This is a genomic window from Paraburkholderia rhynchosiae (genome assembly GCF_002879865.1).
Classification (GTDB): Bacteria; Pseudomonadota; Gammaproteobacteria; order Burkholderiales; family Burkholderiaceae; genus Paraburkholderia; species Paraburkholderia rhynchosiae.
This window is the reverse complement of record NZ_PNXY01000003.1, coordinates 339027-396697: the sequence shown is the minus strand read 5'-3', so window position 1 is coordinate 396697 and position 57671 is coordinate 339027. Positions and strand designations below refer to the sequence as shown.

The 57671-nt window shown below is 63.9% G+C and carries 42 protein-coding genes and 1 pseudogene (2 of these 43 cut by a window edge); 20 read left to right on the top strand and 23 right to left on the bottom strand.

What is annotated here, in order from left to right; all coding sequences use genetic code 11:
• Window positions 1–1353: the 3' portion of an FAD-binding oxidoreductase gene (locus C0Z16_RS06490; protein WP_102631330.1), read on the top strand. Its footprint begins 66 nt before the window's first position; only the last 1353 of its 1419 coding nucleotides appear in the window; its start codon lies off the left edge, out of view; the stop codon is at window positions 1351–1353.
• 50 nt (window positions 1354–1403) lie between these two features.
• The gene (locus tag C0Z16_RS06485; protein WP_102631368.1) at window positions 1404–2210 is read left to right on the top strand and encodes a metallophosphoesterase; all 807 of its coding nucleotides are present in this window, start codon (window positions 1404–1406) and stop codon (window positions 2208–2210) included.
• 60 nt (window positions 2211–2270) lie between these two features.
• Here the strand turns inward: C0Z16_RS06485 and C0Z16_RS38085 are convergent, their stop codons facing one another.
• Together C0Z16_RS38085 and C0Z16_RS06475 are read right to left on the bottom strand one after the other, a co-directional pair.
• Window positions 2271–2429, bottom strand: coding sequence for a hypothetical protein (locus C0Z16_RS38085; RefSeq protein WP_167403489.1), 159 nt, complete (start codon window positions 2427–2429; stop codon window positions 2271–2273).
• 326 nt (window positions 2430–2755) lie between these two features.
• Window positions 2756–3694: a LysR family transcriptional regulator gene (locus C0Z16_RS06475; RefSeq protein WP_102631328.1), complete on the bottom strand. Its 939-nt coding sequence runs from the start codon at window positions 3692–3694 to the stop codon at window positions 2756–2758.
• Window positions 3695–3848: 154 nt separating this feature from the next.
• On the opposite strand from C0Z16_RS06475, the gene C0Z16_RS06470 reads away from it, so the two are divergent.
• From C0Z16_RS06470 to C0Z16_RS06455, 4 genes are read left to right on the top strand one after another with little or no spacing between them, the layout of a single operon-like run.
• Window positions 3849–5414, top strand: a complete 1566-nt coding sequence (locus tag C0Z16_RS06470; protein WP_102631367.1) for an efflux transporter outer membrane subunit — start codon at window positions 3849–3851, stop codon at window positions 5412–5414.
• A gap of 11 nt (window positions 5415–5425) precedes the next feature.
• Window positions 5426–7645 (top strand): FUSC family protein, encoded by a 2220-nt coding sequence (locus C0Z16_RS06465; RefSeq protein WP_102631327.1) that lies wholly within the window; start codon window positions 5426–5428, stop codon window positions 7643–7645.
• On the top strand, window positions 7635–7835 hold the full coding sequence (locus C0Z16_RS06460) for a DUF1656 domain-containing protein (RefSeq protein ID WP_102631326.1): 201 nt from the start codon (window positions 7635–7637) through the stop codon (window positions 7833–7835). The genes C0Z16_RS06465 and C0Z16_RS06460 overlap by 11 nt, the downstream gene beginning before the upstream one ends.
• 13 nt (window positions 7836–7848) lie before the next feature.
• On the top strand, window positions 7849–8709 hold the full coding sequence (locus tag C0Z16_RS06455) for an efflux RND transporter periplasmic adaptor subunit (RefSeq protein ID WP_102631325.1): 861 nt from the start codon (window positions 7849–7851) through the stop codon (window positions 8707–8709).
• Between the two features lie 69 nt (window positions 8710–8778).
• Here the strand turns inward: C0Z16_RS06455 and C0Z16_RS06450 are convergent, their stop codons facing one another.
• A complete protein-coding gene (locus tag C0Z16_RS06450) occupies window positions 8779–10464 on the bottom strand; it encodes a methyl-accepting chemotaxis protein (protein WP_102631324.1) in 1686 nt (561 codons plus the stop codon).
• 535 nt (window positions 10465–10999) lie between these two features.
• On the opposite strand from C0Z16_RS06450, the gene C0Z16_RS06445 reads away from it, so the two are divergent.
• Window positions 11000–12277, top strand: coding sequence for an MFS transporter (locus C0Z16_RS06445; RefSeq protein ID WP_102631323.1), 1278 nt, complete (start codon window positions 11000–11002; stop codon window positions 12275–12277).
• Window positions 12278–12817: 540 nt separating this feature from the next.
• The gene (locus C0Z16_RS06435; RefSeq protein WP_102631321.1) at window positions 12818–14722 is read left to right on the top strand and encodes a propionate--CoA ligase; all 1905 of its coding nucleotides are present in this window, start codon (window positions 12818–12820) and stop codon (window positions 14720–14722) included.
• A gap of 135 nt (window positions 14723–14857) precedes the next feature.
• Here C0Z16_RS06435 and C0Z16_RS06430 read toward each other — a convergent pair whose 3' ends face one another.
• The 4 genes and pseudogenes from C0Z16_RS06430 to C0Z16_RS06405 all read right to left on the bottom strand — a co-directional run bounded on the left by C0Z16_RS06430 (window position 14858) and on the right by C0Z16_RS06405 (window position 21041).
• The gene (locus tag C0Z16_RS06430) at window positions 14858–15775 is read right to left on the bottom strand and encodes a 5'-methylthioadenosine/adenosylhomocysteine nucleosidase (protein ID WP_244201188.1); all 918 of its coding nucleotides are present in this window, start codon (window positions 15773–15775) and stop codon (window positions 14858–14860) included.
• Window positions 15772–18135 carry a UvrD-helicase domain-containing protein gene (locus C0Z16_RS06425; protein ID WP_102631320.1) on the bottom strand — a complete coding sequence of 788 codons (2364 nt, stop codon included), beginning with the start codon at window positions 18133–18135 and terminating at the stop codon, window positions 15772–15774. Before C0Z16_RS06425 ends, C0Z16_RS06430 begins: the two co-directional genes overlap by 4 nt.
• A gap of 532 nt (window positions 18136–18667) precedes the next feature.
• Window positions 18668–20421: pseudogene (locus tag C0Z16_RS06415) on the bottom strand (ShlB/FhaC/HecB family hemolysin secretion/activation protein).
• Between the two features lie 383 nt (window positions 20422–20804).
• Window positions 20805–21041 (bottom strand): ESPR domain-containing protein, encoded by a 237-nt coding sequence (locus C0Z16_RS06405; protein WP_102631318.1) that lies wholly within the window; start codon window positions 21039–21041, stop codon window positions 20805–20807.
• A 312-nt stretch (window positions 21042–21353) separates the two neighbouring features.
• On the opposite strand from C0Z16_RS06405, the gene C0Z16_RS06400 reads away from it, so the two are divergent.
• Together C0Z16_RS06400 and galU are read left to right on the top strand one after the other, a co-directional pair.
• A complete protein-coding gene (locus C0Z16_RS06400; RefSeq protein WP_102631317.1) occupies window positions 21354–24233 on the top strand; it encodes a valine--tRNA ligase in 2880 nt (959 codons plus the stop codon).
• Window positions 24234–24304: 71 nt separating this feature from the next.
• The gene (gene galU, locus C0Z16_RS06395; protein WP_027803348.1) at window positions 24305–25186 is read left to right on the top strand and encodes a UTP--glucose-1-phosphate uridylyltransferase GalU; all 882 of its coding nucleotides are present in this window, start codon (window positions 24305–24307) and stop codon (window positions 25184–25186) included.
• 129 nt (window positions 25187–25315) lie between these two features.
• Here galU and C0Z16_RS06390 read toward each other — a convergent pair whose 3' ends face one another.
• From C0Z16_RS06390 to C0Z16_RS06375, 4 genes are all read right to left on the bottom strand, one after another.
• On the bottom strand, window positions 25316–25543 hold the full coding sequence (locus tag C0Z16_RS06390) for a sulfurtransferase TusA family protein (protein WP_041746333.1): 228 nt from the start codon (window positions 25541–25543) through the stop codon (window positions 25316–25318).
• A 117-nt stretch (window positions 25544–25660) separates the two neighbouring features.
• Window positions 25661–26710 carry a Gfo/Idh/MocA family oxidoreductase gene (locus tag C0Z16_RS06385; protein WP_102631316.1) on the bottom strand — a complete coding sequence of 350 codons (1050 nt, stop codon included), beginning with the start codon at window positions 26708–26710 and terminating at the stop codon, window positions 25661–25663.
• Window positions 26707–27726: an inositol 2-dehydrogenase gene (iolG, locus tag C0Z16_RS06380; protein WP_102631315.1), complete on the bottom strand. Its 1020-nt coding sequence runs from the start codon at window positions 27724–27726 to the stop codon at window positions 26707–26709. Before iolG ends, C0Z16_RS06385 begins: the two co-directional genes overlap by 4 nt.
• Window positions 27719–28600, bottom strand: coding sequence for a MurR/RpiR family transcriptional regulator (locus tag C0Z16_RS06375; RefSeq protein WP_027803351.1), 882 nt, complete (start codon window positions 28598–28600; stop codon window positions 27719–27721). The genes iolG and C0Z16_RS06375 overlap by 8 nt, the downstream gene beginning before the upstream one ends.
• A gap of 280 nt (window positions 28601–28880) precedes the next feature.
• Here C0Z16_RS06375 and C0Z16_RS06370 point away from each other — a divergent pair, with 280 nt between their 5' ends.
• The 7 genes from C0Z16_RS06370 (at window position 28881) to iolB (ending at window position 37964) form a co-directional block, all read left to right on the top strand.
• Window positions 28881–29927: a sugar ABC transporter substrate-binding protein gene (locus tag C0Z16_RS06370; RefSeq protein WP_102631314.1), complete on the top strand. Its 1047-nt coding sequence runs from the start codon at window positions 28881–28883 to the stop codon at window positions 29925–29927.
• A gap of 142 nt (window positions 29928–30069) precedes the next feature.
• The gene (locus C0Z16_RS06365; protein WP_102631313.1) at window positions 30070–31236 is read left to right on the top strand and encodes an ABC transporter permease; all 1167 of its coding nucleotides are present in this window, start codon (window positions 30070–30072) and stop codon (window positions 31234–31236) included.
• A gap of 13 nt (window positions 31237–31249) precedes the next feature.
• Entirely contained in the window at window positions 31250–32092 is an 843-nt protein-coding gene (locus tag C0Z16_RS06360; protein WP_102631365.1) for an ATP-binding cassette domain-containing protein, read from the top strand.
• A gap of 59 nt (window positions 32093–32151) precedes the next feature.
• On the top strand, window positions 32152–34221 hold the full coding sequence (locus tag C0Z16_RS06355) for a bifunctional 5-dehydro-2-deoxygluconokinase/5-dehydro-2-deoxyphosphogluconate aldolase (protein WP_102631312.1): 2070 nt from the start codon (window positions 32152–32154) through the stop codon (window positions 34219–34221).
• Window positions 34218–36218 (top strand): 3D-(3,5/4)-trihydroxycyclohexane-1,2-dione acylhydrolase (decyclizing), encoded by a 2001-nt coding sequence (gene iolD, locus C0Z16_RS06350; protein ID WP_102631311.1) that lies wholly within the window; start codon window positions 34218–34220, stop codon window positions 36216–36218. The genes C0Z16_RS06355 and iolD overlap by 4 nt, the downstream gene beginning before the upstream one ends.
• A 10-nt stretch (window positions 36219–36228) precedes the next feature.
• Window positions 36229–37167, top strand: a complete 939-nt coding sequence (gene iolE / locus C0Z16_RS06345; RefSeq protein WP_102631310.1) for a myo-inosose-2 dehydratase — start codon at window positions 36229–36231, stop codon at window positions 37165–37167.
• A complete protein-coding gene (iolB, locus tag C0Z16_RS06340) occupies window positions 37164–37964 on the top strand; it encodes a 5-deoxy-glucuronate isomerase (RefSeq protein WP_102631309.1) in 801 nt (266 codons plus the stop codon). Before iolE ends, iolB begins: the two co-directional genes overlap by 4 nt.
• A gap of 40 nt (window positions 37965–38004) precedes the next feature.
• Here iolB and C0Z16_RS06335 read toward each other — a convergent pair whose 3' ends face one another.
• The 9 genes from C0Z16_RS06335 to C0Z16_RS06295 all read right to left on the bottom strand — a co-directional run bounded on the left by C0Z16_RS06335 (window position 38005) and on the right by C0Z16_RS06295 (window position 48158).
• On the bottom strand, window positions 38005–40335 hold the full coding sequence (locus tag C0Z16_RS06335) for a hypothetical protein (protein WP_102631308.1): 2331 nt from the start codon (window positions 40333–40335) through the stop codon (window positions 38005–38007).
• 263 nt (window positions 40336–40598) lie between these two features.
• A complete protein-coding gene (locus tag C0Z16_RS06330) occupies window positions 40599–41312 on the bottom strand; it encodes an ABC transporter ATP-binding protein (RefSeq protein ID WP_102631307.1) in 714 nt (237 codons plus the stop codon).
• Window positions 41309–42061, bottom strand: coding sequence for an ABC transporter ATP-binding protein (locus C0Z16_RS06325; RefSeq protein ID WP_102631306.1), 753 nt, complete (start codon window positions 42059–42061; stop codon window positions 41309–41311). The genes C0Z16_RS06330 and C0Z16_RS06325 overlap by 4 nt, the downstream gene beginning before the upstream one ends.
• A complete protein-coding gene (locus C0Z16_RS06320) occupies window positions 42058–43392 on the bottom strand; it encodes a branched-chain amino acid ABC transporter permease (RefSeq protein WP_102631305.1) in 1335 nt (444 codons plus the stop codon). The genes C0Z16_RS06325 and C0Z16_RS06320 overlap by 4 nt, the downstream gene beginning before the upstream one ends.
• Entirely contained in the window at window positions 43385–44323 is a 939-nt protein-coding gene (locus C0Z16_RS06315; protein ID WP_102631304.1) for a branched-chain amino acid ABC transporter permease, read from the bottom strand. The genes C0Z16_RS06320 and C0Z16_RS06315 overlap by 8 nt, the downstream gene beginning before the upstream one ends.
• Before the next feature lie 4 nt (window positions 44324–44327).
• Window positions 44328–44783 carry an acyl-CoA thioesterase gene (locus tag C0Z16_RS06310; RefSeq protein WP_102631303.1) on the bottom strand — a complete coding sequence of 152 codons (456 nt, stop codon included), beginning with the start codon at window positions 44781–44783 and terminating at the stop codon, window positions 44328–44330.
• A gap of 128 nt (window positions 44784–44911) precedes the next feature.
• Window positions 44912–45442 carry an NUDIX domain-containing protein gene (locus C0Z16_RS06305; RefSeq protein ID WP_102631302.1) on the bottom strand — a complete coding sequence of 177 codons (531 nt, stop codon included), beginning with the start codon at window positions 45440–45442 and terminating at the stop codon, window positions 44912–44914.
• 107 nt (window positions 45443–45549) lie between these two features.
• Entirely contained in the window at window positions 45550–46581 is a 1032-nt protein-coding gene (locus tag C0Z16_RS06300; protein ID WP_102631301.1) for a threonine aldolase family protein, read from the bottom strand.
• A 134-nt stretch (window positions 46582–46715) separates the two neighbouring features.
• The gene (locus C0Z16_RS06295; protein WP_102631300.1) at window positions 46716–48158 is read right to left on the bottom strand and encodes a YbfB/YjiJ family MFS transporter; all 1443 of its coding nucleotides are present in this window, start codon (window positions 48156–48158) and stop codon (window positions 46716–46718) included.
• A gap of 163 nt (window positions 48159–48321) precedes the next feature.
• Here C0Z16_RS06295 and C0Z16_RS06290 point away from each other — a divergent pair, with 163 nt between their 5' ends.
• Window positions 48322–49275 carry a LysR family transcriptional regulator gene (locus C0Z16_RS06290; RefSeq protein WP_102631364.1) on the top strand — a complete coding sequence of 318 codons (954 nt, stop codon included), beginning with the start codon at window positions 48322–48324 and terminating at the stop codon, window positions 49273–49275.
• Between the two features lie 246 nt (window positions 49276–49521).
• On the opposite strand, the gene alaS is transcribed toward C0Z16_RS06290, so the two are convergent.
• A complete protein-coding gene (alaS, locus tag C0Z16_RS06285) occupies window positions 49522–52146 on the bottom strand; it encodes an alanine--tRNA ligase (RefSeq protein ID WP_102631299.1) in 2625 nt (874 codons plus the stop codon).
• Between the two features lie 336 nt (window positions 52147–52482).
• Between alaS and C0Z16_RS06280 the strand changes: the two genes are divergently transcribed.
• Window positions 52483–53703, top strand: a complete 1221-nt coding sequence (locus C0Z16_RS06280) for a CaiB/BaiF CoA transferase family protein (protein WP_102631298.1) — start codon at window positions 52483–52485, stop codon at window positions 53701–53703.
• Between the two features lie 125 nt (window positions 53704–53828).
• Here C0Z16_RS06280 and C0Z16_RS06275 read toward each other — a convergent pair whose 3' ends face one another.
• Together C0Z16_RS06275 and ggt are read right to left on the bottom strand one after the other, a co-directional pair.
• Window positions 53829–54395 carry an RBBP9/YdeN family alpha/beta hydrolase gene (locus C0Z16_RS06275; RefSeq protein WP_102631297.1) on the bottom strand — a complete coding sequence of 189 codons (567 nt, stop codon included), beginning with the start codon at window positions 54393–54395 and terminating at the stop codon, window positions 53829–53831.
• Between the two features lie 40 nt (window positions 54396–54435).
• Window positions 54436–56220 (bottom strand): gamma-glutamyltransferase, encoded by a 1785-nt coding sequence (gene ggt, locus C0Z16_RS06270; protein ID WP_102631296.1) that lies wholly within the window; start codon window positions 56218–56220, stop codon window positions 54436–54438.
• A gap of 458 nt (window positions 56221–56678) precedes the next feature.
• Here ggt and C0Z16_RS06265 point away from each other — a divergent pair, with 458 nt between their 5' ends.
• A protein-coding gene (locus tag C0Z16_RS06265; RefSeq protein WP_102631295.1) for a glutamine--tRNA ligase/YqeY domain fusion protein crosses the window boundary here: on the top strand, window positions 56679–57671 show its 5' portion. The gene runs 717 nt beyond the window's last position; the window shows 993 of its 1710 coding nt (coding positions 1–993); the start codon lies at window positions 56679–56681; its stop codon lies off the right edge, out of view.

Sequence of the window (57671 nt, the reverse complement as noted above, 5' to 3'; positions counted from 1 at the left end):
GCGCACGACACCGCGCCCTACCTCACCGACTGGCGCCGCCGCTACACCGGCGTGGCCTGTGCGGTGCTCTGCCCGGCCACGCCCGACGAAGTCGCGGCGCTCGTCAAACTCGCCGTCGAACACGGCATCGCGCTCGTGCCGCAAGGCGGCAACACGGGTCTCGCTGGCGGCGCCACGCCCGATTCGAGCGGCGCGCAGGCGGTGGTGAGCTTGCGGCGCCTGAACCGGGTGCGCGACATCGATCCGCACAACAACACGATCACTGTCGAGGCCGGCGTCGTGCTCGCGGAAGTGCAAAAGCGCGCCGAAGAAGCCGGGCGCCTCTTTCCATTAAGCCTTGCCGCCGAGGGCAGTTGCACGATCGGCGGCAACCTCGCCACCAACGCGGGCGGCACGGGCGTCCTGCGCTACGGTAACGCGCGCGAGCTGTGTCTGGGGCTCGAAGTCGTCACCCCGCAAGGCGAGCTGTGGGACGGCCTGCGCGGACTGCGCAAGGACAACACCGGCTACGATCTGCGCGACCTGTTTATCGGCGCGGAAGGCACGCTCGGCATCATTACCGCGGCCGTGCTGAAGCTGCATCCGCAACCGGCCGCGCGCGTCACGGCGCTGGCCGCGCTGGCTTCGCCGCATGCCGCGCTCTGTTTTCTGTCGCTCGCGCAAAGCGCCGCCGGGCCGCTGTTGACGGGCTTCGAATTAATGTCGGATTTCTGCCTACGCCTCGTCGGCCGGCACTTCGAACAAATGCGCTATCCGTTCGCCGAACCGCACGCGCAAATCGTGCTGCTCGAATTGTCGGACAGCGAAAGTGAGGTTCACGCGCGCGCACTGTTCGAGCGTCTGATGGAGACGGCGCTCGAAGAAGGCGTGGTGCAAGACGCGGTGGTCGCGGAAAGCCTCGCGCAATCGCGCGCGTTCTGGAATCTGCGCGAACATGTTCCGCTTGCACAGGCCGAGGAAGGCCTGAACATCAAGCACGACATCGCGGTGCCGATCTCGCGCATCGGCCATTTCATCGAGGAAACCGATGCAGCGGTCGCACAGGCCGCGCCGGGCGCGCGCATTGTGACGTTCGGCCATCTCGGCGACGGCAATCTGCATTACAACGTGCAGGCGCCGGAAGGTGTCGACGCGCAGGCGTTCCTCGCGCAGTACCAGAGTCCGATCAACCACATCGTGTACGACAGCGTGCATCGGCATCGCGGCAGCATCAGCGCGGAACACGGCTTGGGACAGCTGAAAATCGACGAGGCCATGCATTACAAACAGGACGTCGAGGTGCAATTGATGCGCGCCGTCAAACGCGCGCTCGATCCGCTGAACCTGATGAACCCGGGCAAGGTGCTACGCTAAAGCCAGGATCGACCGCCCGCCGTTGCGGGCCACTCACAGGAGCCGTGTTCGTGAAAATTCGCGTGCTGTCCGATCTGCATCTGGAGAACGATGAGCCTGAACTGATTCCGCATGCGCAAGCGGATCTGATCGTGCTGGCCGGGGACATCCACAATCACGCGGCGGGACCCCGCTGGGTTGCGCAGACTTTCGACGGCACGGTGCCGGTGGTCTATGTGCCAGGCAATCACGAGTACTACGACGGCGAGTTCGGCGCGCTCGAAAGCGCGTTATACGACGCGGCCGCGCAGGTCGACAACGTGCATGTGCTGAACAACGCCGCGCTCGCCGATCCGCAGGGGCGCTGGCGCGTGCTCGGCACGACGTTGTGGACGGACTTCGCGCTGTACGGCGCGGACAGCGCCGCGCTCACCGAATCGATCGAGGCGTCGCGACGGGCCATGCTCGATTTTCGTGGTCTGATCCAGATGAACTGGCCGCACGACACGCACGACGCGCCGCGCGACTTCACGCCCGACGACTGTCTCGCGCTGCACCGCCAGGCGCGTGAATGGCTCGAGGGCGAACTGGCGAAACCCTTTGCCGGCAAGACGATTGTCGTTACGCATCACGCGCCGCATCGACTGAGTCTTGCCGAGCGCTACGCGCAGGACCGCGTCTCGGCCGGCTTCGTCAATCACTTGCCGGAACTCGTACGCACGCCCGTCACGCTGTGGATTCATGGCCACACGCATACGCCGTTCGACTACACGGTGAACGGCACGCGCGTCGTTTGCAATCCGCGGGGCTACTTTGACCGGCGCAGCCGGCAGTGGGAAAATCCGCTGTTCGAGTGGGACAAAGTCGTCGAAATCTAGCGCCGGGCGGCTTTGGGCGGCTACAGGTGCGCGCCAGGCGGCAAGCCCAAACGACTCCGATTACCGGCCGCCCCGCTGCTTGCCGTCTTCAGGCCGCTCGACCTTGATCGGCGCAAGTTGCGGCTGCTGTTCGCGCAGGCGGCGCAACAGGTCGCGGGATGCGGCAATGCCGATCAGTCCAAACATGACGGCCACGCCGATCATCAGATGCGTATCCATGAAATCCTCGTCCTTCAGTGATTGCGATTGCCGAAGCGGCCAGATGAACGCGCCAAGCTTGAGCGGCAGCGCGTCAACGACACCGTAGCAAATCAATTCCGGCGCGGAAGTAAGGAAATGTTGCGACGCGGCGCCGATGTAACAGGCCGTTATTGGACCGCTGCTAGCGCTGCCGCATGGGTCCGCTGTAGGGCGGCCGCAAGAGCTCGCTCCAAGGCTACTGCAACGCGAAGGCCGCAGGAGGCCCACCAGCAAGCCGCCCAACCACCGCCCCGCGAGCAACGTCATTCAACGACAACCCACGTCGACGAACGCCAGACAGCCCCTCACGTCCGCGCGAACTGCCGCAGTTCCTCCTGATCGACCGCGAGCGTCGACGGAAGCTCCTCACGCAGATGCTCGATCCACGTGCGGATCTTGGCATCCAGATACTGGCGCGACGGATACAACGCATACAAATTCATTTCCTGCGATGTGTACGCCGGCAGCAGCCATACCAGTTCGCCGCTACGCAAGCCGCTGATCGCCGAGTAGATCGGAATCAGCCCGACGCCCATGCCGCTCGTCACCGCAACGGCCATCGCCTCGGCGACATTCACCTGAAACGTGGCGGTGCCGAGCGTGATGGTTTCCTCGCCGTTCGGGCCGTCGAAGGCCCATTTGTCCGGCGGAAACACTGGCGTGACCATCTGCAGACAGATGTGGTGCGCGAGGTCCGCGGGCGTTTGCGGCACCCCGTGCTTCTCCAGATAGGCCGGCGACGCGCATGCAATGCTGAACGCGCTGCCCAGACGCTGCGATACCAGCCCGGAATCCGGCAGGCTGGTGGCGAGCGTCAGCGACACATCGAAACCTTCGTCGAGAAGGTCGGGCATGCGTTGCGCGAGCGTCAGTTCGACATGCACTTCCGGATAGCGCTCCTGATAGCGCCCCACGGCCGGCACGACGTAATGCTGGCCGAAGCTCGTCATTGCATGGACTTTCAGTTTGCCGGACGGGCGTGCGTGAGCGTCGCTCGCCTCGGCCTCCGCCTGATCGACATACGCGAGGATTTGCTCGCAGCGTTGCAGATAGCGCTCGCCGGCCTCGGTCAGCGCGATGCGGCGCGTCGTGCGGTTCAACAGGCGCGTGCGCAGATGCGTTTCCAGATCCGATACCGCGCGCGACGCGTACGCGGTCGTCGTGTTGAGGTGCTGCGCGGCACCCGTAAAGCTGCCCGCTTCGACGACGCGGACAAATACGCGCATGTTTTGAAGCGTATCCATACCTTTCCTTGATGATCGTGGCGATTGTTACACGGTTCGCAAAGGCGATTATCTCAGTCTGCGTAAAAATGCCTTGCATCCTTACCGGTTATTCCCCAATCAATCGAAAAATATAATTGGCCACTAGCTTCTATAGCCAATTTTGGAGGAAATCGTGCCGTCTCCGGTAGCGAAAGGGATCTCTGCAGCAGCCGTCCTTACGATCCTATTAACAATTGCCGGCTGTGCAAGTACCGGAGGCATCGCACCGCAAGCGAGCAGCACCGAGCCCGCGTCGCTCGACGCCGGCAATGCCATTCGCGCGGCCAACGCGGACGCTCAGTGGCCCGCCGCGGACTGGTGGCGCGCCTTTAACGATCCGCAGCTCAACGCGTGGATCGAGGCTGCCCAGGCGAACAATCCAGGTCTCGCAGCCGCTCAGGCGCGCGTGCGCGAAGCCATGTCGATTGCGGGCGTCGCGCGGTCGGCGTTGTCGCCGCAAGTGAATGGTCATCTGTCGATCCAGCGCCAGAAATGGGCGGACAACCCGTACTACGGTCCGGGCGAGTTCGCGGGCCAGCAGTCGTGGAACAACACCGGCACCCTCGCGCTGTCATATCACCTTGATCTGTGGGGCAAGGACCGCAACGCCGGCGAGCGCGCGCTCGACGCCGCGCACGCCAGCGCGGCCGACGCCCGGGCTGCCCAGCTCGAATTGCAAGCCAACGTGGTGCGCACTTACATTGAGATGTCGCTGAACTACGCGCTGCTCGACATCGCCCGCGCCACTTTGCAGCAACAGCAGCAAATCGCCGACCTGGCCAACCGGCGTCTGAAAGGGGGCATCGGCACGCAACTCGAAGTGAGTCAGGCCGAAACGCCGCTGCCTGAATACGAACGGCAGATCGACGCGATCGACGAAAAGATCGCGCTCGGTCGCAACCAGTTGGCGGCTCTGGCCGGCAAGGGGCCAGGCGCGGGCGACTCGATCCAGCGGCCTGTGCTGTCGCTTGCCGCGCCTGCCGGCTTGCCGAGCGTGCTGCCCGCGGATCTGATCGGCCATCGGCCGGACGTGGTCGCCGCGCGCTGGACGGTGGCGGCAGAGGCGCGCGGCATCGACGTCGCGAAGGCAGGGTTTTATCCGGATATCGACCTGCTGGCGTCGATCGGCGGCTACGCGGCCATGGGGCCGCTGTTCCAGTTCCTGAAAAACCCGTCGCATAGCTGGAGCGCGGGGCCGGCGCTGTCGCTGCCGATTCTCGACGGCGGCCGGTTGCGCTCGCAACTGGGCGCGGCGTCGGCCGGTTACGACGAGGCAGTGGAGCGCTATAACCAGTCGATCGTCGGCGCGCTGAAGGACATTTCCGATCAGGTGATCCGCATCCGCTCGCTCGCGACGCAAGCGAAAGACGCCGACCGCTCGGTTGCCGCCGCGCGCAAGAATTACGACCTTTCGCGCGAAGGTTATCGGCGCGGTCTGACGGATTACCTGAACGTGCTGATCGCGCAGAACCAGTTGCTGCGCGCGCAGGAAGGTGTCGCGAAGATCCAGGCCGAGCGGCTCGGCGCGCATGCGTCGCTGGTGACGGCGTTGGGCGGCGGGCTGGACGAGCCGGCCAATGGTCCGCAGGTGGGCGAGACGCTGCCGGGGCATGGCAAGGGCAAGCGAGAAGGCAGCCCTGCCGCCACGGCCTCAAAACACGCGAGCGCCGCTGGCATCGGCGCGGCCGCGGCCAAGTGAGAAAGCCGACCATGTCAGCCTCCTCCTCTTCCGCCCCGCGCCCCGTATCGCTCGCCGCCTGGTACTCAGCCGCCGCCGACTGGGCTCGCACCGACGGCCTCACGTGGATCTATCTGTTCAAGGCGCTCGTCGCCTGCTTTCTCGCACTCGGCATTGCGATGAAGCTCGACCTGCCCCAGCCGCGCACCGCGATGACCACCGTTTTCATCGTGATGCAGCCGCAAAGCGGCATGGTGTTCGCGAAGAGCTTCTATCGGATCTGCGGCACGCTCGTCGGTCTCGTCGTGATGCTCGCGTTGATCGGCCTCTTCGCGCAGCAACCGGAACTGTTCATCGTCACGACGGCGATCTGGGTCGGCATCTGCACGGCTGGCGCCGCCCGCAACCGCAACTTCCGGTCGTATGGGTTTGTGCTCGCCGGCTACACGGCCGCGTTGATCGGCATCCCCGCCTCCCAGCATCCGGACGGCGCGTTTCTGAGCGCGCTCACGCGCGTCGCCGAAGTCGTGCTCGGCATCGTCTGCGCGGGCGCGGTGAGCGGCCTCGTGTTCCCGCAGTTCGCCGGCTTGCAGATGCGCGGCACCGTGCGGGCGCGTTTCTCGGCGTTCGTCGAATACGTGTCCGCGTCGCTGGCTGGTCGCAACGACCGCGCGCAGATCGAGGCGACCAATGCGCGCTTCGTCGCGGACATCGTCGGATTCGAGGCGGCGCGCAGCGTCGCCGTGTTCGAAGGCCCGGATTCGCGGATGCGCGGCGGCCGTCTCGCACGGCTGAATAGCGAGTTCATGACCGCGTCGACACGCTTTCACGCGCTGCATCAGTTGATGAACCGTCTGCGCAGCGCCGGCACGCACGGCGCTGCCATCGCCATCGACGCGCTCGAGCCGTACTTCAAGGAAATCGCGCCGTTGCTCGCCAAGTCCGGCGAGCCCGTGCTGAGCGCAGCCGATGCCGCCCACGCTGCCGCGCAACTCGAGGCCTACAAGGCCGAACTGCCGCACCGCGTACGGGCGACGCGCGCCGCGCTCGAAGTGCATCCCGATGCACCGCTGCTCGACTTCGACACGGGCGCCGAGTTGCTGTACCGCTTCATCGACGATCTCCATGCTTACGCGGCCACGTACGCGTCGCTTGCCGTCGACACGCATGAGCGCGAGCGCTGGGTAGAGCGTTACGAGCCAAAAACGAATGCGATCGCGGCGGGCGTCGCCGGCCTGCGCGCGGCGCTCGTGATCATGGTGCTCGGCGCGTTCTGGATCGCGACCGCGTGGCCGAGCGGTTCCACGTTGACGCTAAATGCAGCGGCGGTGTGCGCGCTGGCGTCGTCGTCGCCGGACCCGAAACGCACCGTGTTCCAGATGGCCGCCGGCACGCTCGCGGCCTCGGTGATGGGCATGCTCGCGGTGTACGGCGTGTTCCCGCGCATCGACGGATTTCCGCTGTTATGCGCGGCGCTCGCGCCATTCCTGCTGCTCGGCGTCTTCATGACGACGCGGCCCGCGCTCGCCGGCTACGGCATCGGCTACTGCATCTTCCTCTGCTTTCTCGCCGGCCCGGACAACGTGATCCATTACGACCCGAGCGGCTTTATCAACGACGCGCTGGCGCTCGTGCTGTCGATGCTGGTGTCGTCGGTGGCGTTCGCCGTGTTGCTGCCGCCGTCGACGCCGTGGCTGCGCAACCGCCTGCTCGTCGACCTGCGCCGCCAGATCGTGGTAGCGAGCCGCGCGCGCATGAGCCGCGTGCGTTCGCGCTTCGAGAGCGGCGCGCGCGACCTGATGTTCCAGATCAACGCGCTCGCGCAGGACGAACCGGCGGCAAGACGCGACACGTTGCGGTGGCTTTTCTCCGTACTCGAAGTGGGCAACGCCGTAATCGATCTGCGTCGTGAGGTGAACACGCTGCCCGCCGACGCGCGTTACGCGAAGACGACGCCGTGGCGCATTTCGCTGCGCGCGATGCACGATGCGCTGACCGCGCTATTCGAGCGCCCGCGCGAAGACCGCTTCGACCGCGCGCTCGCCGCGACCGCCGACGCCATCGGCGCCGTTCAGTTGCTGCTCGGCACGCTCACCACCTTGCCGCCGTCGCGCGACGAGCGGCATCAACTGCAGCGCATCCTGAGTCAATTGCATTTCATTCGTACCGCGTTGCTCGATCCGCAATCGCCGCTCGAACCGTTGATGCGCGCACGGGCCGACGCGTCAGAAGGAGTTCCTCATGCCGCGTGACATTGCCGTTTTCGACGCCTACGTGCCCACCATCGTGCTGCTTTTCATCGCGGGCGCCGCGCTCACCTGGATGCTGGATCGCCTGATCGCGTATACCGGCGTGTATCGCGTGGTGTGGCACCCGTCCCTGTTCCGGGCCAGCCTGCTCGTATGTGTGTGCGGCGTGCTGGGCCTCGCCGTTTATCGTTGATCAGAGTCGAAACATGACCATTCGAAATATTGTCGGCTTCGTCGCGACAGCCATTATTTTTCTCGTCGCGATCCTGCTTGGACGCGTGCTGTGGGTTCATTACATGGACGAACCGTGGACGCGCGACGCACGCGTTCGCGCCGAAATCGTCAATGTCGCGCCGGACGTCTCGGGCGCCGTCGTCGATCTGCCGGTGAAAGACAATCAGCTGGTGAAAAAAGGCGATCTGCTGATGCAGATCGATCCGTCGCACTACGAGATCGCCGTCGAACAGGCGCAGGCCGCGGTGGCCGCGCGCAAGGCCGAATTGCAGATGAAGCGCGACGACGCAAAACGTCGCGCGGATATGGATTCGCTCGTGGTGTCGAAAGAGAGCCGGGAAAATGCGACGCATACAGCGTCAGCCGCGGAAGCTTCGTATCAGCAGGCGCTCGCCGCGCTCGATGCCGCGAAGCTGAATCTCGCGCGCACGCGAGTCGTGTCGCCGGTCGACGGCTACATCACGAATCTGAACGTGTTTCGCGGCGACTATGCGACGGCGGGTGCGGCGAAGCTCGCCATTGTCGACAGTCACTCGTTCTGGGTATACGGCTACTTCGAGGAGACCAAGCTGCCGCACGTGCATATCGGCGACAAGGCCGACATCCGGCTGATGAGCGGCGGCACGCTCGAAGGCCATGTGGAAAGCATCTCGCGAGGCATCTACGATCGCGACAATCCGCAAAGCCGCGAGTTGCTCGCCGACGTGAATCCGACCTTCAACTGGGTGAGACTCGCGCAGCGTGTGCCGGTGCGCGTGAAGATCGATTCGGTGCCTGACGGCGTGGTGCTGGCGGCGGGGATTACTTGTACCGTGGTCGTCAGGCAAAGTTGAGCGGCAGGCGAAGTATGCCGCGTTCGAGTTGAATCGCGGCAGGCAAGAAAGCGCGCCTGCCGCCGCTGCCTACAGCCTGAACTTGCCCACCATCTGCTTCAGGCCGTGCGCCTGATCGTCGAGTGACCGCGCGGCGGCGGTCGCCTGCTCGACCAGTGCCGCGTTCTGCTGCGTGCCCGAATCCATCTGCGCGACGGCGAGGTTGATTTCCTCGATGCCGGCGCTTTGCTCAGAGGAAGCCGCCGAAATCTCACCCATGATGTCGGTCACGCGCTTCACGGCCTTGACGACTTCGTCCATGGTTTGCCCTGCGTCCTGCGCAAGCGTCGACCCATTGCTCACGCGTTCCACCGACGTGCTGATCAGCCCTTTGATCTCCTTCGCCGCACCGGCGCTGCGCTGCGCGAGGTTGCGCACTTCTGCGGCGACCACCGAAAATCCGCGGCCTTCCTCGCCGGCCCGCGCCGCCTCGACCGCCGCGTTCAGCGCCAGGATGTTCGTCTGAAACGCGATCCCCTCGATCACGCCGATGATGTCGCCGATGCTGCGCGCGCTCTCGTTGATCTCGTTCATCGTCGCGACCACGCGGCTCACCACGTCGCCGCCCTTCTCGGCGATCTCCGACGCGTTGTTGGCGAGCGTGCTCGCCTGCTTCGCGTTGTCGGCGTTCTGGCGAACCGTCGACGTCAACTGCTCCATGCTGGTCGCGGTGCGCTCGAGCGCCATCGCCTGTTGCTCGGTGCGCTGCGAGAGGTCGAGGTTGCCCATGGAGATTTCGCTCGAAGCGGTGGCAATCGCGTCTGCGCTCGATGCAATGTCGGAGACCGTGGTCGCGAGACCGCTTTGCATGTCGGAGAGGGCGTAAAGCACGCTCGACTTGTCCTTCCGGCCGAGCGTGATCTGATTCGACAGATCGCCCGCCGCGATCCGGCTCGCGATTTCCTTCGCGTACGCCGGCTCGCCGCCGAGCTGGCGCGCAAGGCGCCGCACCACCCACTCGCTGATGCCGGCTGCGAGCACGATCAGCGCGATGGTCATCACCGCGAGCATCACGAACGACGATTGATAGATGAAGCCGGACGCGTCGATCGTCGCTTTGGCAGCGGTGCCGCGTTCCTTGACGAGTTCATCGACGAGTTTTTCGAGCTTGCCGGTTTCGACCAGCAGCGACACGTCCTGCGTGCCGACCTGCCAGTTCATCTGCGACAGGTCCAGCGGCTGTGCTTTCACGAGCGTCACGAAGTCGCGCAGATGCGCGCTCCACGCCGTAACGGCGGCGGCAAATTTCTTCTGGTGCTCGACGGCTTTCGCGTCGGACTTGTCGACGTACTGCTCGAGCGTGCCGAGTTCGGTGGAAAGGCCGCCCAAGCCTTTGTCGATATCGGCGCCCAGATCGTCGCGCTCTTTGGCGGTAGTCGCCGTCAACAGCATTTTTTGCGCGCGGCTCGCACGCAGCATGTGACCGCGCGCTTCTTCCGCGGCACGGCTTGCGACGTGGCCCTGATCGTAGATGGATTGCGCGGACGCGTTCAGGCGACTGATCTGGGTCAGGGAAAAGACGCCGATTGCGAGAGTGCCGATCAACAGCACGGCGAACGCGAGACGCAACATCGTCTTGACCGACAAACCCTTGAGCCTCACGGCCCGCGAGCGGCCGCCTTTTCCGTCCTTTCCACGCGACGGCGACCTGCCGGCCGCTTCCCCATCAGGAACGAACCCCGCGCCCGTCCGGCTACCCAGCGAAACTGCTTTCATATTCCCCGTCCCCACGTTTATAACTGCCGCAAAGGTCTGTTCCGGCATTGCGTCTTATCTTTCCGGGTCTACGGCATCCACGTCCGCGATCTTTAGCGCGGTTCATGAAATGGCGACCTCTTGTCGTCCGTGGTCCGTCGCCCGGCGCCCGTTCCCCGGTCCTCGGCGCGCCGCTTTGTGAGCCGCGCGTTCCGTTAGCGGGATCTCCGCGCCCGTTTTATACATGGCCAAAAATCCGTCCATCTTATTTATTGGGACGCTTGCGGCGCGCTTGGGGTCGGGTAGGCGCCTGGCCTCGCGGCACCGCAACGGTGCGGCGAACGCCTTGTTGCAGCGCAAGAATGCTGTTCAACCCGACGCACCCGTGTCCGGTTCGCGACAAAACTTGTCCTTACAATTCAGTCAAGCCACATTAAACTGCGACAAATAGCTGAACACACGTGATGCCGCGTCGTTATGCCGCAACGACGCAAGCCCGACATCGCGACGTGCCGTCAGCCAGGAATTGCCCCTTCCTTTTCCTTTCTCCAAGCGTATGGAAACCAGCCTCGATAAACGCGCACTTGCCAGCGCGTCAGCCGCAACCGGCACCACCGCCACTGGCACCGCTGCGGGCTCGACCGCGCAGCCGGCGGCGACAGCGCAACGCACGGTCTATTCCGTGCTCGGCGCGATCAGTTTTTCGCACCTGCTCAACGACATGATCCAGTCGTTGATTCTCGCGATCTACCCGATGCTGAAAGACAACTTCTCGTTGTCGTTCGGACAGATCGGCCTGATCACGCTGACCTATCAGATCACCGCGTCGCTGCTGCAACCGCTCGTCGGCATCTATACCGACAAGCACCCGAAACCGTACTCACTGCCCGTCGGCATGGGCTTCACGCTGAGCGGTCTTCTGCTGATGTCGATGGCGCCCAATTTCGGCGTGCTGCTGGTCGCTGCGGCGCTGGTCGGCTGCGGATCGTCGGTGTTTCACCCTGAGTCGTCGCGGGTCGCGCGCATGGCGTCGGGCGGCCGTCACGGACTCGCGCAGTCGCTGTTCCAGGTGGGCGGCAATGCTGGTTCGTCGCTCGGGCCGCTGCTTGCCGCGCTGATCGTGATTCCGCACGGCCAGCGCAGCATCGCGTGGTTCTCGGTGGCGGCGCTCGTCGCGATTGTCGTGCTGACGCAGATCGGCCGCTGGTACAAGCAGCATCCGTCGGTGAAGAAGGTGCGCAGCCAGACCGGTCATGCGACGCTGTCGCGCAACAAGGTGATGTTTGCGATGGGCGTGCTGATCCTGCTGGTGTTCTCGAAGTACTTCTACCTGGCGAGCATCAACAGCTATTTCACGTTCTATCTGATCGACAGGTTCCATCTGCCGGTGCAGGCCGCGCAGATTCACCTGTTCGTGTTCCTCGCGGCGGTGGCCGCGGGCACGATGATCGGCGGTCCGATCGGCGACAGGATCGGCCGCAAGTATGTGATCTGGGTGTCGATTCTCGGCGTCACGCCGTTCACACTGCTCCTGCCCTACGCGAATCTGTTCTGGACCGGTGTGCTGACGGTGATCATCGGCGCGGTGCTGGCCTCGGCGTTCTCGGCGATTCTCGTCTATGCGCAGGAGCTGATTCCCGGCAAGGTGGGCATGGTCGCGGGGCTTTTCTTCGGCTTCGCGTTCGGCATGGGCGGCATCGGCGCGGCGGTGCTCGGCGAACTGGCCGATGCCACCAGCATCGCGTACGTGTACAAGGTCTGCTCGTTCCTGCCGTTGATCGGCGTCCTGACGGTGTTTTTGCCAGATGTGGAAGGCAAGCGCGCGAAGGCGTGAGCGTTTCCGGTTCGGCGGATGAGAAAAGGCGCTGCGGCGCCTTCTTCTCTTTGAGTGACGGCGATGAGCAAGGCGCGTGGTGGGTCGCTTTGGCGAGGCCACGCCGGCTCCGGCGGGCTGGAGCGCTGAGCGCGACTGTGCGTGCTGCGGCTGGTTCGCTCTGAGTGCGCGTGCTTCGCGTGGTCGGATCGACTGCGCGTGCTGCGGCTGATTCTCGCCGATTGTGCGTGCCTCCCGCAACTGGACCGACTGCGCGTCCCGCGGCTGGCCGGCCGACGCGCTGCCCTTGCGCGCCAATGCGTGCGCTGCTTGCTGGTGCGCCATCAGGCGGCACACTGACCCTACGCGCGTCGGGCCCTCCGCCCTCGCAGAAAGCCCACCTATGCCGCGCAGGCCGCTCATGGTGAACCCGCGTTGTCCGGCGAGCGGGGCGTACTCTATGCTTCTTCCACACGCGTCGCTCCTTCACCGCCCTCGTGCGGCCGCAGCGCGCGACGTCGCCACCTGTTTGCTCACCCAGCACCCGAAGGATCGCCGCAGATGACCCGCTACCGCGATTTCCACCGCCGTTCGATCGAGAACCCCGAGGCGTTCTGGCGCGACGAGGCGCGGCGCATACATTGGGATACGCCGTTCGACACGGTGCTCGACCGCTCGAATCCGCCGTTTGCGCGCTGGTTCGTCGGCGGGCGCACGAATTTGTGTCATAACGCGGTGGACCGGCACCTCGTCGACCGTGCGCAGCAGAACGCGCTCATCTATGTGTCGACGGAAACCGGCATCGAGCGGCGCTATACATACGCCGAGCTATATGCGGAAATCAACCGGATGGCCGCGGTGATGCGCTCGCTCGGCGTCAAACGCGGCGACGTGGTGCTGCTCTATCTGCCGATGATCCCCGAGGCGCTGTTCGCGATGCTCGCCTGCGCGCGCCTGGGCGCGATTCACTCGGTCGTGTTCGGCGGATTCGCCGCGCCTAATCTCGCCGCACGCATCGACGACGCGAAGCCGGTGCTGATTGTGACCGCCGACGCCGGCGCGCGCGGCGGCAGGGTGATCGACTACACGCCGCTCGTCGACGAAGCGCTCGCGCGCGCAAGCCATAAGACGCCGCGCGTGCTGCTGATCGACCGCCAGCTCGCGCCGGAGCGGCTCAATGCAAACTACCTGGTCGACTACGAACCGCTGCGCGAACAGTTCTTCGACGCGCACGTGCCCTGCGAATGGCTTGAATCGAACGAGCCTTCGTATGTGCTGTACACGTCAGGGACGACCGGCAAGCCCAAGGGCGTGCAACGCGACGTGGGGGGCTACGCGGTGGCGCTCGCGGCGTCGATGGAATACATCTTCGAGGGCAAGGCCGGCGACACGATGTTCACGGCGTCGGACGTCGGCTGGGTGGTCGGGCACAGCTATATCGTCTACGCGCCGCTGATTGCGGGACTGACCACGGTCATGTACGAAGGCACGCCGATTCGCCCGGACGGCGGTATCTGGTGGCGTCTCGTCGAACAGCACAAGATCAATCTGATGTTCACCGCGCCGACCGCGCTACGCGTGCTGAAAAAACAGGACCCAGCGCTGCTCAAGAACGCCGACCTGTCCAGTCTGCGCACGCTGTTTCTCGCCGGCGAGCCGCTCGACGAACCGACCGCCTCGTGGATCGCCGGCGCGCTCGGCAAACCCGTGATCGACAACTACTGGCAAACCGAAACCGGCTGGCCGATGCTCGCCATTTCGCGCGGCGTCGAAGCACTGCCGACGAAGCTCGGCTCGCCAGGCGTGCCGTCGGCCGGTTTCAATCTGAGCCTGCGTAACGAGCTGACGGGCGAGCCCTGCCCGCCCGGCGAAAAAGGTGTGCTCACGCTGAACTATCCGCTGCCGCCGGGCTGCATGTCGACCGTATGGGGCGACGATCAGCGTTTCGTGAGCACATACTGGTCGAGCGTTCCGAACCAGCAGGTGTATTCGACCTTCGATTGGGGCATTCAGGACGAAGACGGTTATGTGACGATCCTCGGCCGCACCGACGATGTGATCAACGTCGCGGGGCACCGGCTGGGCACGCGCGAAATCGAGGAAGCCTTGTCCAGCCACGCGGCCGTCGCCGAAGTGGCGGTAGTCGGCGTGACGGACGCCGTGAAGGGTCAGGCGGCAATGGCGTTCGTGGTGTTACGCGACGCGCAGGGCTACGCGGATGCCAACGCGCGCGCGAAGCTGGAAAAGGAGCTTGTGGCGACGGTCGACCGCCAGCTCGGCGCGATTGCGCGGCCGGCGCGCGTGGTGATTGTGTCGATGCTGCCTAAGACGCGCTCCGGCAAGTTGCTGCGCCGGGCCATCGCCGCACTCGCGGAAGGACGCGAGCCGGGCGAGCTGCCGACCATCGAAGATCCGGCGGCATTGCAGCAGGTGCGCGAGGGGTTGAGCGGATTGGGGAACGGTTGAGGCTTGGGCTTGGCTTGGGCGGTTTGCCAGTCACCGTTTGTGGGTCGGCTTCGGCTTCGGCTTCGGCTTCGGCGATGTGCCCTCTGCCCCCTGCCCTCTGCCGCCCCAGCCCACTAGCCAACACCTCGCTTCAACTCAACCCGCGCTGCGCGCTTGCAGAAAGCGCGTGAGAATCGCGTTCGAATAAACGCCCGCGATCTCGGTGAGAAACGAGACAAACGACGCCGGCGCGTGGTCGTCGGCGGTATCGGAGATAGTGCGCACGACCGCGCACGGCACGCCGTATTCGTGACAGACCTGCGCGATCGCCGCGCCTTCCATCTCGACGGCGAGCGCGTCCGGCAATGCCTCGCGCAAGGCGTTGACGCCCGCGGCACTCGCCACGAACTGATCGCCGCTGATGATCAACCCGCGATGCACGCGCGGCTCCCGCGTGCCGAAACGTACCGCCGACGCCGCGCCCTCGTCCGCGATGAAACGCTCGCAGGCCGCGGCGAGTTGCGCGGCCAACGTGGTATCCGCCGCGAAACGCGACACGCCTAGCAATGGCACTTCGAAGCGCGGAAAGAGCGGCGACGCGTCGAGATCGTGCTGCAACAGCGCATTGGCGACGACGATGTCGCCAACTCGCACCTCGGCGCCCACACCGCCCGCGACGCCGGTGAACACGACGCCTTCGACATTGAATGCGTGAATCAGCGCACTGACCGTTGCCGCCGCCGCGACTTTGCCGACGCGCGCAAGCGTCACGACGCACGGCGCGCCGTGGACCGTGCCCAGGTGATAGTCGCGCTGGCCGTGCGTGATGGTGCGCACGCCGGATTCGGCGCGCATCGCCTCGATCAGGTCACCGAGTTCTTGCGGCAAGGCTGCAAGGATGCCGAGCGGTCTGTGCGACACATGTGTGCCGCAGTTCGGATCGCTCTCTGGTTGCCCGAAGCGCGCAGCACCCTGCCCAGCCGCTTCCGTGCCCGCCGCTGTTGCGCCGAGCGCATTCGCGCCGGCCGCTGCTATCTGCGCCGCGCTTGCCGTCGTGCGGGACACAGCGCTCATTCGACCGCCTGCAGTTTCGCGACCGCGAGCGCCAGCCACTTCTCACCATGGCGCTTGAACTTGACTTGCGCCTTCGCGTCGGTGCCGCCGCCTTCCAACGCGGTGATCGTGCCTTCGCCGAACTTCGTATGGAATACCTGCTGACCGACGCGAAAGCCCGTCTCCGCCGCGCGCTGCTCGTTGGCGAAAGCCGGCAACGGCGCGGCCGTCGTCGATGCCCCGCCCCCGTAACCCTGCTGACGGTCCGGCCGCGCGAACCAGTCGCGCCCGTAGCCCGCGTTGTCCGAGCGGCCGCCCCAGCGCGCGCCCGCCTCGACCTTCGGCGTGAGCCACTTGAGCGTTTCCTGCGGCAATTCGTCGAAGAAACGTGAGCGGATGTTGTAGCGCGTCTGGCCGTGCAGCATCCGGCTTTGCGCAAACGACAGGTACAAGCGCTCCTTCGCCCGCGTAATCGCCACGTACATCAAACGACGCTCTTCTTCGAGACCGTCCGATTCCATCGCGCTGTTCTCGTGCGGGAACAGGCCCTCTTCGAGACCTGTGATGAACACCGCGGTGAATTCCAGGCCCTTGGCTGCGTGCACCGTCATCAGTTGCACGGCTTCCTGGCCGGCTTGCGCCTGGTTGTCGCCCGCTTCGAGCGACGCGTGCGACAGGAAACCGGCGAGCGGCGTCATCGTGTCCGGGTTTTGCGCGGGATCGGCGATGCCGGGCGCGTCGAGTACGACCGTGTTCGGGTCGTCGGTCGCGACTGCGAGTTCGGGCGCGGCGGTCGCGCCTGGATGCAGTGGAATGGAGCGCGCCGGCGTGTCCATTCCATAGCCCTCTTCGCTGACGAACGCAGCCGCCGCGTTGACCAGTTCCTGCAAATTCTCCAGCCGGTCCTGGCCTTCGCGCTCGTTCTGATAAAAATCTGCGAGACCGCTAGTGCGAACCACGTATTCGACGGTTTCCGGCAAGCTCATCTGCTGCGTTTCCGCGCGCATCTTGCCGATCAGGTTTGCGAAGCTCGCGAGGCTGGAGCCCGCCTTGCCGGCAACATACGGAATCGCCGCGGCCATCGAGCAGTTGTACAGGCGCGCGGCATCCGCGAGTTGTTCGATCGAGCGTGCGCCGATGCCGCGCGTGGGGAAGTTGACGACGCGCGCGAACGCGGTGTCGTCGTTCGGATTGTCGATCAGGCGCAGATACGCGAGCGCGTGCTTGACTTCCTGGCGCTCGAAAAAGCGCAAGCCGCCGTACACCCGATACGCAATGCCAGCATTGACCAACGTATGCTCGATGGTGCGCGACTGCGCGTTGCTGCGATAGAGAATCGCGATTTCGCTGCGCGACGTCCCCGTGCTGATCAGCGCCTTGATTTCCTCGACGATCCAGCCGGCTTCCTGCGAATCCGTCGCGGATTCATAGACGCGGACCGGTTCACCGTGACCGGCGTCGGTACGCAGATTCTTGCCCAGACGCCGCGAATTGTTGGCGATCAACTGATTGGCCGCATCGAGAATGTGGCCGTGCGAGCGGTAGTTCTGCTCGAGCTTGATCAGATGCCGGACGTTGAACTCGTGTTCGAAGTCGCGCATGTTGCCGACGTTCGCGCCGCGGAATGCGTAGATCGACTGGTCGTCGTCGCCGACCGCGAAGATCGAATTCGTCTGGCCCGCGAGCAGCTTCAGCCACGCGTATTGCAGCTTGTTCGTGTCCTGAAACTCGTCGACGAGAATGTGTTTGAAGCGCGCCTGATAATGCGCGCGCAGCGGCGGATTGTGCGCGAGCAGTTCATAGCAGCGAAGCAGCAATTCCGGAAAATCGACGACGCCTTCGCGCTGGCATTGGTGGTCGTAGGCTTCGTAAAGCTCGACGAATTTGCGGTTGAAATTGTCGGTGGCGTCGACGTCTTTCGGGCGCAGCCCTTGTTCCTTCGCGTTGTTGATGAAGTACTGGAGATTTTTCGCCGGGTACTTTTCGTCGTCGATGTTGAGGCCCTTCATCAGACGCTTGATCGCGGACAACTGGTCGGCGGTATCGAGAATCTGGAAGGTGGCGGGCAGCCCGGCGTCGCGGTGATGCGCGCGCAGCATGCGGTTACACAGGCCGTGAAACGTGCCGATCCACATGCCGCGCGTGTCGATGGGCAGAAGCGCCGACAGACGCGACATCATTTCGCGCGCGGCCTTGTTGGTGAAGGTCACGGCCAGAATGGTGGCCGGCGACGCGAGGCCGTGCTGGATGAGCCACGCGATGCGTGTGATGAGCACGCGGGTTTTGCCGCTGCCCGCACCGGCGAGAATGAGCGCGGGCTCGTTGGGGAGCGTGACGGCGGCGTGTTGTTCGGCGTTGAGATTGGCTAGCAGGTCGGGCATTTTTTCGGAGGGACGGCGGGGTGTTCGTCATTATATGCCCCGGCGGGGGCTTGCTTTTTTTGCCCGGTCGGCTGGGTGGTTTTTGTTGGTTTGGGTTGGGATTTGTTGGCGTTTCATTGATTTCGCGGTCGTCTATTGGCGTTGCCCCTGTGCGGGGCAATGCTCTTAACTTAAGCCCCACTGCATCAGGCGAGTTTGTACGCGAGATGGAAGTGGGGCTTGGCTTTTCTGGGTGCCCTTGGATAGGAGCGTGAGGGCTGTATCCGGCATCGGGTCTCGGGATCATTTCCAGCACACCGGCCGGGCCGTCCAGACAGCGCGGGATGCGCAGAAGGCACGCGCCGAGGACGGGCTTCAGTGCGCCCAGTGCGTACACCCGGTTATGACGGCTTACATGTCTGCGGTCGTGCGTCGCGTCGAGATCGCTGAGTAATGTGAACAGATTGTCAGCGAGGATTTTTGCACCGAAGACATATGGCGACACGGCAAGGTCGCGCACAGGTCATCCCCGGGTAGACGCTCGCACTGACATTCAGAACTGCGCCGTCATCTGGAATCCGACCGTCGCGCGTGCGGTCGGAAAACCTGAAGGCTTGTAGAGCGGTGTTCCGGCAAACAGGTCGTAGGAGAGCCCCGCGTATTTCGAGGGCACGCCGCCGCGAATGCCGATTGCCGCGCCCACGAGTTGCGTCCCCGCGAGAAACGCTGTGTTCGGACCGAATACGCGCCCGTAGTCGATGCCTGCGTAGAGCGTCTGCCCTGTCGGTCCGATGGGCATCCTGCAATTCGTTGCGCCAGGTAGAAGCCCTTTTCGGCGGCGAGCATCGTTTCGCCATCGAAGCCACGCACCGTATAGCGGCTGCCGATGGTCAGGTCGTCCAGATAGAACAGCGTGTTGTTCGTGAACTGGCCGTGGACGGTCGTCACATAGCGCAGCGGCTGTGTCGCTATGGCGAACGGGACCAACAGATTCGCATCCAGGACGGCCATGTGGAAGCGGTAGGTCGAACCGGTCGCGTAGGGGTCTGGCGTCGCGCCCAGGCCGCCGATGCCCTGACGGTACGCAAGCGTGCCGTCGAACTGCGCGGCGCCGAAGTAATGCCGGTCCGTCACGCCTGCCTCGATGAACGTGTTGTTGCGCCTCTGCTGCGGAATGTCCGTGTCGTCAATGAAGCTGTCGCCAAATCGCTTCGCTAGCTGCAACTCGATGCCAAGCACATCACTCTGGCTACGGCTGATAACGCGTTGCAGTTTGAGCGCGGCCGTCTGCGCATTGCCGCTTGAGACAAACGTCTGGTTCACGCCTGCAATCTGCTGATAGTAGGTGTTCGTGTTGCCTGACAGCGTCGCGGTCCAGTATCCCCACGGCAACGAATACGAACCGTTGAAGCCGTGCGAGCCGAGCCGCTTGTCACCGAATTCCAGATCCTGACTTGCGCCGGCCGTGAAGACATCGTTCAGGCCGAGCGGGTTGTCGAGGCCGAGGCTGACGTTGCCCTGTAGCTTGCCGGTGGCGCGCGAGCCTGAGTTGTTCACCGACGCGACGACGCTCCAGGGCTTCGCACGTTTCACTGTGATAACGACATCGCTCTCGCCGGGAATGTCGGTCGGCTCGATCTTGATGTCCACGTCCTGGCTCGCGACGCGTTTCATCTGTTCCAGACCCTGCTCAAGCTCGCGCAGGTTCAGCAGGTCGCCATCGCGGGCGGGGAAGGCGGATTTCCATGTGCCGCGGGTGGCGGGAGCGGCAAAGCGCAGTCGATGCACGACGCCGGGAACGAGTGCGAATGCGAGCGCGCCTTTTGATATGTCCTGCTGTGGGACGAGCACGCGCGTTGTCACGTAGCCATGGCTCAGGATCGCCTGCTGCAATCCTTTCGTGATCGTGTCGAGCCCGCTCTTGCCGACACATTGCCCTTTGTAGTGGTCGAGCCATTCGCGGGCGAAGGCAAACGGGTCCAGTGATAGAGCCGAGGCTCCTCGGCTGCGCACGGCATCCGGCAGCGTCGCGGGCACGTCGAGCACGAACACGTCGATGCGAAAGCACGGCGTCTCCACCGGCAGGTCCGGAAAACCTTCGGTCGTTGGAACGACCGAGCGGACGGAAGGCGCCTGCACGGTTGCTTCGCGTTGCTGCGCGTCGCGCTGCTGCTGGATCTGCTGGTTCTGCTCTGCATTGGCGCGTGCGGCGGCTGCTGCGTCGGCGGGAGTAGGCGCCTGCTGCGCATGGACGAGTGATACCAGGGCTGTGAGCGGCAGAGCCGCCAGCCTCGTTCTGATTTTCATATGAGATGCGAGATAGAGCCGGAGCCCGTCAGGAATCCGACGTACTGATTAGCGTGCGTGCGGGTCGTTAGAGACCCTCAACCTTTCCGTCGTACATAGGCCACGGTTGCGAAAACGCAAAACAAAGTGCCAAGTAGCGCTCCTTGCTTCAACACAGTCCGCAGGTCGTCGCTGCTCAAAGTGAAATTCGCGCCGTAGAACATGTGAACCACGAAGTTTGCGAACGCAACGACTAACGCGATTGCAGCAAACGCAATAAGGAAAATCTTCAGGTAGGCGAGAAGTAGCCGTTTCATGGTTTTACTTCCCTGTGAGCTTCTTTGCGTCATCGATTGCCCTAGTTCCGACTTCCGATCCCGCAGCGCCAGCGGCACCGGCACCAATCACCCCGTTATTGCGCCCGAGAACGCCGGCAGCACGCCCAGTAGCGCAAGCGCGGCGAACGCGATCTGCCGCAGCGTAAATTGCGCTGTATGTCCTGCCGTATATCCTGCCGCATCACTACGTTTGGGCACGGTGGTCTGTCCGGCTGCCTTGCCCGTTGCCGTGGCGGTTTCCCCGACGGCGACAAGCATTCCTCTCAACCGGCTGTACACCAGCCTGTATGTTTTGCGGTTCATCTTTTTAATTACGGATCACTGAAGAGGCCGTAACGTAGCGCAACCACGGTCCCAAAAATGTCGGCGATGGCCCGTCGTGCGATAGACGCAACACGCCGCCCGCATTCAGCTTTTTCCGATTGCGGGTAGCGATACCCCGAGCGGGCACAGTGCCGCCCAGCACAGGCGCAACCCCAATAGACCACCGCGACTTCAAGGACAGGCAACAACTTGCAGACAAACGACAACCCAAACCCGAACCCCAAAACCAGGGCCGCGCCCCCAGCGCCCCTTATAATCGAACATTCTCCGCATTCACCAGCCGATCGACACATGAGCGAGACCCCGAGCGACACCTCCTCCACCCTTGCCAAAAGCTTCGAGCCGCACACCATCGAAGCTCACTGGGGCCCCGAATGGGAAAAGCGCGCCTACGCGGCGCCTTCCTTCGACGGGAACAGGAAAGACTTCTCGATCCAGTTGCCGCCGCCGAACGTCACGGGCACCCTCCACATGGGCCATGCGTTCAACCAGACCATCATGGACGGCCTCGCCCGCTATCACCGCATGCTCGGCGAAAACACGCTGTGGGTGCCGGGCACCGACCACGCGGGTATCGCCACGCAGATCGTCGTCGAGCGCCAACTCGACGCGCAAGGCGTGTCGCGCCACGATCTCGGCCGAGAGAAATTCGTTGAACGTGTATGGGAATGGAAGCAGGAATCCGGCTCGACCATCACGAATCAGGTGCGACGCCTCGGCGCGTCGATCGACTGGTCGCGCGAATACTTCACGATGGACGACAAGATGTCGGCCGCCGTGCGCGACGTGTTCGTGCGCCTCTATGAACAGGGCCTGATCTATCGCGGCAAACGCCTCGTGAACTGGGACCCGGTGCTGCTCACCGCCGTCTCCGATCTCGAAGTGGTCAGCGAGGAAGAAAACGGCCACCTGTGGCACATTCAGTACCCGCTCACCGACGGCTCCGGTCATCTGACGGTCGCCACCACGCGTCCCGAAACCATGCTCGGCGACACCGCCGTGATGGTCCATCCGGAAGACGAGCGCTACGCGCATCTGATCGGCAAGACGGTCACGCTGCCGCTGTCGGGCCGCGAAGTGCCGATCATCGCGGATGATTATGTCGACCGCGAATTCGGCACGGGCGTCGTCAAGGTCACACCCGCGCACGATTTCAACGACTATCAGGTCGGCCTGCGCCACAAGCTGCCGCAAATCGAGATCCTCACGCTCGACGCGAAAATCAACGACAACGCGCCGGAAAAATATCGCGGCCTCGACCGTTTCGAAGCCCGCAAGCAGGTGGTCGCCGACCTCGAAGCGCTCGGCGTGCTCGAATCGGTCAAGCCGCACAAGCTCATGGTGCCGCGCGGCGACCGCACCAGCGTCGTGATCGAGCCGATGCTCACCGACCAGTGGTTCGTCGCGATGAGCAAACCGGCGCCGGAAGATACCTTCAACCCGGGCAAATCGATCGCCGAAACCGCGCTCGACGTGGTTCGCAGCGGCGAAATCAGGTTCGTGCCGGAAAACTGGACCACCACGTACTACCAGTGGCTCGAAAACATTCAGGACTGGTGCATCTCACGCCAGCTCTGGTGGGGCCATCAGATTCCCGCGTGGTACGGTGAAAACGGCGAAATCTTCGTCGCAAAGACCGAGGAAGGCGCACGCGAGAAAGCGGCCGAAGCCGGCTATACAGGTACTCTCAAACGCGACGAAGACGTGCTCGACACGTGGTTCTCGTCTGCGCTCGTGCCGTTTTCGTCGCTCGGCTGGCCGAACGAAACGCAGGAACTGAAGCACTTCCTGCCGTCGTCGGTGCTCGTCACGGGCTTCGACATCATCTTCTTCTGGGTCGCGCGCATGGTCATGATGACCACGCACTTCACGGGCAAAGTGCCGTTCGACACGGTCTACGTGCACGGTCTCGTGCGCGACGCCGAAGGCCAGAAGATGTCGAAGAGCAAGGGCAATACGCTCGATCCGATCGACATCGTCGACGGCATCGGTCTCGACGCGCTCGTCGCGAAGCGCACCACCGGTCTCATGAATCCGAAGCAGGCCGCGTCGATCGAAAAGAAGACCCGCAAGGAATTCCCGGACGGCATTGCCGCGTTCGGCACCGACGCGCTGCGCTTCACAATGGCGTCGATGGCCACGCTCGGCCGCAACGTCAACTTCGATCTCGCGCGCTGCGAGGGCTATCGCAACTTCTGCAACAAGCTGTGGAACGCCACGCGCTTCGTGCTGATGAACTGCGAAGGCCAGGATTGCGGTTTCGGCAAGCCGGAACAGTGCGGCGAATGCGGGCCGGACGGTCATCTGAATTTCTCGTCGGCGGACCGTTGGATCGTGTCCCGCCTGCAACGCGTGGAAGCCGAGATCGCCAAGGGGTTCGCCGATTATCGCTTCGACAATGTGGCCAACGCCCTATACAAGTTCGTATGGGATGAATACTGTGACTGGTATCTCGAACTCGCCAAGGTTCAGATCCAGACGGGTCAACCGAATCAGCAGCGCGCCACGCGGCGCACCCTGCTGCGCGTGCTCGAGACGGTGTTGCGCCTGGCGCACCCGGTGATTCCATTCATCACCGAGGCGCTGTGGCAGAAAGTTGCACCGTTGGCAGGGCGTTATCCCGCGGACAAGGCCGAGGGCGAAGCGTCCATCATGGTGCAGCCGTACCCTGTTGCCGAGTTGTCGAAGATCGACGAAGACGCGGAACAATGGGCCGCCGACCTGAAAGCAGTGATCGATGCGTGCCGGAATCTGCGCGGCGAAATGAATCTGTCGCCGGCGGTGAAGGTGCCATTGCTCGCTACCGGCAACGCGGAGCGCCTGCGCACTTTCGCTCCGTACGCCCAGGCACTGGCCCGTTTGTCCGAAGTGCAGATCATTGCCGACGAAGCAGCGCTTGACGCGCAAGCGGATGGCGCGCCAATTGCTATCGTAGGCAGTGACAAGCTCGTGCTGAAAGTGAAAATTGATGTCGCGGTCGAGCGCGAGCGTTTGTCGAAGGAGATTGCGCGGTTGAGCACGGAAGTCGTCAAGTGCAATGCCAAACTGCAGAACGAAAGTTTTGTCGCGAAGGCGCCGCCTGCAGTCGTTGAACAGGAGCAGAAAAGGCTGGCGGAATTCGAAGCAACTGTCGGTAAGCTGAAAGCCCAGCTCGCGCGCTTGCCGGCCTGATCGACGCTCCCATGCCCGCCCGCGCGGCGGGCAAGGACTGATAGCTAAACCAGAGGATTCAGGGTAATCACATGCTAAAAGTTACAAAGGCGGTATTTCCGGTAGCAGGTCTTGGCACCCGGTTCCTCCCTGCCACGAAGGCAAGCCCGAAAGAGATGCTGCCCATCGTCGACAAGCCGCTCATTCAATACGCGGTGGAAGAAGCCATGGCGGCCGGCATCACCGAAATGATTTTCGTGACGGGCCGCAGCAAGCGCGCGATCGAGGACCATTTCGATAAGTCATACGAAATCGAAGCCGAACTCGAAGCACGCGGCAAAGATAAGCTCCTTGAACTCGTGCGCAGCATCAAGCCGAGCCACGTCGACTGTTTCTATGTGCGTCAACCGGAAGCGCTCGGCCTCGGCCACGCGGTGCTGTGCGCGGAGAAACTGGTGGGCGACAATCCGTTCGCCGTGATTCTCGCGGACGACCTGCTCTACGGCACGCCGCCCGTCATGACACAAATGATCGAGGTGTTCGATCACTATCACAGCTCGGTGATCGGCGTCGAAGAGATCCCGGCGCAGGAAACGAAGTCGTACGGCATCGTCGACGGCAAGGAGTGGGAAGACTCGATCATCAAGATGTCGGGCATCGTCGAGAAGCCAGAGCCGAGCGTGGCGCCGTCGAATCTCGGCGTGGTGGGCCGCTATGTGCTCAAGCCGCGCATTTTCGATCACATCCGCGCGATCAAGCCTGGCGCCGGCGGCGAACTGCAGCTCACGGACGCGATCCAGTCGCTGCTCGCCGACGAACAGGTTCTCGCGTACAAGTACCACGGCACGCGTTTCGACTGCGGCAGCAAGCTGGGCTATCTGAAGGCGACGGTCGAATTCGCTCTGCGTCACCCGGAAGTGGCCGCCGATTTCGAAGAATATCTGCGCACGCGTTCGCCGGTGCTGGAAGGCTGAACGCGTTCCGATGCTTTGAATCGCCCAAGCATCGAGCAGAAGTCAAAAAGGCGCTGTGCCCCGCTTTCGCGGGCACAGCGCCTTTTTTTCGAGCGTAAGTCTGAGCGACTGTGTCTGAATGCTTGCGCGTCAGCGGCGCTTCATCAGGAACGTAAAGACCTTGTCTTGCGCCGAACTCTCGACGATCTCATTGCCGGTTTGCTTCGCGAACGCGGCGAAATCACGCTGCGAGCCGGGATCGGTGGCGAGCACCTTGAGAATCTGACCGCTTTCCATATCGGCGAGCGCCTTCTTGGCGCGCAAGATGGGCAGCGGGCACATCAGCCCGCGCGCATCGACTTCCTTATGAATCTGAATTTGCATCGACGATGACCTTCGGGACAGGGCGTCGTTCGCGACGCCGGACAGAGGGTCAAATTCTACCGCAGCCTCCGCTGCCTTGCCGGTGCCGCCGCTACCGCAACAATGCCGGCGCTACAGGGTGACCGCCTGCCCACTTTGCAGCGATTCCCGCAACGCATTGCCAATGCGCGTCGCTTCGAGCGCGTCGGCGAGCGTCGCGCCCGCTTGCACGTTCGACTCCGCCCCTCCTTGCACCGAAGCGACGAACGCGCGCGCCTCGTGCAGAAACGCCTCTTCGAAACGATCGAAGAAGCTCGGCGTGCACTCGTTGCGAATGCCGGCCGCGTCGTAAATCTCGACGCGATTCGCGCGCGGATTGTGGCCGATCCCGAGCGCGCCGGCCGTGCCGATCACTTCGCTATGCGTGTCGTTGCCGTGCGCCTGAGTGCGCGACGCATAAAACATCGCGAGCTTGCCGCCCTCGAACTCGCAGATCGCCACGCCGTTATCGACATCGCCGAATTCGCGCAGGCCCTCGTGCAACGCGACCGCACCCGCGGCGAACACGCGCGTCGCGCGCGGCTTGCCGAGCAGCCAGCGCGCAACGTCGATATCGTGCACCGTGCAATCGAGAAAGATGCCGCCGGAGGTTGCCGCGAAGCGCACGAAGAAACCGTCGGTATCGTTCTTGTCGGTGGTTTGCGAGCGCACGAGAAACGGCCGGCCGATTGTGCCCGCTGCGATTTTGTCGAACCCGTCCTTGTAGCTCGGATCGAAACGCCGCATAAAGCCGATCGTCGCCTGCAGTTGCGGGTAGCGCGCGGCCTCGGCCAGCACGCGCTCGCACTCGGCGAGATCGAGCGACAACGGCTTCTCGCAGAACACGTGCTTGCCGGCGCGCAACGCGTCGACGATCTGCTGCGCATGCAACGACGACGGCGTGACAAGCCACACCGCGTCCACCTCGCGATCCGCGAGCAGGTCAGCGTAATCGTCGTAAAGACGGGGCTCGGGCAGCGCCTCGCGCGCCCACGCCCGCTCTTCTTCGAGCGGACTGCACGCGGCGACGAGTTCAGCGCCCGGCACACGATACGCGAGATTTTCCGCGTGACGTTTGCCGAGACGCCCCAAACCCACCACGCCCACACGAAGCCGCCGCGCTCCTGCTGTAGCCGTATTCATTGCGCGGCCTCGCCGAGTTTCACCGCGCGGCCCTCGCGCCAGGAGCGCGTGGCGGCGTCGGCGAGTTCCAGCGCTTTCACGCCGTCTGCCACTGTGGTGCGCACCGGCTTGCCCTGTGTGACCGCGTCGAAGAAATGGGCGATTTCAAGCGCGTAAGCCGCGCGATAACGTTCGAGGAAAAACGCCTCGGGCACGTCGCTCGATACTTCGGTCTTCGAGTACGCCGTGACTTCCGTGGGCCGCACGTTGCCCGCCTGTAGCATGCCCATGCTGCCGAGCACTTCGAAACGCTGGTCGTAACCGTAGGCGGCCCGGCGCGCCGTGTTGATCTGGCACAGGCGGCCGCGCCTGGTGCGGATCGTCACCGCGGTCGAATCGATATCGCCCGCGTCCGCAATCGCCGGGTCGCTCAGGCAACTGCCTGTGGCGTGCAGCGTGTCGGCTTCATCGTCGAGAATCCAGCGGAAGATGTCGAAGTCGTGAATCAGCATGTCCTTGAAGATGCCGCCCGAATGGCGGATGTATTCGACCGGCGGCGCGCCCGGATCGCGGCTCGTCACGACGAGCATTTCCGGCGTGCCGATCTCGCCTGCATCGAGGCGCGCTTTCAACGCGGAGAACGTCGGATCGAAGCGGCGCTGGAAGCCGATCATGCACACCACGCCCGCGCGCTCAACCGCATCGGCGCAAGCTCGCGCGCGTTCGAGCGTGAGGTCGACGGGCTTCTCGCAGAACACATGTTTTCTCTGCGCAGCCGACATCATGATCAGATCGGCATGCGTGTCGGTACTCGAGCAGATCACCGTGGCACCCACCGACGCGTCCCCCATTGCGCCGTCGATATCGGCCACTTGCGCGCCATGCGCGGCAGCGAGTGCCGCGGCCGCCTCGCGGTTCACATCGACTACATACTTGAGCCGCACGCCCGGTTGCCGGGCGAGGTTCGCCGCGTGAATCTTGCCAATGCGGCCCGCGCCGAACACCGCGACGTCGATCGGTTTTGCTGCGTCAGTCATCGTATCCTCCAGTGTCTTTCGATTCTTCTACGTTTAGTTCGAGCTTGTACGCGAGCGCAATGAAGAGCGCCTGGCACAGGCAGATCGTGCTGGTCAGCGAGCGGAACGCGAACGCGCTGCCCTCTTTCACATACAGTTGAGTGCTCGCATAGCGCGCGAGCGGAGATAGTTGGCTGTCCGTAATAACCAGCGTCTTCGCCTGATGATGATGCGCGACGCGCAGGCAATACTGCGTTTCCTTCGCATAAGGCGCGAAGCTGATTGCGATCACGACATCGCCCTTTTTCACGCTGCGAATCTGTTCGCGGTACATGCCGCCGAAACCGGATACCAGATGCACGCGCTTGGGCGTGTGTTGCAACGCATAGACAATGTAGCTCGCCACCGGGAACGAGCGCCGCACGCCGATCACATAGATGTTCTCGGCCTGCTGCAGCATCTTCACGGCGGCGTCGAACTGCTTGTCGTCGAGCCCCGCTTCGAGTTCTTCCAAACCGCCGCGCGAGGCCGCGATGAATTCGCGCGCCACCGCGCCGCCCGACAATGCGCCGGGCTTATCGTCGATCAGCTTGCGAATGCGCTGCTGATAACTCGGCGACGACGCGCCCTGCCCCGTGTACGCCTGACGAAACACCGCCTGCAAATCGGAGAAGCCGGAAAAACCGAAGCGCTGCGCAAAGCGCACCACCGCCGACGGATGCACGCCGCAACTCGCGGCGATGTCGCTCGTGCGATCCACCATCACGCTCGATCGGTGCTGCTCGATATATGTCGCGACATTCTTCAACTGACGCGGCAACGCCTCGTAGTTCTCCGCGATGCGCTGCATCAATTCTTCGACGCTCGGCAATTCTTCGGTGCTCTCTTCCGCCATGGCTCTCTCTTCGGTGCTTTGCCGCACTGCGGCACGCGCTTTCGACGCGCGCTGCAGAGCATGCTGACGCTGCCGATTATAGGCAGCGCGTCGCATAAATGGAACGTATTTTCCATTTTTATTCACGGTGAAATTTCTATTGCAACGCCTTCGAAGATGACCTAATCTTGGTCGTGAGCGATGGCGCTTCGGCAACCGTGCGCAATGCCTTGGGCCTTACGTCGTGTAATCGTCCGCCACACGCTCCCTTCAATAACGACAGACCGAGAAAGGTGGAGACATGAGACTTTGCAAGGGCAAGGGTACGCTCAGGATTCTGGTGACGGCATTGACGTTGGCGACGGGATTCGGAGCGGCCTCGGCCGCCCGCGCGGCTGACGCTCATTTCGTGCTGATCAGCCACGCGCCGGATTCCGATTCGTGGTGGAACACCATCAAGAACGCCATCAAACAGGCCGACGAGGACTTCAACGTCGAGACCGACTATCGCAATCCGCCGAACGGCGACATTGCCGATATGGCGCGTCTGGTCGAGCAGGCCGCCGCGCGCAATTACGACGGCGTAATCGTCACGATTGCCGACTACGACGTACTGAAGAGTTCGATCAGCAAGGTGACCGCGAAGAAGATTCCGCTCGTCACGATCAACTCGGGCACCGAGGAGCAGAGTTCGCAACTCGGCGCGATCATGCATGTCGGGCAGCCCGAATATGTGGCTGGCAAAGCGGCGGGCGAGAAGGCGAAAGCGGCCGGCGTGAAATCGTTCCTGTGCGTGAATCACATCGCGACCAACACCGTTTCGTTCGACCGTTGCCGCGGTTTCGCCGAAGCGCTGGGCGTCGACTATAAAGCGTCCACCATCGATTCCGGGCAGGATCCGACCGAGATTCAATCTAAGGTCAGCGCCTATTTGCGCAACCATCCGAACACCGGCGCGATTCTCACGCTCGGACCGACGCCGGCTTCGGCCACGCTGAAAGCCGTTCAGCAGATGGGCCTCGCGGGCAAGATCTACTTCTGCACGTTCGATTTCTCCGACGACATCGCGAAGGCGATCCAGAACGGCTCGATCCAGTTCGCGATCGACCAGCAGCCGTATTTGCAGGGCTATATTCCGGTCGCCGTATTGGCCATCGTGAAGAAAGAGCACACCACCGACCCCGCGAAAATCCGCCAGATTCTCGAAGCGAATCCGAAGTTCAAGGCGCGGCTTTCCACTTACGGCCTCGCGCCGTCATATGGGCCGAAGAACATCCGTTCGGGCCCCGGCTTCATCACGAAGGACAACATCGACAAGGTCATCAAGTACGCAGGGCAGTACCGCTGATTCCTTTCTCTAGCTAGTCACGCGCGCGGCGGGCACTCGTTCTCGCCGGGCGGCCCCCGCCGCCAGCGCGCATTTCACCGGCTGTCGTTCTCGCAATGCATTCCCGCGTCGCCAGACACACAGCCGGTTCCAAGGAGACATCATGGGTGTAGCCGGCAAACACTTTCCACCGCACGCCGACGCGAACAGCGCCGCTCAGGCTGACGCCGCTTCGCCGCGGCCCGAGGCGGACGAGCGCGTGCGCAAGGAATCCTGGTTCGGTCATTTGCTGAACCGCCCCGAATTCGCCGCGATTTCCGGCGCGGTGCTGGTGTTCCTCGTCTTTGCATTGACCGCCGGCGGCTCTGGCATGTTCAATCTCGACGGCGTGATGAACTGGTCGCAGGTATCCGCGTATCTCGGCATCCTGTCCGTAGGCGCGTGTCTGCTGATGATCGCCGGCGAATTCGACTTGTCCATCGGCTCCATGATCGGCTTCGCCGGCATGATGGTCGCGATTCCCACCGTCTATTTTCACTGGCCGATCTCGCTTGCGATCCTGTTCGCGTTTGCCGGCTCGATGCTGCTCGGCGCGCTGAACGGCTATCTGGTCATGCGTACGCGCCTGCCGTCGTTCATCGTCACGCTGGCGTTCCTGTTCATTCTGCGCGGTCTCACGCTCGCGCTGTCGATCATGTTTGCGGACCGCACCATCGTCTCCGGCGTGGGCGATCTCGCGCAGCAGGACTGGCTCGCCAACACGCTGTTTCATGGCGTCGCGCTGCAGGGCCTCTTCACGATGCTCGCGCATCACGGCATCGGCACCTTGCTCGATAACGGCCACGCGCTCGTGCCGGGCATTCCGAAGGTGATTCTGTGGTGGCTCGCTCTCGCAGCAATTTGCGCATTCGTGCTCGCAAAGACGCGCGCCGGCAACTGGATTCTCGCAGTAGGTGGTGACGCGAACGCGGCAAAGAATGTCGGCATTCCGGTGCGTCGCGTGAAGATTCTGCTGTTTGTGTTGACCGCGTTCTGCTCGTGCCTTTTCGCGGTGCTGCAAGTGTGCGACATCGGCTCTGCCGCAGCAGACCGCGGCTTGCAGAAGGAATTCGAAGCGATTATCGCGGCGGTGATTGGCGGCACGTTGTTGACCGGTGGTTACGGCTCGGTGATCGGCGCATGTTTCGGCGCGTTGATCTTCGGCGTCGTGCAGATCGGCATTACCTATACGAACGTGAGTTCCGACTGGTTCCGAGTGTTCCTCGGCGTAATGCTGCTGATCGCCGTGCTGTTCAATCACTATGTGCGCCGTCGCGTCGCGCAATCGTAACGAGGAGATGAACATGTCCGATACGAACCACGTGACGAACGAAGTGAATGTGTCACACGCCGCCGCGCCGCAGGACGACGTGATTCTCGCGCTCGAAAACGTCAACAAATACTTTGGGAAAGTGATCGCGCTGAGCGGCGTGACGTTGCGCCTGAAGCGCGGTGAAGTGCACTGCCTGCTTGGCGACAACGGCGCGGGCAAGTCGACGCTCATCAAGACGCTGGCCGGCGTACATCAGCCGTCGTCAGGTCAATATCTCGTGGACGGCAAACCGGTGCTGTTCGAATCGCCGAAAGACGCGCTCGATCTCGGCATCGCCACCGTCTATCAGGATCTCGCGCTGGTGCCGCTGCTCTCCGTCGCGCGCAACTTCTTCATGGGACGCGAGCCGCAAAAGAAAATGTTCGGTTTCCTTAACGTGATGGATCTCGAAACGAGCGCTGTCACGGCCCGCGACAAGCTCGCCGAAATGGGCATCAATGTGCGCGATCCGCATCAACCGATCGGCACGATGTCTGGTGGCGAAAAACAGTGCCTCGCGATTGCACGCGCGATCCACTTCGGCGCACGCGTGCTGATTCTCGACGAGCCGACCGCCGCGCTCGGCGTCAAGCAGAGCTTCAACGTGCTGAAGCTCATTCACAAGGCGCGCGCGAAAGGCATCTCGGTGATTTTCATCACGCACAACGTGCACCACGCCTATCCGATTGGCGATTCATTCACGCTGCTCAATCGCGGCAAATCGCTCGGTACGTTCACCAAGGAGACCATCAGCAAGGACGAAGTGCTCGACATGATGGCCGGTGGCGCCGAGATGCAGAAGATGATTGGCGAACTCGAAGGCGCAACGATCTGATTCATTCGCGCGGCGGCAGGTGCCGCCGTACCGCCGCGCTCCGTCATTCAGGAACATTCATGGCTCATTCCAGTACATTCAGCGGGACTTCAGGCGAGATTCCAGGTGAGACCGCCGGCGCGTCCGGTTCGAACGCCGGCGGCCGCTTCGCGCCGGGCCGCAGCCGCGACATCGTGTGTCTCGGCCGCCTCGCCGTCGATCTGTACGCGCAGCAGGTCGGCGCGCGGCTCGAAGACGTGTCCAGTTTCGCGAAGTATCTCGGCGGTTCGTCCGCGAACATTGCATTCGGCTGCGCGCGGCTCGGGCTTGCATCGGCGATGCTCGCGCGTGTCGGCAACGATCATATGGGCCGCTTTCTCACCGAGACGTTGACGAAGGAAGGCTGCGACGTGAGCCATGTGCGCGTCGATCAGGAACGCCTGACCGCGCTGGTTCTGCTCGGCCTGAAGGATCGCGATACGTTCCCGCTGATCTTCTATCGCGAGAACTGTGCGGACATGGCCGTCGACGAAGCGGATTTCGACGAGGCATTCATCGCGTCGTCAAAGGCGCTATTGATTACCGGCACACACTTCTCCACCGAACAGGTGAACCGCGCGAGCCGTCGCGCGCTCGATTACGCGCGGCGCAACCAGGTTCGCACCGTTCTCGACATCGACTATCGCCCGGTGTTGTGGGGCCTCACGGGCAAAGCGGACGGTGAAACGCGCTTTGTCGCGAGCGAAGGCGTCACCGCGCACTTGCAGCGCATTCTGCCGTTGTTCGATCTCGTGATCGGCACTGAAGAAGAATTCCGCATTGCAGGCGGCAAGAGCGAGCTCGTCGACGCACTCGCGATGGTGCGCGCGGTCACGCCGGCCACGCTCGTGCTCAAACGCGGGCCGATGGGCTGTCAGATTATCGAGGGCGAGGTGCCCGCCTCGCTCGACGACTTGCCGGTTCAAGGCGGCGTCGAAGTGGAGGTGCTGAACGTCCTCGGCGCGGGCGACGCGTTCGCGTCGGGCTTTCTTTCTGGATGGCTGCGCGATCAACCGCTCGACGCCTGCGCGCGCGCCGCGAATGCCAGCGGCGCGCTGGTCGTCTCGCGTCACGGTTGCGCGCCGGCCATGCCGACGCCGGCCGAACTCGACTACTTCCTGCGCGAAGCGAAGGCCGATCCGCAACGTATGCGCCGCCCCGATCGCGATGCAACGCTGGCGCGGCTGCATCGCGTGACGCCGGCACGCAAGCAGTGGGACGAAGTGCTTGGCTTCGCGTTCGACCACCGCAATCAGTTCTTCGAACTCGCGCAACAGACCGGCGCAAGCGAAGCGCGCATCGCCCAGCTCAAAGGCCTGTTTGTCGACGCCGTGGCACAGACTGAAAGCGCACTGAACCTGCAAGGCCGTATCGGCGTGCTGATCGACGACCGTTATGGCCAGGACGCCCTGAATGCAGCCACTGGACGCGGCTGGTGGATCGGCCGCCCCGTTGAACTGCCGGGCTCGGTGCCGCTCGTGTTCGATCATGGCCGCTCGATCGGTACGACGCTCGTGCCGTGGCCGCAGGAACATATCGCGAAGTGCCTGGTGCAATTCCATCCGGACGAACCGATCGAACAGCGTCTCGAACAGGAAGCCCAATTGCGTGCGCTCTACGACGCAACGCAAGCGAGCGGCCATGAGTTGCTGCTCGAAGTCATTCCGCCGAAGCATGCGAACTTGCCGCAGGGGCCGGACATCGTGTATCGCGCGTTGAAGCGGCTTTACAACATCGGCATCTATCCCGAGTGGTGGAAGCTCGAACCGATGGACGCCGCGCAATGGCGCAACATCGACGCGCTGATCGCTGAACGCGATCCGTATTGCCGAGGCGTGGTGCTGCTCGGTTTGTCGGCAGGCGTCGAGCAGTTGAATGAAGGTTTTCGGGCGGCGGCGCAATCGTCGACGTGCCGCGGCTTTACCGTGGGCCGCACGATCTTCCACGAGGCAAGCCATGCGTGGCTCGCCGGTGAAATCGGCAATGACGAATTGATCGCACGCGTGCGCCGCACGTTCGAAACGCTGATCGCGTCGTGGCGTGCCACGCGTGGCAGCGTCGCCACGAAACACGGCGCGAACAATCGTGTTCATCAGGAGCAGGCGGCATGAATCAGCGCGTGTTACATCATGAGCGTCGAGGGCGCGATGGAGCGGCATCCCCGGGTGGCGTGACCGCAGGGACCACGATCCGCCTGACGACCGCACAAGCACTCGTGCGCTATCTCGCCGCGCAACGTGTCGCAAGCGAAGACGGCCGCGGCACCGAGCCGCTCTTCGGTGGCGTGTTCGCCATCTTCGGTCATGGCAACGTCGCCGGCATGGGCGAGGCCTTGTATCAGCATCGCGACGAACTGCCCACGCTGCGCGCGCATAACGAACAGGCGATGGCGCATAGCGCGATTGCGTATGCGAAGGCGCATTTCCGCCGCCGCATGATGGCCGTCACGACTTCGATCGGGCCGGGCGCCACTAATCTGCTGACCGCTGCGGCGCTCGCGCACGTGAACCGTCTGCCGGTGCTGCTGCTGCCGGGCGACATCTTCGTGTCGCGCGCGCCCGATCCCGTTCTGCAACAGGTCGAGGACTTCCACGATGGCGGCGTCTCCGCGAACGACGCGTTCAAGCCCGTGTCGCGTTACTTCGATCGCATCGTGCATCCGGCGCAATTGCTGAATGCGTTGCCGCGCGCATTGCGCGTGCTCACCGATGCCGCGTCGTGCGGCCCCGTCACGCTCGCTCTGCCGCAAGACGTGCAGGCGCAAGCGTGGGACTTCCCTGCCGATTTCTTCGCGCCGCGCGTGGTGACGTTTTATTCGCCGGCGCCGCGCGCCGACGAGATCGACGCCGCCATCGAACGTTTGCAGCGCGCGAAGCGTCCGTTGATCGTCGCGGGCGGCGGTGTGTTGTATGGCCGCGCGACGGATGCGCTGCAACGCTTTGCCGCCACGCACGGCATTCCTGTTGCGGAGACGCAAGCCGGCAAGGGCTCGCTTGCATGGGACGATCCATTGAACGTGGGTGCGCTCGGAGTAACAGGTTCGCCTGCCGCAAACGCTCTCGCCCACGACGCCGATTGTGTGCTCGCAATCGGCACGCGCTTGCAGGACTTCACGACCGGCTCGAATACGCTGTTCACGCAAGCCGAGGTGATCGGCATCAATGCGAATGCCTTCGACGGCCTCAAGCATCGCGCGCAAGTGGTTGAAGCGGACGCCCTTCTCGCGCTCGATGCACTCGCCGCGCGTCTGCAAGACTGGCATGCGGATCGCGCTTGGACCACGCGCGCGCATGAACTCGCGGCGAACTGGCGGGACACGGTACAGACGCTCACGCATGCGCCGCAACGCGAATCGGTGCTGCCTTACGAGGGCGACGTGATCGGCGCCGTGCAGCGTTCGAGCGCGAATTCGCCGGCGAACGACATCGTTGTGTGCGCGGCCGGAACCTTGCCCGCCGAATTGCACAAGCTGTGGCGCGCGGGAACACCGGGCGCCTATCACGTCGAATATGGCTATTCGTGCATGGGCTATGAAATCGCCGGCGGACTCGGCGCGAAGCTCGCGCGGCCCGAGCGCGAAGTGATCGTCATGGTCGGCGACGGCAGCTATCTGATGATGAATAGCGAGATCGCCACGTCGGTGATGCTCGGCGCGAAGCTGATTATCGTGGTGCTCGACAATCGCGGTTACGGCTGCATCAATCGACTGCAGCAGGCATGCGGCGGCGCACCGTTCAACAACCTGCTCGAAGACTGCATGCAGGGTCCGCTCGGCGCGCCGCAAATCGACTTCGCCGCGCACGCGCGTTCGCTCGGCGCGCAGGCGGAGCACGTGGCGAATGTTGCAGAGCTCGAAGCCGCGCTGCAACGTGCGCGCGCAGCGGATCGCACGTACGTGATCAGCATCGACACCGACCCGGCCCGCACAACCAGCGACGGCGGCTGGTGGTGGGAAGTCGCCGTGCCCGAGGTCTCGACGCGAGCGAGCGTGCGCGACGCGCGAGCCAGTTACGACGAGCGGATCGCGGCACGCGGCAACCCGGCCGGCTCGGCTGGAAGCAGCGGCAATGAGAGTGGCAACGGCAATAACAACAACGGCAACGAGTGAGGACGCTCGCATGACAACTTTCAACGTACGTATCGGCATCAACCCGTTGTCGTGGATGAACGACGATCTGCCCTCGCTAGGCGGCGAGACGCCGCTCGACGTCGCGCTGACCGAGGGTCGCCAGATCGGCTATCAAGGCTTCGAACTGGGCAACAAGTTTCCGCGCGAACCGCAGGCGTTGAAAACGCTGCTTGCGCAATATGATCTCGCGCTAGTGTCGGGATGGTACTCGGGACGTCTCGCGCGGCGCAGCGTCGAAGAAGAAATCGCCGAGGTCGGGCCGCATCTCGAACTGCTCGCGCAGAACGGCGCCACCGTCATGGTGTATGGCGAAGTGGCCGATTCGATTCAGGGCGCGCCTCGACCGCTGTATCAACGGCCGCGCTTTTTCAGCGACGCGCAATGGGCCGCGTACGCGGCACGCGTCGATGAATTCGCGCGCTACACGCTCAGCCGTGGCGTGCGGCTTGCGTATCATCATCACATGGGCGCCTATGTCGAAACGCCGGCCGACGTCGACCAGTTGATGTCGCGCACGAGCGACGCAGTCGGCCTGCTGTTCGACGCCGGGCACATCACCTTTGCAGGCGGCGATCCGCTGACCGTGCTCGACAAACACATCGGCCGCGTATGCCACGTGCATTGCAAGGACGTGCGCCCCCCTGTCATGAAACTCGCACGCAATCGCAACTGGAGCTTTCTCGATGCGGTGATCGCGGGCGCGTTCACCGTGCCCGGCGACGGCGCGGTCGATTTCCCGGCGATCATCGCGCGTCTGAAGCGGCATGGGTATTGCGGCTGGCTCGTTGTCGAAGCGGAACAGGACCCGATCGTCGCACCGTCGTTCGAGTATGCGGAAAAAGGCTTCAGGACATTGCGGGCGCTGGTCGATGCACCGCTCGACGCGCCGCAGGGCAACATCCAGGGCAACACGCAGGAGGCAGCATGAGTCTATTGGTGAAGGCGCAGCGCGAAGGCCAGACGATCGCGCGAGTGACACCGGCGTCGGCGTGCTGGCGGTATGTCGGCTTTGCCGCTTATCGTCTCGGCACGAGCGAAGTCGTGCACGTAATGGAGCCGTCGCGCGAAGTGTGCATTGTCGTGCTCACGGGCGCGGTGGATATCGAAACAGCGGACGACAAGTGGAGTTCGCTCGGTTCGCGCGACAGCGTATTCGAAGATGCCGCGCCTTACGCGGTCTATCTGCCGCCTGGCGTGCGCGCCACGGTGCGCGCGTGCCGCGATGCTGAAATCGGCGTGGCCAGCGCGCCGGCAAAAGGAGCGTTGCCCGCACGCCTGATCGAGCCCTCTTCGATGAAGCGCTCGACGCGCGGCAAGGGCCTGAATACGCGATACGTATGCGATATTCTTCCGCAGACGGAAGCGGCGGAGTCGCTGCTGGTTGTTGAAGTGAGGACGCCTGGCGGACACGCTTCGAGCTACCCGCCCCATAAGCACGATACCGACAACGTGCCTCACGAGAGTTCGCTCGAAGAGACTTACTACCATCGGTTGAATCCGCCGCAAGGTTTTGCGTTTCAGCGCGTGTACACGGACATGCGCGACATCGACGAATCCATGGCCGTCGAGGATCACGACGTCGTGATGGTGCCGCGCGGCTATCATCCCGTGGTCGTGCCTTATGGCTACGATTCGTACTATCTGAACGTGATGGCGGGCGCGCAACGCGTCTGGCATTTCCGGAACGATCCGGCGCACGAGTGGATCATCAACAAGGACGAGTGAGTCCTGTGGCTTGCCTCGCGAGACGCGAGGCAAGCGTCGCTCATCTGCTGCGCGCGGCAAGATCCACCTCGAGTCCGCCGTCCGTGCCCATTCTCACCGTTCCCTTCGAAACGTCCGTGCGGTAGCCGTATAGATCGAACTTCATCGCGCCGGGGTTCGAACTGTCCTTGATAAACGTTCGCGCGTTCGTGACCAGCGAGTTGAACATCTTCACGTCACCGGACTCGATCCATACATAGCTTTTTGCGGCGCCGGCGGGCGGCCTTGCAGGCGAAACGCTCATATTGCGTTTGAACTTCAGCACCAGTCCTTCGTCGGTCACGGTCGCGCTGGCAAGACGTCCTTGCAGAATCGGCGGTGGAAATACCGTGTGTTGATCGAAGACGAGTTCGTTGCCCTGTAATGCGACGCCTTTGCGCGTGAACGGCGTCAACGAGGCGAGCGGGATATCTAGCGCACGCAGCAGTCCGGCCTGCGGCACACCGAGTACCTTCACCGATGTCGGCTGATACACGAGATGCCGCTCGTCTTTGCCAACGATCGTGCCGCTCATCGTGGTGGGTAGCCATACGCCGGGAAAGTGATTCCACAACTTGATGCCGCCGGTGACTTCGAGCTTGCCATCTACCGGCTTCAATTGCAGATCGTTGAGCGAGCGCGGTTCGTAATCCAGCAGATAGTCGTTGAAGAGCGCGGCCATCGCGGGCCACGGCTCGACCACTTCCCCGCCGACGATGCGTATGTCGTACTCATTCGGATCGTCGAGATCGACAGGTTGGCCTTGCGTCTTCGGCACCATCTGAGCGTCGAGCGAACGCACGTGAAAGCCGATGCGACCGGCTATGTAGAAGTCGACGTTCTCGACGTGGATCAACGGCGCGAGGCCGGGCGAACGACGTTCGTCGCTGGATGGCAGGCTGGATCGCAGGCTGGATAGCAGGCTGCCTGCGAGGCTGCCTGTCTCTGTGCTTCTGCCGGAAAACGCCGCACGTGTGCCGACTGGAGTCGCACGCGCCGTCGACACGCTTGGCAGCATCTGCGGCACGCGTTGCCACACGGCGCGCGCCTGCGCGAGCGACGCCTGTTGCGCGTGAATGAAGCTGTCGTTAAATCGCGCGCTCGCACTGCCGATCTGCGTGGGCGGCTCTTTCGCCGCGCTCGCAAGCGCCGCATACGACGGCAAGTGCACATCCAATGCGCCCGCTTCGTCGAAGGTGAAATAACCTGCGGCCATCTGCTCGCGGTAGTGATACAAGTCGAGCACGAACGGCGCGGTCGTGTCGATCGGGGTCAGCGCCATGTCGATATTCATTGGCATCGAGCGCATGAATTTGACGTCGCCGCCTTGCACCAGCAGGCCGCGCGCGGGCATGGTTGCGGGCCAGTCGATCTTTGGCACGGTGCCGTCGTCGAGCGTGAAGCGCACCCCCGACGCGCTCGTGTCGATGTGCGTAATCGTCATGCGCAGCGCGGGCGGCGGCGTCAGTTTCGCGACCTGCATGACGACGTCGTCGCCGTCGAGCCGCGCAATCGGCGTGTCGACTGGCAGCAGATCGTCCATCTTCACGTGCGCTGCCTGCATCAGCCTGTCCGCGGCCACGCCGGCGACTTCCACGTGATCGGCATGGAACACGAGTTGGTCGGCGCCACGCATCGACAGCGAACCGGACAGCACGATGGGCACCCATGTGTCGCGATGCATGTCGCCGGTAATGCGCAAGCTGCCGCCGTCCTGCGGCACGACGCGCATGTTGCGCAGTGGCGAGCCCCGGTACTGGAACAGATAACGGTTGAAGATCGCGGTGAGCTTCGCACTTTCGAGCGTGACCTCGCCGCGATGAACGTCGATGGTCACACTCGTGGGGTCGTCGAACACGATCGGCTGACCTGGACGCGCGGGAACCAGCGTGGCCGCCATGTCGTGAATCATGAAGCCGATGTCGCCGGTCACGCGAAAGTCGACGTCGCGCGCGAACATCAGCGAACCGTCGATGCCCGAATCGCGCAGCGTAAGCGGGCGGCTGCGCTTTGTGCTGATGCCGCTCGCCGCCGGCACGCGCGCGGCGATGCTTTGCTCGAAGGCGAGTTGTTTGGCTTTTGAGCTTTCGATAGCGCGACGCGGCGACGAAGCGGCCTGCGCAGCGTTGGCGGCGGTTGACGATTGTGCCGCTGCGGATGACGCTTCGTTCACGCTCGAACTGGCATCGGCGCATGCGGATATGAGTAGCGTGGCGGTTAGCAACGTGGCGCCTGCGCCGATCCGCGATAGCCATCTCCGTTCGCGCGAGTGCGAGTGCGAGTGCGAGTGCGGCGAATATGCGGTCCACGGCTCACTCGCGGGCCTTTCGTCGAAAGCGCCAGTCTTTCTCATGATGTCTCCTCCTGAAGCCGCGACGCGTCCTCAACCCGCACGCCGACGTCGTGCGTCTTTAACCTGATTGTCTTTATTTGTCCGCGCGCTGCCGACAAGTTTTCTGGAGGACGCTCACCAAACGATCAAGCGTTTGAATCGCTGTAGCGGCTCGACGCAAAGCCGCATGAGCCGGGTATGCGCGGCGTAGTGTGAAAGAAGATTCAAACGCTAATCGAGCCGCTGTTTTGAGCATCGTGCAGCCACACAGCCTGGAGCCTGGCTCAACCCACGCCGAGCCATTCGCGCATCACATCCGTGCGCTGCACAAACGCGTGAAGTTCGCCGTCGAACACGATCTCGCCATGTCCCATCACCGCGACGCGGCTCGCCAGGTCCTGCGCCATCACGAGGCGCTGTTCGATCAGCAGCATGGCCATGCCGCGATCGCGCAGCATGCGCAGACAGTGCGCGACCTGCTGCATCACGAGGCTTGCGAGGCCCTCGCCGGGTTCGTCGATCACGAGCAGATCCGGATCGCCGAGCAGCGCGCGGGCGAGCGTCAACATCTGCTGCTCGCCGCCCGACAGCGCGCCCGCACGCGTGCGCTTGCGTTCGCGCAGCACGGGGAAAAGCGTGTACGCGTCGTCGATGGTGAAGCGCGGTGTGCGGCCGCGGCTACGCGGCGCGACGCCAAGCTGAAGATTTTCGTCGACGTTGAGCGTGGGAAACACATCGCGATGCTCAGGCACATAGCCGACGCCGAGGCGCGCAATTTCGAAAGTCCGCAGGCCCGCGAGCGAGCGGCCCGCGAAGCGCAACTCGCCCTCACTCTGCACGAGGCCCATAATCGCGCGCGCAAGCGTGGAGCGTCCCGAACCGTTGCGTCCGACGAGCGCGAGCACTTCCCCCGCGTCGATTCGCAAGTCCACGCCGTGCAACGCCTGGCTCGCGCCGTACCACGCGTTCAGTCCGCGAATGTCGAGCCGCGCCGTCATGCGTCGAACCCGTCGCCGAGATAAGCGGCGCGCACCGCGGCATCCGCGCGAATCGCCGCCGGCGTGCCGCTCGCGACGATGCGCCCTTGCACCAGCACCGAAATGCGATCGGCAATTGCGAAGACCGCGTCCATGTCGTGCTCGACCATCAGCAGCGTGCGGCCCGCTGTGCTCTCGCGGATCAGTTCGATGGCGCGCGCGGCTTCCGCGCGGTTCATGCCGGCAGTAGGCTCGTCGAGCAACAAGGTGTGCGCGCCGCCCGCGAGCGCGATGCCGAGATCGAGCGCGCGCTGCTCCGCATAGCTGAGCGTGCCGGCCCGCACTTGAGCGCGCGCGCCGAGGCCAACTGCTTCGAGCACTTGCGACGCCCGCGCATCGACCGTGGATGACCCGCTGAAACGTTGCCACCAGCGCGTGCGGTCACGCTCGGCAAGCATGGCGGCACAGCGCAGATTGTCGAAGACGCTAAGCCGCGCGAACACGCTCGTGCCCTGGAAGCTGCGCGCGAGGCCGCGGCGCGTAATCGCCGCAGGCGCAAGCCGCGTGATCTCCGCGCCGAACAGGTCGATGCGTCCGGCGTCAGGCCGCGCACCGCCGGCGATCAGATTGAAGAGCGTGGATTTACCCGCGCCGTTGGGGCCGATCAACGCATGGCGCTCGCCCGGTTGGATCGCGAGATGGACGCCGCGCAGGATCTGCGTCGAGCCGAAGCGCTTTTCGACGCCGTAGAGCGCGAGAGCCGGGATCATTGCGTGTCTCCGGCATTGGGAATCGCGCGAGCATGGGCCACGAGGCGTCTTTGCGCGCGCGACGTGTACAGCGCCGCCAGCGTGCCGGACACGGCGAGCATCGATAGCACGATGCCGAGCCGCAACGGCGACGACACTACAAACGACATAACCGACGCACCCGACGCAAACGCACGCGCCCCGACAACACGCAGCGCCGCGCCCTCGTCCACGCCGAATTGCACGGCGTACGTCCATTGCACGGCGAGCACCACGGCGGCGGCCCACAGCAACGTCGCGGCCGTGCCGCTCAAATAGACGACGCGGCACCGACGCCACCCGTATCGCGCAACGCGTGCCGTATGCCGCTGCACGAAGCCGGCGATTCCATCCGGCGAGGCCACCACGATTACGATAAAGAACAGCCCCAGATAGAAGAGCCAGGCACGCGTGACGCTGGCCACCGCGACGCTGAAAAACGTCAGTACGACCGCGCCCACGACCGGCCCGAAAAATGCGCCCGCACCGCCGATCACCGCTGCAATCAGCACCGAACCGGAGCGCACCATGCTCACGCTTTCGGTCGACACCAGTTCGACGTTGATGAGCGCAAGCGTGCCCGCAACGCCCGCAAAAAACGCCGACATCACCACCGCGCAATAGCGAATGCGGCGCGGATAGCAGCCGATCGCCGCAGCGCGCGCCGGATTGTCGCGCACTGCATTGGCAAGGCGCATGAACGGCGTGCGCGACAACGCGAACATCGCTGCGCAAGCGAGCAGGCACCACAGCGCGATGAGCGTATAAGCCTCGCGGGCCGGGCTGAAAGTCCAGTTGCCGAGCAAGGGCCCACTCGCACGATCGATCGCGACGCCCGCCTCGCCGCCGAACCAGTCGGGCAATGTCCACGCGGCTGCCGACACGAGTTCGCCGATGCCGAGTGTGATCATCGCGAAGGCGGTGCCGGCCCGGCGCGTCGATATGAATCCGAGCAGCGCTCCGCACAACGCGGCGCCGGTTCCGCCTATCAACGGCAGCAATACCAGCGGCACGCCGCGATGATTGAACACCTGCGCGGCAATCAATGCGCCGAGGCCGGAATAAGCCGCGTGTCCGAACGACAGCAGTCCCGCTTCACCGAGCAGCAGGTTGTAGGAGAGCGCGAAGACGATCATCGTCGCGGTCTGTGCGAGATAGGCGAGCAGCCAGCTTTGGCGCCAGATAAAAGGTGGCACCGCGAGCAGCAAGATTAGCGCGAGCCACGGCGCGAGCGCATGCCACATCGCGCGTGAGCGCCGCGTGCTCGGCTCTGGCGACACTTGTGAGTCCGCCGGTTTGAACAGTTCACGCATGGTCGTCGCGCCGGCCGAACAGTCCGCGCGGGCGCAGCGCGAGCATCGCGACGAGCAGCAGATAAGGAATCAGCGGCGCCAGTTGCGCGAGCGTCAGCGTGTCCCATTCGCGCGGCAGCGAAGCGTCGAAGGTGGCGAGCACGTCGCCGAGCGAGACGTCGCTTGCAACCGCCAGCGTCTGCACGCAGCCGATCAGCAGCGACGCAACCAGCGCGCCCCCCAACGAACCTGGCCCGCCGATCACGACTACCACGAACACGATGGAGCCGAGCGATTCGGCCATTGCAGGTTCGATTACGGAGAGCGGCGCGCCGATCACGCCGGCCAGTGCGGCAAGCGCGGTGCCCGCCGAAAACACGCCGGTAAAGACGCGCGGCACATTGTGGCCGAGCGCTTCGACAGCGCTCGGATGTGTGAGCGCCGCGCGCACGATGAGCCCCGCCTTCGACACGCGCAGCACCGCGTATAGCGCCGCGAGCATGACGAGCGACACCGCCATCATGAACGCGCGGTAACGCGCGAACGTCGCGCCGTAAAGCGTGAAGAGAGGGCCGTCAAGCGCGGCCGGCACGCTCGCGCCGAGCGGGTTCAAGCCCCAGCCGAGCTTGACGAGTTCGCCGAGCACGTAGGCGGCGCCGAAGGTCAGCAACAACTCGGCGAGATGCCCGTGACTTCGCACGCGGCGCAACAGCCAGCGCTCCAGCGCCGCGCCGATCAAACCGACGACGAGCGGTGCGACCACGAGCGCGCTCCAGAACCCGGCGCGCGCGGCCACCGAATAACCGACGTAAGCGCCGAGCATGTAGAAGCTCGCGTGCGCAAAATTCAGCACGCCGAGCATGCTGAAGATCAACGTCAAGCCGGCCGACAGCATGAACAGCAGCAGGCCGTAGCTGATTCCGTTGAGCAGATTGATGACGAACGACTGCACGTGGCTAGTCCGCCGCCTGGTCCGTTGCGACGTTAAGCGGCTCGAGCGCCGCGCGCAATCCGTCGGGCAAGCTCACCGGGCGGCGCGTGACGCGGTCCACGTACACATGCACGAAGTGGCCTTGCGCGGCCGCGTGTTCGTCGCCTTCCTTGAAAAGCCCGACTTCGTAGCGCACGCTCGATGTGCCGAGCCGCGATACACGCAAGCCCGCATCGACTCGATCCGGGAAGACCAGCGGCGCGAAGTAGTTGCAGTGCGTCTCGGCCACGAGCCCGATGGTCGCGCCGCGCTCGAAGTCGAGCACGCCCGTGCGGATCAGATACTCGTTCACCACGGTATCGAAGTAGCTGTAATAGACGACATTGTTCACGTGACCGTAGACGTCGTTATCCATCCAGCGTGTGGTGATCGCGAGGAAGTGCGGGTACGAGCTTCGTGCAGTGGGCGCGGGTTTGGACATAGGCGTGGGCTCGAACGGGTGTAAATGTTGGGCTTGCGAGTTATAGCGTGACTTTGCGGCGCTTTTCGTTCGCCGAGGTCATAGGCATGGCTCGGACCTGTCAATCGACGAACGCGGCTCCCACCCGCTCACTGCCCCGGCTTGTCGACGAACTCGAACGGCAAGCCGCGCCGCCGCATCCATTCGCCGAGCGCCTGACCGGTACCCGCGCGCCAGGGCCGCAGCTTGGCCGGCTCGACCAGCCGGTATTCGAGCAACTCGGGCGACAGCGAAATGGTGCCATGTGCCTTCACGTGATACGCGACGATCAGTTCATTGTTGCGAATGAACTCGTACACGCCGATCAGTTCGACCGACTCCGCATGCAGCGACGTCTCCTCCCACACCTCGCGGGCAATGCCCTCTTCCGGCGTCTCGCCGTTTTCGAGGAAGCCCGTGATCAGCGCAAACACGCCTTCCGCCCACGCGGCGTTGCGCGCCAGCAAGATCTTGCCTTCGTACTCGACGATCGCCGCGACCACCGGCAATGGATTGTTCCAGTGGACGTAGCCGCATTCCGCATCGGGACAGGTCTGGCGGATGCGCCCACCTTCATGCTCGGCGTCGGCGCGCTCGGTCAACGGCGTCGAACAGCGGGGACAAAATCGGAATTCGGTCATGGCGAGTGGCTTGTGGGTTCTGTCTTTATCGGCGGTCGGCGCGGCGCGCTGGCGGTGTCACGGTCTCACGGTCTTGCGGTCTCGGGGCTTGCACGGTGGACGCAATGTTACGCTGCGCACAAGTCCCGCACTTCGGCGGCGAAACGCTCGACCGTTTCCGGCTGCGTGTCCCATGCGCACATCAACCGGCATCCGCCCGCGCCGATGAACTCGTAGAATTTCCAGCCGCGCGTGCGCATCGCCTTTGCGGCTTGCGCGGGCAATTGCGCAAAGACCGCGTTCGACTCGCGCGGAAACATGATGCTCACGCCGGGAATTTCCTGCAACCGCGTTTGCAGCAGTTGCGCCATCGCGTTCGCGTGACGCGCGTTGCGCAGCCAGACGTCGTTGTGGAGCAGGCCGAGCCACGGCGCGGAAATGAAGCGCATTTTGGAGGCGAGCTGGCCGGCCTGCTTCAGACGGTAGGCGAAGTCGTCGGCAAGCGCCCGGTCGAAGAACACCACCGCCTCGCCCACCGGCAAGCCGTTCTTGGTGCCGCCGAAACACAGCACATCGACGCCCGCACGCCATGTGATCTCGGACGGATGCACGTCCAGCGCGGCCACCGCATTCGCAAAGCGCGCCCCGTCCATATGCACCTTCAGATGATGCCGCTTTGCGATTGCCGCAATCGCCCGCACTTCCTCGACGCTGTAGACGGTGCCGACTTCCGTCGACTGCGTCAGCGTCACGACCTTGGGCTTCGGGTAGTGGATGTCGGCGCGCCGCGTGACGACCGCTTCGATCGCATCCGGCGTGAGCTTGCCGCCGATGCCCGGCGCCGTCAGCAGCTTCGAGCCGCCGGAGAAGAATTCCGGGCCGCCGCATTCGTCGGTTTCGATGTGCGCCAGTTCATGGCAGATCACCGAGTGGTACGACTGGCACAGCGACGCGAGCGCGAGCGAATTGGCCGCCGTACCGTTGAACACGAAGAACACTTCGCAGTCGGTCTGAAACAGTTCGCGCAGACGGTCGCATACCTGGTTGGTCCACGAGTCGTCGCCATAGGCCGGTTCGTGGCCGCTGTTATTGGCGGCGATCAGCGCGTCAAGCGCTTCAGGACAGATGCCGGCATAGTTGTCGGACGCGAAATGTTGCATGGCGGGCGGCGCGGCCGGCGACAGACGCGCGGGGGATGACGGAAAGCGGTCATTTTAGTGCGCCCGTGCGTGATTTGTTTTTCGATTGCGGCGAGGCGCCTTTGGCGCCGCCACGGCGGACCGTTCGCGGACGGTCAACCGCAGCCGCAATCCGGCATGCGGCCACGGCCACGAGGCATCCGCGCGACCACGATCAGGCCGGCCGCGCCGGCCACCAGCGCGCCCGCCGCCAGCCACAATGACGGAGAAAAAGAGCCGGTGTGCGCGGCGATCGGCGCAGCGACCAGCGGCCCGACGATCTGACCGAGGCCGTAGGCGGCCGTCGCGTAACCCATCAGACCGGCCGCGTCGTCGCCGCGCAGACGCCGCGCCTCACGCATCGCGAACAGCGTGATCGCGGTGAACGGCACGCCGATCAGAATGCTTCCGAGCGAGAAACCGCCCGCCGTCGGCCAGACGATGCCAAGCGCGATGCCGCACGCTTGCAGCACGTAGCAGCCGGCCAGCAGCACGCGGTTGTCCCAATGCAGCGGCAGGCGCGCGGCCAGCAATGCACCGACGACCAGCGCCGCGCCGAACATCGGCCAGAACAGATCGGGCCACGGCGAGCCGGGCAGCGCATGGCGCGCGATCACCGGCAGAAACGTCGCGGTGATGATGTAGCCGAAACCGGGAATGCCGTAGAGGAGGATCAGCCAGAAGGCGTCGGTGCGGTGGTGGACGGGGTCATCGGTCGCTGTGTTTGGCGTTGCGGTGTTTGGGATTGCGGTGAAAGATCTGTTTGGCGCCGTTGGGCTCGAGGCGGAAAAGCCGGTCGCGGTGCGTGGGCGGTCGGTCGGTTGGCCGGCGCCAGGTTGTTCCACTCCGAACGATTTGCCCCCGGCGTTCTCGTTTATGGAATCTGCTCTGGTTTTGGCTTCGACGGAACGGCTTGCGGCGACGCCCGCGCTCATGGCATGAGAATGGGAACGGGACGCCGTATCGAACGCCGGCCAGACCGCCACAGTCAGAACTGCCGAGATCAGGCCGAAGCCGATCCATCCCGCCGTCGCGCCGTAACCGCCCGCCGCGCTGACCAGCAATCCCGTCGCGACGATGCCCACGCCCGGCCCCGTATAAATCACGCCGCCCCACGCGGGCTGACCGAGCTCCGCGAGTCGCCGCAAGCCCCACTGCGAAGCGAAAACGAAAGTCCACGCGCTGACCGCCCCGGCGATGAAGCGCACCGCCGCCCACACCCAGAATTGACTCGTGACGCCCATTGCCAGCGTCAACAGAACCGTCAGCACGAGCCCCATGCGCACGATTCGCGCCGGCTCGATGCGCAGCGCCGCGCAGGTGAGCGCGCCGACAAAGTAGCCCGCGTAATTGAACGACGCGAGCCAGCCGCCATGCTGGATGTCGATCGGCGGCTGACCGAACGCGCCGCCGTGGAGCATCAGTGGCAATAGCGGCGTGAAGGCAAAACGCCCGACGCCGAGCGCGACGGCCAGCGTCACCATGCACGCTAGCGCTGCACGCGAGGCGGCGTGCGGTTCAGCGGATATGCGTTGAACTTTGGAAGCGAGATCGTTCATGAGCGGCCATTCAAAGGAAAGCGCGGGCGAATGCCGCGCGCTGGAAACCGCGGTCGATGCGGCCCGCCGGGCCGTTCGTGATCCGCGTCCAGTTCATATTAGCTTGACGATCCAATCATGGAAAATGAATAATTTGGATACCATCCATCGCCGGGAGAGAATCGTGGATCTGGCCGCCTTGACGATTTTTCGGGCTGTCGTGCGGGAAAACGGCGTGACGCGCGCCGCTGCGAAGCTCAACCGCGTGCAATCGAACGTGACGACGCGCATCAAGCAGCTTGAAGAGCAACTGGGCGCCGACCTTTTTATCCGCGACGGACGGCGCCTCGTGCTAACGCCCGCCGGCGAGACGCTTCTGCCCTACGCCGAACGGCTGCTGGCTCTCGCCGACGAGGCTCGCCATGCGGTGCGCGCCGATCGGCCGAGTGGACGCCTGCGGTTGGGCACCATGGAAAGCGTCGCGGCAACGCGTCTGCCTGGATTGCTCGCGCGGTATCACCAGCAATGGCCTGACGTCGCGCTGGAACTCGAGACGGGAACGACCGGCAAGCTGATCGAGCGGGTGCGCGAATTCGAAGTGGACGCCGCGCTAGTGGCGACGCCGCTGAACCCGGCGACGCTCGGTGAATTGTTCGAGACGGTGCCGGTCTTCAGGGAAGAACTGGTGATGCTGACGCCGCGCGGGCATCGGCCGATTCGTGAAGTGCGCGACATCGCGCTGTCTACGCTGGTTGCGTTCGAACGCGGCTGCGCTTACCGGGCCTATATTGAGAAATGGTATCTGGAGCATGGCGTGAGACCGGCGCGGGTGCTGGAACTGGGCTCCTATCACGCGATTGTGGCGTGTGTGGCCGCAGGCGCGGGCGTCGCGGTGGCGCCCCGGTCGGTGTTGGGACTGCAAGCCGATGCGAGCAACATCGCGGTTCATGAGTTGCCGGATATCGGCGCAGTGGAAACGCTGCTTATCTGGCGACGCGGGCATTTCTCGTCGGCGCTCAATGCGCTGAAGGAGACGCTCGTGGGGCAGGAGAATGCGGGGACTCTGGCGGAGACGGTGAACCTGGGTGCGGACGCAGATGCGAGAATTCGGGCGGGCGTGGGCGCTGACGTCGCTTGACCTTCGCTGCGAGGCTGGGGGTTTGCGGCAGTTTCGAACGAACAACTGAAGCTCTGGTCGACGCGCAATGCTCGGACGAGGCCCGCGAGTGGCGGCCCAAACGGGGGCGCAAAAACTTAGAGCCACGCGACGCGCCTACAACCTGGCGCCTGGCGTGGCCCTATCAGTCCGCTGCAGCTTGCGCGGAGCGGTTCCGGCCCGCTCCAAGCCAGTCCGGCCAATTTCAGCCGCCGGCTCAAACCCCGATCAAAGCTGCGCTTCGACCCAGCCCTTCACTCCGGCAAGCGCCGCAGGCAGATTCGCCGGTTCGGTGCCACCGGCCTGAGCCATATCCGGCCGGCCGCCGCCCTTGCCGCCCACCTGCTGCGCAACGAAGTTCACCAGTTCGCCCGCCTTGACCTTCTTGCTTGCGTCCGCCGTCACGCCGGCAATCAGGCTGACCTTGCCGCCTTCGACCGAAGCCAGCACGATTGCCGCGCTCTTCAGCTTGTCCTTGAGCTTGTCGACCGTTTCGCGCAGCGTCTTGACGTCCGCGCCGTCGAGCGTGGCGGCGAGAACCTGCACGCCGGCCACTTCGATTGCCTGACCGGCGAGTTCGTCGCCCTGGCTCGACGCCATCTTTGATTTGAGCGCGCTCAGTTCTTTTTCGAGCTGCTTCACCTGATCCTGCACTTGCGTGATGCGTTGTGTCAGCTCGGATGGCTGCGCCTTCAGCACGGCCGCAGCAGCATTGATGCGTGCGTCCAGATCCTGCACGAAGCGCACTGCGTTGTCGCCCGTGATCGCTTCCACGCGACGAATGCCCGCCGCCACGCCGCCTTCCATCACGATCTTGAAAAAGCCGATGTCGCCGGTGCGGTGCACATGCGTGCCGCCGCACAGTTCGCGCGAGAAGCCCAGATCGAGCACGCGCACTTCGTCGCCGTACTTTTCGCCGAATAGCGCCATCGCGCCGCCCTTCACCGCTTCGTCATACGACATGACGCGCACGATGCCCGGCGCGTTCGCCAGCACTTCGGCGTTGACGATTTCTTCGACACGGCGGATCTGATCATCCGTCATGGGCGCGTTGTGCGCGAAGTCGAAACGCGTCTTGTCCGGATCGACCAGCGAACCCTTCTGCTGCACATGCGAACCGAGCACTTCACGCAGCGCCTTGTGCATCAGGTGCGTAGCCGAATGGTTGCGGGCCGTGCGCGCGCGGCGCACCGCGTCGATTTCCGCCTTGACGACGTCGCCTACCTTCAGCGTGCCTTGTTCGAGCGTGCCGTGATGACCGACGACGTCGGCCTGCACCTTCAGCGTGTCGGCCACCGCAAAGCGCACGCTCGCGTTAGCAAGCAAGCCCTGGTCGCCGACCTGGCCGCCCGATTCCGCGTAGAACGGCGTGTGGTCCAGCACGACGACAGCCTGCTGGCCATGCGCGACTTCCTGCACCGATGCGCCATCCACATACAGCGCGGTCACCTTCGCGTCGTCGAAGACGATTTCTTCGTAGCCGTGGAACGTGGTCTTCGCGCCCCAGTATTCGAGGCCTTGCGCCATTCTGAACTTGCCGGCCGCACGAGCCTGTTCCCGCTGACGCGCCATGGCTTCGTCGAACGCTGCTTCGTCCACGGTGACTTCGCGCTCACGGCACACGTCGGCCGTCAGGTCGAGCGGGAACCCGTACGTGTCGTGCAGCTTGAACGCCAGTTCGCCGTCGAGCGTCTTGCCGCCCTTCGCGTCAAGATCGGCGAGTGCGCTTTCGAGAATCGACATGCCGTGCTCGATGGTCTCGAAGAAGCGCTCTTCTTCCTGGCGCAGCACGTCGGTCACGCGTTGCTCCGCGTCCTTCAGTTCCGGATACGCGCCGCCCATTTGCGCGACCAGATCGGCCACCATGCGGTGGAAGAACGAGCCCTTCTTGCCCAACTTGTAGCCGTGACGGATAGCGCGGCGCACGATACGGCGCAACACGTAACCGCGTCCTTCGTTGCCCGGAATCACTCCGTCGACGATCAGGAACGAGCACGCGCGGATGTGATCGGCAATCACCTTCAGCGAGTTGTTCGTCAGATCGCTCACGCCGGTTTCGCGCGCGGCAGCCTGAATGAGCGCCTGGAACAGGTCGATCTCATAGTTGCTGTGCACATGCTGCAACACCGCGGCGATACGCTCGAGACCCATGCCGGTGTCGACGCACTGCTTGGGCAGCGGCGTCATGTTGCCCTGGGCGTCGCGGTTGAACTGCATGAACACGAGATTCCAGATCTCGATGTAGCGGTCGCCGTCTTCCTCCGGCGATCCCGGCGGGCCGCCCCACACGTCCGGGCCGTGGTCGTAGAAAATTTCCGAGCACGGGCCGCAGGGGCCGGTGTCGGCCATTTGCCAGAAATTGTCCGACGCGTAACGCGCGCCCTTGTTGTCGCCAATGCGGATGATGCGCTCGACCGGCACGCCCACTTCTTTCGCCCAGATGTCGTGCGCTTCGTCGTCCTCGTGATACACCGTGACCCAGAGCTTGTCTTTCGGCAACTGGTAGACGCCCGTCAGCAATTCCCACGCGTAGTGGATCGCGTCGCGCTTGAAGTAGTCGCCGAACGAGAAGTTGCCCAGCATTTCGAAGAACGTATGGTGACGCGCGGTGTAGCCGACGTTCTCCAGATCGTTGTGCTTGCCGCCCGCTCGCACGCTGCGCTGCGCGGTCGTGGCGCGCGAATACGGACGCGATTCCGCGCCGAGGAACACATCTTTGAACTGGACCATTCCCGAATTGGTGAAGAGCAGTGTCGGGTCGTTGCCGGGCACAAGGCTCGACGAGCGAACGATCGTATGGCCCTTCGATTCGAAGAACTTGAGGAATTTCTCGCGGATTTCGGCGGCTTTCATAGCGTGCGGGGGACGGTCATGACTGTTCCAGACTTCTACCGGCGGCATCGTGGGATGCGCCAACTGTTTGTTTCTTAAACGACTGATTATACGGGATCGGCGCCCTCGCGCGGGGCGCTGCCGCGTCGTTAGCCGTTCGGCCAGGTTGCGCCGGGTAGCGGGAGACATCGCGAGGCGTTTGGGTTGCGCTACCCGTTGCGTTTGCGTTGTGTCGGAGTTGCGCGTGATCCGTCTTATGACGTTTGGCCGACTGCGCCGGCTCGCGCCAATCGCTTAAGATTGCTCACATCCGCGGCGCCTCGCGCGCCTCCGCTGACATTGGAGACATTGACAAACATGGGCGCTCTCAGTCATATCCGCGTACTGGATCTCACCCGCGTGCTCGCCGGCCCCTGGTGCGCGCAAACTCTTGCCGATTTCGGCGCCGACGTAATCAAGATCGAGCGCCCGGAAGTGGGCGACGACACACGTCACTGGGGGCCGCCGTACCTCAAGACGCCCGAAGGCGCGGACACGCGCGAGGCGGCGTACTACCTTGCGGCGAACCGCAACAAGCGCTCGCTTACCGTCGACATCGCCTCGCCTGAAGGCCAGCGGATCATTCGCGAGCTGGCCGCACAAAGCGACGTGGTGCTGGAGAACTACAAGGTCGGGCAGTTGAAGAAATACGGTCTCGATTACGCGTCGCTGAAGGAAGTGAAGCCGGATCTGATCTATTGCTCGGTGACCGGCTTCGGGCAGACCGGGCCGTATGCGCAGCGCGCGGGCTACGACTTCATCGTGCAAGGCATCGGCGGATTCATGAGCATTACCGGCGAGCGCGACGGCCAGCCGGGCGGCGGTCCGCAGAAGGCCGGCGTGGCAATAGCCGACCTGATGACCGGCATGTATTCGACCATCGCCGTCCTCACCGCGCTCACGCACCGCGACCGCACTGGCGAAGGCCAGTACATCGACATGGCGCTGCTCGACGTGCAGGTCGCCATGCTCGCCAACATGAATTCGAATTACCTCACGAGCGGTCAGCCACCAGTACGCTGGGGCAACGCGCATCCGAACATCGTGCCGTACCAGACCTTCCAGACGAGCGACGGGTGGATCATCGTCGCGGTCGGCAACGACGGTCAGTTCCGCAAGTTCGTCGAGGCAGGCGGCCGCCCCGAACTCGCCGAAGACGAACGGTTCGCGACCAATCCCGCACGCGTGCGGCATCGCGATTTACTCGTGCCGATCCTCGCGGAAATGGTCCGTTTGCAGAGCAAGCAGCAATGGATCGCGGCGCTCGAAGCGGCGGGCGTGCCGTGCGGGCCGATCAACGATCTCGGCGAAGTGTTCGAGAACGAGCAGGTGGTCGCGCGCGGCATGCGGGTGGATCTGCCGCATCCGTCGGGCGGCACGGTCAAGCTGGTGCGCAATCCGATCAACATGACGGGCACGCCTCCCGAAGCGCTGACACATCCGCCGACGCTCGGTGAACATACCGAGAGCATCCTGCACGACGTGCTCGGTTACGACGACGAGCAGATTGCGGCGTTGCGCAGGCAATCGGTGATTTGAGGGAAGCGATGAACGCGCGCTCACGAGCGATGTGGTGATGCATGGCATGGCGACGGAGGGTGCGGTGAGGCACCGCCTTCGCCTTCCCCTTCATCTTCCCTCTTCGCCTTCTCTTCGCCTTCCCGTTACCGCTTGGCGGGCGCGCCGAGCGAGGCCAGCCAGTCGCGCGCCTCGTCCCACTCGCCGAGTCCGCTATCCGCATTGATGTGTCCGCGCGGGCCGATGTCGATCCAGCGGCTGCCCCACGCGTTCGCACAGCTTTGCGAGAACGGCACGGCGCCGTACGGATCGTCAGTGCTCGCCACGACGAGGCTCGCGAACGGCAAGCGCTCAAGGGGCACGGGCGCGAAGCCGCTGGCGTCCTGTGGAAAGTGCGATTCGGCGGGATCGGGCACAGCTACGAGCAGCGCGCCCGCGATCTTCGCGAGTTGCGCGGCGCTCGCGTACCGCGAAGCCCAGTAGGCGGTGGTCAGGCAGCCGAGACTGTGCGCGGCAAAGACGATGGGCGCATCGGCGGCTGCCACGGCGGCGTCGAGCGTGCGGCACCAGGCATCGCGCACAGGATGGTCCCAGTCGGGCATCCGCACACGCGTGAACGTCGGATCGAGCGCCTCCCAGCGAGTCTGCCAATGGCCCACGCCGGAGTTCTGGTAGCCCGGCAATACCAGTACGTTCGGTTTTGGTCTGTTCATTGTGTTCCCCGTCGCTTTTGTTTTTTGCGGTGTACCCGTTTTAACGTATCACGCGCCCTACACCGTTGCCGCGTGGATCGGCTGCCGGCTCGGGCATCGTGCCGTCAATGCGGATCATCTGCACGTCGCCGCTGAACGACTGCCCTTCCAGCGTGTAGCCCATGGTTTGCAATTGCTCACCGAGTTCGCCCGCAATCGGATGATACGGCTCGAAGTAAATCGTCTTTTGCGGCAGCAACTGGTGATGAAACCGCATCGCGGCGAGCGCGTCGGCAGGCGCCATATTGAAGTCGTACAGATCGGTCATGACCTGGAAGGTCGACGTCAGAATACGCGAACCGCCGGGCGTGCCGATCACGAGCGACACCTTGTTGTCCTTCAGCAGGATGGTCGGCGTCATTGACGAAAGCGGACGGCGACCGGGCAACACCGTGTTGAGTTCGCCACCGTTCGCGCTGGACTGACTCCCGCCGGCCTGGGTCGGGGCCGCGGGCTTAGTCACGAAATCGTCCATTGCGTCGTTTAATAGAAACCCGGCGCCGTCGACGACGACGCCCGAGCCGAATTCGCCATCGAGCGTCGTGGTGTTCGACACCGCGTTGCCCCATTTGTCCACCACCGAAAAGTGCGTGGTCTGCGCTTTTTCCGCCGCCGCATCGCCGAGGCCCGGCTTGACCGGCGTCGCGCCCGGTACCTGGTCGGCCTGGATTTCGGCCGCGCGTTGCGTGAGGTAGGCGTCGTCGAGCAGTTTGTCGACAGGCACCTTGTAGGAATCCGGGTCGCCCAGGTATTGCTGCCGGTCGGCGAACACGCGGTCCTCGATCTGCGCGATCAGATGGATGTACGGCGCGGAGTTCAGTTCGAGTCCGTCGAACGCCTGCTTGAGATCGGCTTTCATCTTCAGCATCTGGATGAGCCCCACGCCGCCCGAACTCGGCGGCGGCGCGGTGAGCACCTGATAACCGTTCCAGGTCGCGGCGAGCGGCTGGCGCCACACGGCCTTGTATTGCTGCAGATCGGCCTTCGTGAGGAGACCATGCCCGTACATCTGCTGCGCGATCAGGTCAGCGGTGCGCCCTTCGTAAAACTCGCGGCCGCCGTCGCCGGCCATGCGCGCGAGGGTTTGCGCAAGCTCTGGCTGGCGGTACGTCGTGCCCGCTTTGAGGCCCGAAAAATAGGCGTCGAAATTGGTTTTGCCGGCGAAAGTCTTTGCTACCGTTTCACGGCGCTGCTGCAGCCACGGCTCGACCTGAAAACCGTCGGTGGCGTAACGGATCGCGGGCGCAAGCACCTGTTTCCACTTCAGCTTGCCGAAACGCTGCTGCGCCTGCCACATCCCGTCGACGGTGCCCGGCACGGCCACCGCGCGATGGCCGACGACGCTCATGCCCGGCACCACATTGCCCTTGTCGTCGAGATACATGTCGCGGGTCGCCTGTTGCGGCGCGCGCTCGCGGTAGTCGAGGAAGTACGGCTTGCCGTCCACGAACAGCGTCATGAAGCCGCCGCCGCCGAGGTTGCCCGCGTCCGGGCGCGTCACGGCCAGCGTGAAGGCGATGGCCACGGCGGCATCGACGGCGTTGCCGCCAGCGGCAAAAATCTGCTGCGCGGCGTCGGCGCTGTAGCGATCGGGCGCGGCCACCGCCGATGCATCGAAAACGGCTTTGGGTGGGGGCGTTTTCGCGAGGGCCGGGACCGGCGCGAGGGCGCCGGCTGTAAACGCGGCGAATAGCGCAGCGGCCGTGACAATCCGCGCGAAACGGATAGAGGCGAAAGGGCTAAAGGCGAAAGGCGCGCGAGGCGCGTCGTGCGTCGGGACTGACATCCGAGAAACTCCAGCAACTAAGGGCGCCATGTTGCACGAACGGCGAGCTTTCATGCAAGGCGACAAGGGGCGGTGCGACTTGCGCGCGACGGCTGCGACGAGTGCATGCGCTGCACGCGCACTGCCCGGTGGATGATCGAGGGCGGGTCGGTGAAGCGGCGAACGGTGGATCAGCTTTAAAACAGGAACACGATGGTTTTTGTACCCGTGTTGTGTACCCGCCCGAACCCGCGCCGCCCGGATGCTAAGTCGCCGGGCAGCGCCCGAACAAACCGTTTTACCTCCTGTTACAGGCGCCCTTCGCCTCGGAACCGCCCCCGTACGGTCCGGGAACCGCCGCCAAGCCCGCTCAAACGTTGGCTGCGCGCCGCACTCGTCTGCCGCATCCAGCCTCGTCAGGTAGAATTGTCGGATAAGTGGGCGCATTGCGCACCCCCGACAGACTCTCACCATCTCGCATGAATACCGAACGCAACGACGCGCCAGCGGCATCCAATTTCATCCGCAATATCATCGACGACGACAACCGCACCGGCAAGTGGGGGCAGCGCGTCGAAACGCGCTTTCCGCCCGAGCCGAACGGCTATCTGCACATCGGTCACGCCAAGAGCATCTGTCTGAACTTCGGCGTGGCGCGCAGCTATGGCGGCGTGTGTCATCTGCGCTTTGACGATACCAATCCGGAAAAGGAAAGTGTCGAATACGTCGACTCGATCGTCGACGCGGTGAGCTGGCTTGGCTTTGAGTGGCAGAAAGACGGCCACGAGCACCTCTACTACGCGAGCGACTACTACGACAAGCTGTACGAATTTGCCGAGCTGCTGATCGAGCGCGGCAAGGCGTACGTCGATAGCCAGTCGGCCGAAGAAATGCGCGCGAACCGCGGCTCGGCCACGGAAGTCGGCACGCCGTCGGCTTTCCGTGAACGTTCGGTGCAGGAAAATCTCGACCTGTTCCGCCGCATGAAGGCCGGCGAGTTCAAGGAAGGGGAGCATGTGCTGCGCGCGAAGATCGACATGTCGTCGCCCAACTTCAACATGCGCGATCCGGTGCTCTACCGGATCCGCTTCGCGCATCACTACCGCACCGGCGACACATGGTGCGTGTACCCGATGTACGACTACACGCATTGCATCTCGGACGCGCTCGAGAACATCACGCATTCGCTGTGCACGCTCGAATTCGAAGACCATCGTCCGTTGTACGACTGGATTCTGAACGAGCTCGCCGAAGCCGGTATTTTCACGCGCCCGCTGCCGCAGCAAATCGAGTTTTCGCGCCTGAACCTCACATACGCGATCACCAGCAAGCGCAAGCTGCTGCAACTCGTGAACGAAGGCCATGTGGATGGCTGGGACGACCCGCGCATGCCGACCATCGTCGGCCTGCGCCGGCGCGGCTTCACGCCCGAGGCGATCCAGTTGTTCTGCGAGCGCATCGGCGTGACGAAG

What these genes read in the sequence shown, in the direction of transcription:
- C0Z16_RS38085 (WP_167403489.1), bottom strand. Translation starts at nt 2,429, where the DNA reads ATGGATACGCATCTGATGATCGGCGTGGCCGTCATGTTTGGACTGATC.
- C0Z16_RS06475 (WP_102631328.1), bottom strand. Translation starts at nt 3,694, where the DNA reads ATGGATACGCTTCAAAACATGCGCGTATTTGTCCGCGTCGTCGAAGCG.
- C0Z16_RS06465 (WP_102631327.1), top strand. Translation starts at nt 5,426, where the DNA reads ATGTCAGCCTCCTCCTCTTCCGCCCCGCGCCCCGTATCGCTCGCCGCC.
- C0Z16_RS06460 (WP_102631326.1), top strand. Translation starts at nt 7,635, where the DNA reads ATGCCGCGTGACATTGCCGTTTTCGACGCCTACGTGCCCACCATCGTG.
- C0Z16_RS06455 (WP_102631325.1), top strand. Translation starts at nt 7,849, where the DNA reads ATGACCATTCGAAATATTGTCGGCTTCGTCGCGACAGCCATTATTTTT.
- C0Z16_RS06450 (WP_102631324.1), bottom strand. Translation starts at nt 10,464, where the DNA reads ATGAAAGCAGTTTCGCTGGGTAGCCGGACGGGCGCGGGGTTCGTTCCT.
- C0Z16_RS06445 (WP_102631323.1), top strand. Translation starts at nt 11,000, where the DNA reads ATGGAAACCAGCCTCGATAAACGCGCACTTGCCAGCGCGTCAGCCGCA.
- C0Z16_RS06435 (WP_102631321.1), top strand. Translation starts at nt 12,818, where the DNA reads ATGACCCGCTACCGCGATTTCCACCGCCGTTCGATCGAGAACCCCGAG.
- C0Z16_RS06430 (WP_244201188.1), bottom strand. Translation starts at nt 15,775, where the DNA reads ATGAGCGCTGTGTCCCGCACGACGGCAAGCGCGGCGCAGATAGCAGCG.
- C0Z16_RS06425 (WP_102631320.1), bottom strand. Translation starts at nt 18,135, where the DNA reads ATGCCCGACCTGCTAGCCAATCTCAACGCCGAACAACACGCCGCCGTC.
- C0Z16_RS06405 (WP_102631318.1), bottom strand. Translation starts at nt 21,041, where the DNA reads ATGAACCGCAAAACATACAGGCTGGTGTACAGCCGGTTGAGAGGAATG.
- C0Z16_RS06400 (WP_102631317.1), top strand. Translation starts at nt 21,354, where the DNA reads ATGAGCGAGACCCCGAGCGACACCTCCTCCACCCTTGCCAAAAGCTTC.
- galU (WP_027803348.1), top strand. Translation starts at nt 24,305, where the DNA reads ATGCTAAAAGTTACAAAGGCGGTATTTCCGGTAGCAGGTCTTGGCACC.
- C0Z16_RS06385 (WP_102631316.1), bottom strand. Translation starts at nt 26,710, where the DNA reads ATGAATACGGCTACAGCAGGAGCGCGGCGGCTTCGTGTGGGCGTGGTG.
- iolG (WP_102631315.1), bottom strand. Translation starts at nt 27,726, where the DNA reads ATGACTGACGCAGCAAAACCGATCGACGTCGCGGTGTTCGGCGCGGGC.
- C0Z16_RS06375 (WP_027803351.1), bottom strand. Translation starts at nt 28,600, where the DNA reads ATGGCGGAAGAGAGCACCGAAGAATTGCCGAGCGTCGAAGAATTGATG.
- C0Z16_RS06370 (WP_102631314.1), top strand. Translation starts at nt 28,881, where the DNA reads ATGAGACTTTGCAAGGGCAAGGGTACGCTCAGGATTCTGGTGACGGCA.
- C0Z16_RS06365 (WP_102631313.1), top strand. Translation starts at nt 30,070, where the DNA reads ATGGGTGTAGCCGGCAAACACTTTCCACCGCACGCCGACGCGAACAGC.
- C0Z16_RS06360 (WP_102631365.1), top strand. Translation starts at nt 31,250, where the DNA reads ATGTCCGATACGAACCACGTGACGAACGAAGTGAATGTGTCACACGCC.
- C0Z16_RS06355 (WP_102631312.1), top strand. Translation starts at nt 32,152, where the DNA reads ATGGCTCATTCCAGTACATTCAGCGGGACTTCAGGCGAGATTCCAGGT.
- iolD (WP_102631311.1), top strand. Translation starts at nt 34,218, where the DNA reads ATGAATCAGCGCGTGTTACATCATGAGCGTCGAGGGCGCGATGGAGCG.
- iolE (WP_102631310.1), top strand. Translation starts at nt 36,229, where the DNA reads ATGACAACTTTCAACGTACGTATCGGCATCAACCCGTTGTCGTGGATG.
- iolB (WP_102631309.1), top strand. Translation starts at nt 37,164, where the DNA reads ATGAGTCTATTGGTGAAGGCGCAGCGCGAAGGCCAGACGATCGCGCGA.
- C0Z16_RS06335 (WP_102631308.1), bottom strand. Translation starts at nt 40,335, where the DNA reads ATGAGAAAGACTGGCGCTTTCGACGAAAGGCCCGCGAGTGAGCCGTGG.
- C0Z16_RS06330 (WP_102631307.1), bottom strand. Translation starts at nt 41,312, where the DNA reads ATGACGGCGCGGCTCGACATTCGCGGACTGAACGCGTGGTACGGCGCG.
- C0Z16_RS06325 (WP_102631306.1), bottom strand. Translation starts at nt 42,061, where the DNA reads ATGATCCCGGCTCTCGCGCTCTACGGCGTCGAAAAGCGCTTCGGCTCG.
- C0Z16_RS06320 (WP_102631305.1), bottom strand. Translation starts at nt 43,392, where the DNA reads ATGCGTGAACTGTTCAAACCGGCGGACTCACAAGTGTCGCCAGAGCCG.
- C0Z16_RS06310 (WP_102631303.1), bottom strand. Translation starts at nt 44,783, where the DNA reads ATGTCCAAACCCGCGCCCACTGCACGAAGCTCGTACCCGCACTTCCTC.
- C0Z16_RS06305 (WP_102631302.1), bottom strand. Translation starts at nt 45,442, where the DNA reads ATGACCGAATTCCGATTTTGTCCCCGCTGTTCGACGCCGTTGACCGAG.
- C0Z16_RS06300 (WP_102631301.1), bottom strand. Translation starts at nt 46,581, where the DNA reads ATGCAACATTTCGCGTCCGACAACTATGCCGGCATCTGTCCTGAAGCG.
- C0Z16_RS06295 (WP_102631300.1), bottom strand. Translation starts at nt 48,158, where the DNA reads ATGAACGATCTCGCTTCCAAAGTTCAACGCATATCCGCTGAACCGCAC.
- alaS (WP_102631299.1), bottom strand. Translation starts at nt 52,146, where the DNA reads ATGAAAGCCGCCGAAATCCGCGAGAAATTCCTCAAGTTCTTCGAATCG.
- C0Z16_RS06280 (WP_102631298.1), top strand. Translation starts at nt 52,483, where the DNA reads ATGGGCGCTCTCAGTCATATCCGCGTACTGGATCTCACCCGCGTGCTC.
- C0Z16_RS06275 (WP_102631297.1), bottom strand. Translation starts at nt 54,395, where the DNA reads ATGAACAGACCAAAACCGAACGTACTGGTATTGCCGGGCTACCAGAAC.
- ggt (WP_102631296.1), bottom strand. Translation starts at nt 56,220, where the DNA reads ATGTCAGTCCCGACGCACGACGCGCCTCGCGCGCCTTTCGCCTTTAGC.